This is a genomic window from Corynebacterium gottingense (assembly GCF_007559235.1).
Classification (GTDB): Bacteria; Actinomycetota; Actinomycetes; order Mycobacteriales; family Mycobacteriaceae; genus Corynebacterium; species Corynebacterium gottingense.
The window spans coordinates 1-52,795 of record NZ_VMHH01000012.1 but is presented as its reverse complement, the minus strand read 5'-3'; the positions used below and the strand labels follow the sequence as shown (position 1 = coordinate 52,795).

Sequence of the window (52,795 nt, the reverse complement as noted above, 5' to 3'; positions counted from 1 at the left end):
TTCCTTACACACCCCGCCACGCACCCCGCCCCGGAAACCCGTACCGACCCTCGCCCCGCCTTCCGCCTCGACAACCGAACCGAACCCCGCCTCGGAAACCCCGCCCCGAGGAAGTCTCCTTCCTTGGGCAACGACTACCGCGTTTTACAGACCCGTTCCGGCCCTCGTCCCGAAAGATCTGAACCGCCTCTCGCACCGCGCCCACAGCCTCGGAACCCCGAAGCGCACCCCGCAACGGAAACCTCGTATCGAGCCCCGCCGCGACTTCCGAACCGGACCCCTCAACGCGCCTCGCTACGGAACTCGTACCGAACCTCGCTACGGGAACCCCGAAGCGGACCTCGCACCGGAACCTCGGGGCGAGACCCGAACCGCTAACCGTCACGTTCTGCGTCACGCTTACCGCCTCGAAAACCCGCAGCGCCTACCGACTCCCGCCCCGAGGTGCGTCTCGGTGCCCCGCGGGTTTCGCTTCGGATCTCGTTGCGGTTTTCGACCCGAGTGTCGTTGCGGGTGCGTATGTCGCTTCGGGGGGCGACACGTTAGCCGGAGCGGTTGCCGACGCGGGGCGGAGTACGGGGCGGGGGACGTTGAACGCGCTGCGTGACCGTTGCTTGTGAGACCGGACCGCCGAAACCGCTTCGTACAATGACACCTATGTTCACCGCTTTGCACTCCGCCCTTGGAATAGCGCCCACCGACGAATTCACAAATGAGATGCTCGACCGACTGGTCGAGGAGCGTATTGCGGAGCGGCAAGACCTCGACTTCAAGGAGAAGATCGACAGCAAGCCGACTCGGCCTGAAAGCGACGTGAAGAAAGACCTGTGCGCTATGGCGAACAGCGGCGGCGGAGTCATTGTCTACGGCGTGGGCGAACGGCCCGACATGAAAGACCACGCCGGCGAGCGAGTCAAGGCCGGCGACTATTCCCCAGGCTTGGAGCAGGCCTACCGCTCTGTTGCCACTGCGTACATTTCACCGCCATTGCGGGGCGTGGAGTTCCACCGGGTCGAGCACCCCGAACACGAAGCATTCGTCGTCGTAGTGCCGGCGAGTCAGCAAGTGCCGCATATGTACTTCACCGAAAAGAAAAACGCCACGGTGCTCGCTGCGCCCACTCGTAACGGGAGCCACTCCGAGTGGTTGAGCGAGCCTGAAATTGCGAACCTGTACCGGCTGCGTTTTCAACGGGAGGAAGCCTCGTCTCGTGAGGTAGACGAGGTATATAGCAAGGTGGCCGCGAAGCGGTCTAGTGACGGCTTTTGGGGTGTCGGTGTCGCGGTGCCGACGTACCCGGCAAGAAACGGCGACGTTACTGAGCGTGACGCGACTATGGCAAGGTTTTCCGCTTATGAAGACCCGCTGCGCGAGGGGTACAAAGGGTCGGTGTCTCCGGCGACTGCCTCGAATTACCGCAAGGGTTTGAAGTGCTGGACGTTTTCGGGAAAGCAGTACGACACGCAAGAACTTTTGGCGTATGTCGAGCTGCACGAAAACGGGGTCGTCACCGTCCTGTCGCGGCTGGACAAGGTGACATACTCGACGGAAGACCAGCTAGTGTCGACGCATGCGTTTGCGTGCTTGGTGGGCGACCTCTTGGCGCTCATTCGCCACTACGGAGGTGTCACGGGCAACACCGACTACACCGTGCGCTGCAACGTTGAGTGGGACCAAGACAAACCGCTGGTGTTGTGGCAGCCGAAAGATCCGAGGTACTTCTCCGAAGACCCGCTGCCGCTAGAGTCCTTTAGCCCGGTCGAGGCGGAGGTAAGCGTTACCGCGAATGCCCCGCTCATTGACACCGCGAGGTCGCTGGTACGGGACTGCTTAAACCAGGCTGGCGTGGAGCAGCTTCCGGTGTGGAGAAAGTAGTAAGGCTTGAGCGCCGGCCGTGCCGTCCTACTAGAACTGCGGGTTCTTCTTCCTCTGGTAGGCGGCAGTGTCCACCGTTTCGAGCACCGAGCCGTCTGCCGTCACGACGCGCAATTCGGTAACCATTTCGCGCAGGTAGACGGACTGCTTATTCGTCCAGCCGAGCTCCGTGGCGTAGAAGTCGCCGAGCGAGTCGGAGTAGCCCTCGTTCAGTGAGTTCCAAGCGTTTAAGTCAACGAACTTCTCCGGCTCGATGGTCACCGTCAGCACCCCGTCGCTGTAGGCGACGTCGGTGACGACCTTGGCGCGGACAACGCCTGCTTCGGCACGCTCGTTCAGCCCCAATCCCCCCGGGTGTCTGTGGCGAAGGAACAGCGTTCGCGACAAGCGCCTGCAGTGATCAGAATTGCAGAGAAGAGTCTGATCCCGGCAGGATCCCGGATCGACTTTGATCCTTCGACCAGGGTGAACAAGGAAAGTGTGGCTACCGTGCAGGCGTGGTTAGATGAAGATCCGACCCGGCGGGAGTTCACGTGGGATCCGCATCTTCGGGAGCCTCTGCGTTGGGGTGTGGAGCCGGATAAGCGATGGGGGCCGACGGCTCTGCGAGACGAGCTTTTTGAGCGGGCGGGGGCACCGGAAGCGAACTTTGCGGCGACTGAGGCGTTCTTCTTTGAAGGGGAGCACCTGGCGGTCGTGGCAGGCCGGGAAGCATCTGACGGAAACGGATCAAGTGAAGTTGTGTGAGTCGTAGCATTGATCGGCGGGGCAGATTCTTTGGGTGAGTAGCGGATGTTTGAAGGCGCCTGCGAAAGAAGAAGTAAATGGGACTAACCCGGATTTTTCACGGGTCCTGTTGCTGAGTCCTCAGCACGGGGGTGACCGACTGCAGGGTCGGCGGAGTCCCGGCGGGTACTGGGCCGGGAAACCAGGGTCCGGTATGAGATCGTAGGGGAACTTCAGGACTGCAGTGACGAAAGCGTGCGGCTGGATGGGGCCAGGATCAGACGATCCGTCTGATCCTGGCCAGCCCATGCTCCAGTAACTCCCGGTGGGGCGCGGCGGCATCGAACCGCAGGATGACCCGCCTAGCGTGACGCACCACGATCGCGGCGATCGACAACATCCTCGCCCGCAGCGTCTTGGGTTCCCATACCCACCACCGCGATCGCCGTTGCTGTGCCGCGGTACTGCCGGCAGCGGTAACCAACCCCGCCCAGGTGACGAGGCTCATTGCCAGGACCGCCACATGACACCACGCCTGATTCATCCGGAAACCCTCGTGCGGGAGTTTCCCCAACCCGCAGTCTTTCAGGTCCCGGATCCGTTGCTCGCACCTGCCCCTGCCGCGGTGCAGGACGTCGAGCCGGTTGGCATGGCCGGGGCGGTTGGTGACAAGGGCCTGGACCCGGCGGCCATCGACATCGGTGATGCGCAGCTGCGCCCCGGACGCGGGGTGTTCCACCCGGATGATGATCCGCATATCGTCGGGGTAGTTGTCCAGGTCGGTGCCCAGGGGTTCCCCGGCCCAGGACCGCATCCGGGAGGTGATATCGGCAACGTAGCCGTCACCCGGGTCGGTGACGGTGCCGTCGGGGCGGATGATGCCCTGCTTGACGGGGTCCCCCAGGGTCGAGGCGATCTCCCCGATCTGCCAGGTCACCGGGAACCCGATGGAATAGGCCAGGCCCTGGTCGTTGAGGTGGTTGAGAAAGGATTGGGAACCACCGGCGGCATCGGTACGCACCAGCAGGCGTGTGTCCCACTCGTGTCCGTCGGCGTGCTCGGGCAGAGCACTCACCGCCTGGTCCGGCACGGTGATGTGGTCGGCGGCGGTGTTGGATCCGGCGTTGCCGGGGCGCAGGAGCACGGCTGCGGGTTCCCCGGTCAGCCCGTCGCCGTGGTCGATGATCGCTGCCAGGGGGTGGAATCCGAAGTGTTTCTTCCATGTCGGGGTGGCATGCTCTTTGTCGGAGTGGGAGAGGATTTCGGTGGCGTCCAGGTCGATGACCAGTGGATTGTCGGTGGTGGCCCGGGCTGCGGGGTTGCGGGTGCCGCAGGCAGCCCAGGCGGCTCGACGGGCCGATTTCATCCCCGCCAGGATCGCCGTGGTGCCGTCAGAACCCAGGCCGGCGAGTTCTGCGTGGCGGCGATGCACCGTGGAGTCTGAGGGCACCTGGTCGACCAGGCCGGTGGCCACCAACGGGCCCAGGAGATCAACATCGCCTGCGTCGTCCCCGCTGAGGGCCAGTGCCAGGGCCAGTGCGGTCATGGTGTGCAGCAGGTTCGGGTTCTGTCACTCGGCCAGTTCCACGTCGATGGCATCGGCGACTTTGACGGCGTCGGCGGTGGCGGCCAATAACATGAGTCCGGCGTTCGAGCACAGTTGAGCAGGAGCGGGGTACCGACATGGAAGCTGGTAGTCTTCACCCTGTAGGTGATCCCTTCGAGCAGGCAAATTGTGACATCAACAACTACTAATTTGCCTGGTCAATGGTCACTTTCCTTGGATCTTCACCACGTGTCAGTCGGCTTCCCGTGAAAACACCGGGTTACCTTCTCGAATATGTTGACCGACAGTGAACGACTCCTCATTTTTTAACGCAGAAGTTGACGTGACCACCCGAGGTATTGCGGACTTTTGTCCGGAACGTCCTCTTCCGCCCCCTGAATGGGGCTGACCCGCACTAATACTACTTTTGGGGGATCGACGTGAGCGTTGGCCCGGGTGATGGGGTCCGCTCAGCGCCACTCCGACATCGCGTCATCGCGCAGGAAACGGCCCGTGGCCGCCACCGCCGGTCCCGAGGACTCCGCCCCGGCGACGAAGGTGCAGAACGCCAGGTCACCCTTGATGCCGGCGAACCAGCCGTGGGCGGGCCGGTTGCCCCCGACCTCCGCGGTCCCGGTCTTGCCGCCGAGACCGTGGATGTCGCTCAGGCTGGCGGCGGTCCCGGAGTCCACCGTCTCCGCCATCATCGCGCGCAGGGCCCGCACTGTCGCCGGGTCGAGCGGCTCGGGGTCCTGATCGGCGGTGGTCTCCTCACCCTGGATCAGGGTCGGCAGCACCATCCGGCCGTTGTTGCCCAGGGAGGCCTCCATGACGGCCAGCCCGAAGGGGGAGGAGAGGACCTCGCCCTGGCCGATGGCGGCCTCCACCCGGGCCGCGCCGGGCTCGGTGACGGGGACGGAGCCGGTCACCGAGTTCATGCCGGGCGCGGTGAAGTCCACGCCCAGTCCGAGACGCGCCGCCGTGTTCCTCATGTCGTCCGGCTCCAGATCCTGGGAGATGAAACCCTGGGTGGTGTTGCAGGACTGGGCGAAGGCCTGCGTCATGGAGACGTCCCCGAGGGCGAAGTTGCCGTCGTTGGGGATGACGCGGCCATCGATCTCCGCGGTGGCGGGGCAGGCGACGGTGGAGTCGGGTACCACGGTGCCGCGTTCGAGGGCGGCGGCGGTGGTCACCGTCTTGAAGGTGGAGCCGGGCGGGTACAGCCCGCTCAGCGAGACGGGGCCGAGGGCGTCGGCGGCGTCGTTCTGCGCGACGGCGATAACCCCGCCGGTGGAGGCGCTGAGGGCGACGATCGTCGCGGGCTGCTCGATCGGCTCCAGGGCCCGCTTCGCGGCCGTCTGCACCCCGAGGTCCATCGTGGTGCGCACGGGTTCGCTCTCCGCCGGTTCCACCTGCCCCAGGATGGTCGTGCCGGTGGGGGAGGTGGCCTGGAGGGTCCAGCCGGCGTCGGCCGTGATCTTCTCCGACCAGTAGTCGCGCAGGCCGCCGTCCACCGGGGAGGCAGTGTCCCGGGTGGGGCCGAGCATGCGGCCCTCCTCCCGCAGGTCCAGTCCCTTGATCGCCCGCAGGGCGTCCCCTATCACGGCGAAGTCCCGCTCTCGGAGGGTGAACAGCCCCACCGGGGAGCCGTCCCCGGACTCGATCTGGGCGGTGACGGATTCGGCGGTGGAGGTCGGCACGACCGGGCGGACGGCGGCGGCGATCTCCCCGGCCCGCGGGATCAGCTCCGGGCCCGCGGAGACGACGGTGACAGGTGTCCAGGACAGGATGTCGGTGCCGTTGCGGTCGGTCACCGGCAGAGTGAAGGTCTTGTCGTCGGAGTAGAGGAAGCGGCTGTCCCCGTTCAGCTCCGTGGAGAAGATCCGCTTGTCCCAGGTGATGAGGTCGCTGTCCTGTTCGGAGAGGGTGATCGTCCCGGTGGTAGTGGACTCATCGCCATTCGGGACGGTCCAGGTGGCGGTGATCTCGGTGGCGCCGTCCTCCTCGCCGCCGGCGTCCAGTTCCACGCTGGTCCCGCCGATGCCCGCGCGCAGCTGCTCCAGGTCGGCTGCGGCCCGGGCGGGATCGTCGCTGAGTGTGGCGGCACCGGCGTCGTCACCGGCGTTGAAGGCGGCGACGAACTCGTCCACCGCGTCCCGGAACCAGGGCACGGTGCAGGAGGAGAGCGCGAGCGCCGTAGCGGCGAGCAGGGCGGAGACACGGACAGTGGTGCGGGTGGTCATGCCGGATGAGATTAGGCCCACGGGCTCACCGCTACCACGTTCCCGCACGACTTCCGGCCAGTCGGGAGACGAATATCGCCTGTTCGGCGGGGTGTTCTCCGGTGGGAAATCTCAGCGCGACATGCGCAGTTCATCGACGAGTAACCGGGCGATGCGGCCGATCGCGGCGTCCGCGGCCGCGAGGTTCGGGCCGCTGCGGGCTGAACGGGTGATCACGGCGACGACGATGGGTGCCTCCTCGTCGACGGCCACCACGGAAACCTCGCCGCGCACGGGGCCGATCGTCCCGGTCTTGCCGTGGAAGCGCACGCCCCCGGCGGGGAAGCCGGAGGGGATCCGGTGGCCCCACACCTGCTGCCCGAGCACGGTCCGGGCGAAGGCACGGGAGACCCCGGTGAGATCCGGGCCCGTCCAGATCCAGTCCAGCAGGCGGCACAGCTGGCGTGGGGTGCTCACCGAGCGGTAGGTGGCCGGATCCTGGTGGACCCGGGGGTAGGAGACCAGCAGCCGGATCGCCTCGCTGGCCGCGGAGCCGTCCTCTGGAAGGGCCGGGAGTTCGGACTCGGTGGTGCCCGGGGCGACGATCGTGGTGTCCTCGAGATTCGCCAGGGAGACGACCTCCCCGACCAGGCCCGGTGGGAGACGCCGCTGCAGCACCCGGGCGGCGATGCTGTCGGAGAGCACCACCATCTGACGCACCAGATCCCGCAGGCTCATCGTCACGGGATCGGCGAACAGCCCCACTCCCGGGGTCCCGACCGGGCCGTCATCCGTGCTGAGCGTCACCGCGTCGAGCGGATTCAGCAGCCCGCGGTCCACGGCTAGGCAGAAGGCGGCCAGGAGGTGGACCTTGTACATCGACGAGATGCTGGTCTGACTGTCGGCGCCGACCCCGACGCCGGCCGCCTCCTCGCCGACCGGGTGCGCCCAGCACCAACCGTCACAGCCCGCGGCGACCAATTCGGTGCCGATCCGGGCCCGCAGGCTCCTGGTCATCCGGTCTCCCCCAGACGCCCGAGGGAGCGCCGCAGGGCACGGTCCACGACGTCGCGCAGATCCCGCTTTCCGACGGCCCCGCCCCGTTGCGGCGGCACCACACACCGCAGCCGCAGGTGGAAGGCCGCCGGCATCGGGAACGCGGGCAGGCCCCCGAGTTGATCGGGGGTGAGCAGCACCATCGCGCCTCCGGCACCGAGCCGCGCGGCCAGGACCGTCCGGTCCGGCCACAGCTCGGTCTCCGGGTGCAAGCCGATGGTGAAGAAGGCGTCGGCCAGGCGTCCGGCGGCCGCCGGGCTGACGGCGGCGGTGTTGTCCAGCAGGGTGTGTCCCCGCAACGCCGCCCAGGTCGCGGGCTTTTCGGCGGGCCCGGCGAGCAGCCGGGGAACCTCGTGCAGCTGCCCGCGAGACAACTCACCCGTCGGCGCCGGGTCCTCGATGACGGCACAGTCCAGACGGCCCTCGCCCACCCGGGTGACCAGCTGCGACACCTCGGCCGTGTGCACACTGACCCGGCCGACGTCCCGCAACGCGGAGGTGAGGTCGAAGGCGATGCCCGGCGGTACCGAGGGGGCCAGCCCCACGCGGACCTCGGCCCCGGCGTCGGCGATGGCGTGGGCCATGCTCTGCAGTTCCGTGGCGTCCCGGACCAGAATCCGGGCCTGCGGGAGCAGGGACCGGCCCGCCTCGGTGAGGGTGGCACCGGTGGCGGAGCGGCGGATCAGGTCGAGGCCGAGATTCGACTCCAGACGTTTCAGCCCCTGGGACACGGGGGACTGGGTCAGCCCCAGCCGCTCCGCGGCACCGGTGACGCTGCCCTCCTCGGCCACGGCGACGAAGTACTCCCAGTGCCGGAGGGATTCCGGTCGAGTTGTCATGTGCCCCGAGCCTAGTGGCGGGGACCTGACCCCTTGATGGTGGACACGCTGAAACCAGCATTTCGCTGGGGAAGTGAGGTACCTTTCCACCATGCCACGCAAGACCTACACCGAGCAGTTCAAGCGTGACGCAGTGGCGTTGTACGAATCGACTCCCGGAGCCACGGTCAACGCGATCGCCTCCGATCTCGGAGTCAACCGCAACTCCCTGCGCACCTGGCTCGACTCCTTCGGCACCGGTACCAAAACCAACGCCAACGGCGAGAAAGTCGCCAGCCCCGTCGCCGCCGCCAACAGCGCACGCACCCCGGCTGAAGGACTCTCCGATACCGAGCGCATCCGCGTGTTGGAACGCGAAAACGCCAAACTCCGCGAGGAACGAGAAATCCTACGCAAGGCGGCTAAATATTTCGCGGAAGAGACGAATTGGTGAACCGCTTCCGATTTGTTGACGACCACCGAGACTTCTACGAGGTCAAGCGGTTATGTGAGGTTCTGAAGATCAACCGGTCCTCGTACTACGCCTGGAAATCGGCTGCCCCTGCCCGCCAGCAACGCCTCGTCGCCGACGCGGTGCTGGGAGCGCAGATCAAGACCACCTTCAACGCCGAGAACGGCTGCTACGGGGCGAAACGTGTGACTGCGAGCATCAACGCCAGCGACGGCAACTCCGCCGGCGGCGTTGCTGTGCAGCGGGTCAATCACAAGCGCACGGCCCGGCTGATGCGGCAGATGGGTCTGTTCGGTTACACGAAAAAACGCCGCGTGAAAACCACCGTGTCTGCGAAACGGGTTCCGACGTTCCCGGACCTGTTGAAACGTCGGTTCACCGCAGCCAAGCCGAACACGGTCTACGTCGGCGATATCACGTACCTGCCGATCGCGGACGGGTCGAATATGTACCTGGCCACCGTTATTGATTGCTATTCGCGGCAGTTGACCGGTTTCGCGATCGCCGACCACATGCGCACCGAACTGGTCGAAGAAGCCCTGACGATGGCCCGGAAGGTACGAGGAGACCTGAATGGGGCGATTTTCCACTCGGATCACGGCAGTGTTTATACCTCTGAGCAGTACCGGAGGTTGTGTGAGCAGTTCGGCGTCACCCAGTCGATGGGAGCGATCGGGACGAGTGCGGACAACTCGTTGGCGGAGTCGTTCAACGCCTCGTTGAAGCGGGAAGTCCTTCAGGATGAGTCTATTTTCGCTAGTCAGTTGGCCTGCCGCCGGGATGTGTTTCGGTGGTGCACCCGGTACAACACCAAACGATTGCATTCATGGTGCGGTTACCGCTCACCGAACGCCTTCGAAGCCGCCGGGTTAGCTACACTTACTATCGCATCGTGATTAAATCCCCGTGTCCACTTTCCGGGGTTCGGGCCCAGTCTCGAACAATGGTGTCGGGGGCGGGAAAAGACATTCTGTGCTCCTTGGTTCGGTTGTGTCGAAAGGGGTAACACCGAGGGTAGCGACGGGTCCGACATGGGTGCGGAAGTATCGACTACATGTTCTACTCGCTGGTCGGTCACCGACAGGGGTGGTTAGTAGAAAATTGCCACGGTGAACCTTTCGCCCACCGTGGCGGGTTTCTCTCTGCATTTCTACACGGGGTAGACCGTACGAATTGTCTTACTCAACTGCGCCAGCACACCCTCATCCCGGAATGACTGGGTAATGCGACGAGCCGAGCTCGAACTAAGCGTTCCGGTGGATGGAAAGACCGTCACCGTAGTCAGAGTCGCATAAGGACTTTCCGCACCTGCTGGATGAGCAGAAAGAGCGCTTGGCGGGGAGAAAACCGTTTCGGACGGGATGCGTGTACTGGGAAATCAAACTTGCTTACAGACCCTCCTACAAGATGACTAGCTGGGTTGAAGCTCACTTGCGCAGTGAGCCATTCAAGTGGGTCAACAGTGGATGGCGGGTTGTCGACGGCAAGTGGAACAAATGGTGGAATTGAGTTGAAGGAATCGGCAATTCCTTGAACTTCTTCTTCAGAAAGATCACGACCCAATCTTTGTTTTTCCTGAATGACGTGTTCCAAAAACCACTTGTCTCTGAATAACGGTGCTGCCCACATGAGCTGGCGTTTCGGCTCGTAGATTGGTGACCGCGTGCCACGAGAGATGCTCTCTTGTGACGCCGGGCGGTAGGGAGGGGCGTAGTATCCCACCAAGCACCCGATGAAACCGTCTTCGATTATCGTAAAGAATGCGCTGGGTTCATTGGTGTTTTCGAGTAACTCTCCACTTCCTTGGCTCGTCCTGCTGGCGAAAGGGTCGGAAAGAATGCCGTCACTTGTCACTTCGTCGGGTCCGTAGTCTCGGTATATGATGACACCGAGCGGAGATTCAGCGTCTAAATCATCGAGGAATGTAACTAACTGTTTTGGCACGTCTGCACCACTGTCAACGATTCGGCAGCACATGTTTTTGACGTAATAACGCGCAAGGTGTCGGTTGTCGTAGTTCGTCTCTGCGAAAACTTCAGACCAGTCTATGTGCGTGACAGTTCGAAGCCGTTCGCGGTTGGCCTTAGTCCAGCCCACAAAATGGTCGTAGGCTGCGTCGAACGGTTGCGACCTCGTTGAGTTGCAACGCTGGCACAGTGTCTTCCCGAACTTCACTGCCTGCGCATCTGTACTTCGGAGAGTAGTTGGTCGAAACCCTGCGGCGAAGTACGTCAAGGGCCCTCCGCTGGAAGTCTCCGCTTCCAAACGTGAACGTTTAATTCGGTGCTCGCGTGATGAAGCGGGGTTAATACCGCACCACCAACAAATCTTTACATCTAGCCCGCCCAATAGCTTCCCTTCCCTGGCCGCCACAAGAAGGCGCATCGCCACGCCTCTGCTTCATCGTTTACTAGAGTCTCGGCATCCGCTCCGTCACCGAACCGGCAACCAAGTCGGCCCACGAGTCGGAAGAGGCAATGTCATCCTCGTAAGCAATGAGGTAGCCCCAGGTCTGGTCCTCGTACTCCGGCATGCCCACGAGCTGACGCACTACGCGCTCGGCGGCTGCTCGCTTGGCCTGGACGCGCTCGTCGTCACGGCCGCGGTTCTCCTTGGCCTCGACAATCCAGTGAGTGCCATCTTTGTCGTAGACCACGAAGTCCGGTACGTAGGAGTTGTGCGGAGTGTACGCCACCCGTGCGCCCTCGTGGGAGTAGATCCGCTTCCACCACACCACGTTCGGGTCCAGGTCGAGTAGCGCCGCCAGGCGGTACTCGCCAGTAAATGAGTCGAAGCGTGCCGCTTCGAACAGCCCCTTCTTCCAGGTGCCGTAGTATTCCGCGCTGCTAAAACCTGCCTTGCCTGCGCTCTTTTCCTGCCGGTCGAGCAGGTCGAGGATCTTCTTGTCGAGCGCCAAGGCAAACGAGTCGTCAACCGGGAGGGCAACCGGGCGGATCGATACCGTGGTCCCAGTCTGGGCGTTCGCCTTCCTGGACTCTTCAATAACGAGCTCGCGCAAGTGCCGGGCTGCGGACTCCTTGGCCTTCTCCGTCCACTGCTCGATCTTCGTCGCCTCCATGAATGCCGGCACAATGCGGCGCTTCAGTTGGCTCGTGTTCTCTGTCGTTGCGGCAACCGTACCGGAACCCATGACGCGGCGGATGAGTTCCGCGGCGACCTGGGAAGGAGTCTGTTTGAAACTCGGCACCGCGGAGCGGTCGTCGTTGTCGAGTTCGATTTTGTTGCCCTCGTCTGCCACACCGATCTTCGTGCGCGCCAAGTACTCGTCGGTGTTGGTGACCTTGTCAGCCCGCTCAACAATGATGGAGTTCGGAATATCAACCAGCTCGAACTGTTTCTTTGTCTTTGTCATAGCCGAAGACGGGAAGGCGAAGGTGGTGCCAGCGAACTTCTCGTTGAAGTGGACAACGACTGGCGTGAACACCTCAACGCTTTTCGCAACGTCGTCTTCGTCGGTGAGTGCTCGTGTGCCGACGGTGCGGTCAACTGGGGTGTCAGGTACGTCTACGAGGGTGTCTGAGCCCTCGCCAGGCTGCACCGTGGCGACAGTCTCGGCGGTGTCGGTAGAGGGGGCGCCCGCAGCGCCGGAGCCGCCTCCAGGCCCGGCGCCAACCTGCGGCGGATTAGTCGTGCCAGGCGGGGTAATGATCTTCTTGTTGTCGCCTTCTCGCACCGCGTTCTCGATACCGAACTGCTTGAGCACGTTCTCACTTTCCAGCAGTTTGACGAAGGACTCGTGCGACAAAATGTCCAGCTCGTCAATGGCCGGCACTTTAGTCAGCGCCCCGAACGGCAGGCGAAGGCCTCGCCCCATGACCTGCTGGGTGAGCACCTCAGAGCCCATTGTGCGAAGCGTACACATCACCGCAATGCGCTTCGTGTCCCAGCCTTCACGCAGCTTGTTGACCGAGACGATCACCCGAACCGGGGAATTGTTCGTGTCGAGGTCGCGCAAATAGGACTGGGTGGCGTTGTTGTTGTGCTCGTTGTCCACCTGGAGCACCGCAAGCGGGTCCCCAACGAAGCCTGGTCCGCGCAGACGTTCGGCGATCTTGGTGGCATGCGACACGTCAGAGCAGACCACGAACAGTAGCGGTTTGGTCTGCTTGCCGCCTCTGTGTGCGGCCCTATAGTTCGCGTACGCCTCCTCCTTGATAGCCAGCAGTGACAATGCGTCTTGGAGCTGGCGGTCTTCCGAGGCGTAGCCCGACTCGCGGTAGACCAACACCGGTTGTTTGACGTAGCCGTCCTGAATAGCCCGCCACAGCGGGTAGTGGTAGACAATGTCGTCGCCCTTGTCCGGCGAGGCGGTCAGCCCCACAGTCACGGCGGGTTTCAGCGAAGTCAGCGACTTGCGGAACGTTTTCGCGGTGGAGCCGAACAGGTGGGACTCGTCGGCAATGATGACCAAGTCTTCCGTGTCGATCAACCGTTGCGCCAGCGCGCCGGAGTCCTCCTGGAATTTCCACGTTTTGCGGCGTGCCGCTTCGTCTCCCGTTGCGACGTTTCTGCCGCCGTCCTTCGGCGGGAAAAGTTGCTGAACATTGAAAACGTACAGCGTAGAGGCACCTTCGCCCACAAACAGGTCGGACGAGACGTTATCGACTCGAAGGTTCGACACGTCACCCGGTGTGACAAGCCGAGGCGGAACGTCGAAGCCGCCAATGTAGCGGTGCGAGCCTTCGGTGAAGTCGAGAACGGTCTTGTCCTGCACGACCTTCGTCGGCGTGACCACCATGACGTTGGGGTGGCCCTGGCGGCGCAGGTACTCGATAAACGCGGCCATGACGTAGGTCTTGCCAGCACCCGTTGCGAGGTTGAGTACCAGCGGCTCTAAAGCGGCGTAGTCACCTTTTTCGATTCGTTTCACCAACTCGGCAAGCGCTTCGGCGTTCGGTGCGCGGAGGTCGAACTTGTTCGAGAGTTCTGCAACCAGGTTTTCGTCGTAGGAGAGGTTCAATTTCTGTGCCATGGTTACTTCTCCTCTTCGGCAGCGTCGGAATACGGGAAGACCTCAAGCGGGACGTGAACGACTCGCGAGCCGTTCTTGAACGAGCGGACATGTTCTCGGGCGAAGTCGTCGACCACGGTCGCGGCAAATAGGACGGAGTGTCCTTCGGGGAGGTGCGCCATGGTTTCGTCAATCTTCTCCTCGTCCAAAACACCTTCGACGACGACCAAGTGCTCGCGGCCGCGCTTGCCGTCGAAGTGCAGGTCGTTAGGCGTGAGCGCAAAGCGGAGTTGTGCGGCCACGGAGCGCACGAGCAGGTCGCCGGTGGCGTGCTCGGTCAGGGTAGTCAGAGCCACCTCGGGGTCGTAGTCGAAACAGGCCGGCTCAAGGTGGGCTACCTGGAAGCCTCCACCGCCTCGCCAGTTAACCACGCCCTTAACCGGCTTGGTCTTGGTCATTGCCTTGAGTTGTTTCACCGCGGGGTTCTTCTTGAGCTCGTCGGAGTTCTTGATGGTCTTGTTCAGCAATGAGGTGAACTTTTGCGCCTCCTCCGGGGTAAGACCCTCGGGCAGACCGTCCTCGGTAGCGTCGGCGCGCTCTTCTTTCTGGAGCGTGATACCGCCCTGGTCCTCGTTGTTGACAACCTTCTCTAGGCGCGGCCGAGTGAAGCGGTTGAACGTGTCCTCCACGAGTTCGCAGGTCACCCAACGGCGTCCCATCTTCTGGGCGACGGCAGCGGTGGTTCCCGAACCGGCGAACACGTCGAGGACAACGTCACCGGGGTTCGTGGCGATGTGGATGATGCGCTCAAGGAGGCGTTCGGGTTTCGGGGTGGAGAAGGAATTTTGGCCTGGGAATAGCGCCTGAACTTCCTTTTTTGCACTATCAGTGTGACCTACTTCCCGGTGGGGAAGCAGGTTAACCGGAGTCCTACCAGGCATGTCAGCAAGGTACATCTTGGAACCGAACTTAGAACCTGGTTTCAGTGAGATTGTGTAGTTGGGCCAAGGGCCTGTCTCGTACACCCTTCGTGCGCGGTCCGCGTCCTCCTCGCTCCAGTTAGGGATAACGAGCGGGGGAACCTTCTGATACTTTTTTGCGATTTCGCCACCGAAGACACGCTCCCGTTCCTTGATCTCCTGGGGGGTAACTTCTCCTAACTCGTACCGCCCCCATCCGCGCATAATCTCCAGCATGGTCCCTTGATTGAACCGCCACGTACGACCGAAAGCCGGGTACACCATCTCCCCTGTGAGCGGGTGCTGTATGCCATACAAGAAGATTTGCTGGTTTACCTGCGCCCCCGGAGCATTTGCGTCACCTTTCTTCCAAGCCCCGCGCGGGTCGCCGTCCGGGTTGGAGTATCGAGCGTCCATCTCCGCGGTTCTTGCTAAGCGGTGGGGGGAGAACAACTCCGTCTTTCGGTATCCCAGTATCACGTCGGTGACTGCGGGAACCGTCGTTGAGTCGTTACGCGGGGAATACGTCTTCTCCCAGACCATCTCTGCGACGAAATTCTCTGCCCCGAACACCTCATCGAGCAGCACCCTCATCCTGTGGTTCTCCACATCATCCAGGTGGACCCAGATCGACCCATCCTCACTCAACAGGTCGCGCAGGTGCAGCAGCCGGTCACGCATCATCGTCAGCCAAACCGAGTGCTCCAGGTTGTCCTCGTAGTTGGTGAAGGTCTGCGATGTGTTGAACGGCGGGTCAATGTAGATGCACTTGACCTTGCCGACGTACTTCTCGGACCACTCTGGCATCCGCGTGAGCGCTTCAAGCACGTCGCCCGACTCACCCAGAATAAGCAGGTTATCCGACTGCGGCTCCAGGTCTGCGCGTTCGGAGTAGGTCGTGCCCTCCTCCTTTTCAGACCTCGTTCCGGCCACCGTCTCGTCAACCGTCAATACCCTCGTCTCGCAATACCGCGGGTCGCGTGGGTCAACCCAGGTGTAGCCGTAACGGCCTTGTTCTGTGGGAATGAGTGCCTTGTCCTTGTTCGTCCAGGTCAGCTCAAGGCGTTGTTGTCTGCCCAACTATGTCTCCTTCGCGCTAGTCGGGTGTGTTTTCGTCGCTTCTCAGAGTAGCCGGGAGCGCGACGCTGGCCCGACAAAACGGCCTATACGGCGAACCTGTTTCTACATCAAAAAGTTCGTGCCGTCGTCACATGAGCGAAACCGCATAGCACCCCCGGAATGGGTCAATCAAATACCCGCGGACGGGGTAATCCGCGCGTGCAAACATGCACACACTTGCACCGTTGCCGTCGACGTCGTTCCGGCCTCCCGCGTCGACACATCGAATCGGAGCGACTTGCGCCTGCCAGGGGGTGTACTGTGCCCCAGAGTGCCCCAGAGAGTGCCCCAGAGAGGAATCGAACCTCCGACACCGGCTTTAGGAGAGCCGTGCTCTATCCACTGAGCTACTAGGGCAATAGTGCGAGCGTACCGCACCCGCGCGCGGCACAGAAAATCAGCTACGCGCCGGCCAGCTCGGCCTGCTTCTCGCGCACGGCGGATGCGGGCGGGTTCGTCGCGTGGGTGCCGTCGGAGTAGAGCACGGTCGGCACTACGCGGTTGCCGTCGTTGACGGACTCCACCCATGCGGCCGCGTCCTCGTTGCCGGCGGCCTCGACGTCTACCACGTCGTAGGGCGTCTCGGTGCGGTCCAGGTTCTCGCGCAGTTTGCGGCAGAACGGGCACCAGCTGGTGGCGAAGACGGTCACGTGAGCGTTGGTTTCGGGGGTCGCAGTCATGCTACGAGTCGGTCCTTTCAAATCGTTGGTGCTTAAAGCGGGTGCCGGTTCGGGAGATATTCCACTCGCCGTCGCGTACCAGAGCAAATTCGGCGCCGAGGCGGGGTGCATAGACCGGGTGGGGGAGGGAATCGGCCACGCGGACGTCGATAAGCGTGAGCTCAACAACGTCGACCTCGTCGAGCGTGGCTTCGTAGATCTGGCCGCCGCCGATGATCCACGCGTCCGTCTTCAGGTCGGGAAGGTCGGGAGACACGAACGCCCCGTCCGACCACGCGCCCGGTTCGCGCGAGCTGAGCACATGGTTCGGGCGGCCCGGCAGCGGTTTCTTCGGCAACGACTCCCACGTCTTGCGCCCCATGATGACCGGGTGGCCCATGGTGACCTCTTTGAAGAACTTGAGATCCTCCGGCACACCCCACGGCATATCGGTGCCGGTGCCAATGACCCCATCGAGAGACTGCGCCCAGATCGCGCCCAGCACTACACCGACACCTGCGCTTTGATCGTGGGGTGCGGGTCGTAGCCGACGACCTCGATGTCCTCGAAGGTGTAGTCGAAGATGCTCTCTGCCTTGCGCAGTTTCAGCTGCGGGTACGGGCGCGCATCGCGGGAGAGCTGCTCGCGGACCTGCTCGACGTGGTCGTTATAGATGTGGCAGTCGCCGCCCGTCCAAATCAGCTCGCCGACCTTGAGGCCCGCCTGCTGCGCAAACATGTGCGTGAGCAGGGCGTAGGAGGCAATGTTGAAGGGCACGCCGAGGAACATGTCTGCCGATCGCTGGTAGACCTGCATGCTCAGGGTGCCGTCCACCACATAGAGCTGGAAGAGCAGGTGGCAGGGTAGAAGCGCCATCTTGTCCAGCTCGGAGACGTTCCAGGCAGAGACGATGTTGCGGCGTGAATTCGGGTTCTCTTTCAGCGTGCGTAGCGCTTCCGCGATCTGGTCCACGTGCTGGCCGTCCGGCGTGGGCCAAGAGCGCCACTGCACGCCGTAGACGGGGCCGAGCTCGCCGTTGTCGTCGGCCCACTCGTTCCAAATGCGAATGCCGTTGTCCTTGAGCCAGGCGATGTTGGACTCGCCACGCAAAAACCAGAGCAGCTCGCCGACGACACCTTTGAAAAAGACCTTCTTGGTGGTCAGTAGCGGAAAGGACTCAGCCAGGTTGTAGCGAAGCTGGCGCCCAAACAGGCTTACCGTGCCCGTTCCAGTGCGATCGCCCTTGGCTTTGCCGTGCTCCGAGATCTCGCGGAGGAGATCCTCGTAGGGGGTCGGAGGGGTAGCCGTCACTTAGAGGCAACCCCCTCGAAGCTGCCGTGCTCCTCGTAGTACTTCGCACACGCAGCGAGGACGTCGTCGGCGATCTCCGGGCGGCAGATCACCATGTCGGGCACGTAGGTGTCCTCGTTGTTGAAGCGCATCGGGGAGCCGTCGAGGCGTGAGCAGTGCAGGCCCGCGGCCAGCGAGACGCCGACCGGGGCTGCCTGGTCCCACTCGTACTGGCCGCCGGCATGCACGTAGGCGTCATAATCGCCGAGCAGCACGTGCATGGCCTTCGCGCCGGCGGAGCCAACCTTTGCCGTTTCAAAGCCCAACGCGTCGGCGACGGCCTCAGCCACAGCCGGCGGACGGTTGCGCGAAATCGCAACTTTGCCAGCGAAGGGGCCGGTGACATGGCGCACGTCGGACGACTTAAACACCACGCCGAGGTCCGGCAGACCGACGGCTGCGTGGGTGGGCACACCATCTTCTACCAGCGCGATGTGCACGGCCCAGTCCTGCCGACCGGTGGCAAATTCCTTGGTGCCGTCGAGCGGATCGACGATCCAGACGCGCTTGTTGTCCAACCGCGAATGGTCGTCCGCCGCCTCCTCGGAGAGGAATCCATCGCCCGGGCGGTGCTGCTCCAGCACGCGCGCGATCCAGTTCTGGGCGAGGTCATCGCCTGCCTCGCCAAGCTCGCGTCCTCGCAGCAGGCCGACACCGCGGATCCCTTTGAGGATCTCGCCGGTGCCTTGGGCGATGAGGTTGGTCAACCGGGAGTCAGAATACTGCGCACTCATAGTTCAAACACTACCGCAGGACCCCGGGCGCGGTGTGCTGTGTTTTCCGCCCGTGTGCGCGGTGGCTATCCTTGCTGCCATGAGCACGGCGATCCTCGAGCGTTTCCACCCCCAGGTCTCCACCTGGTTTAGCGAGGTCTTCGCCGAGCCCACCCCGGTCCAGGCGGGCGCCTGGGAAGCGATTGCAAACGGTGAAAACGCGCTCGTGGTCGCCCCCACCGGCTCGGGTAAAACGCTCGCGGCCTTCCTCTGGTCGCTCAATTCGCTCGTGGAGCGCGCCGGGCAGCAGGCAATGCCTATCGACGGCGCGCAGTCCTCAACCCACGGTGGCGTCCGCGTCCTCTACATCTCCCCCTTGAAAGCGCTGGGCGTGGACGTGGAAAACAACCTGCGCGCGCCGCTCGGCGGCATCGCGCGCGTCGCGCAGCGGATGGGGCGCGATATGCCGGACATCTCCGTTGGCGTGCGCTCGGGCGATACGCCGCAGGCGGAGCGCAACCGCCAGCTGCGAAAACCGCCGGACATTCTTATCACCACCCCGGAGTCGCTCTACCTCATGCTCACCGCCAAGGCGGCGGGCATCCTCAGGACCGTGGACACGGTGATTGTCGACGAGATCCATGCGCTCGCGGGCACCAAGCGCGGCGTGCACCTTGCGCTGTCTCTCGAGCGCCTTCGCCGCCTGGCCGGGAACTTCCAGCGCATCGGACTTTCCGCGACAGTGCGCCCGCTGGAATCGGTGGCGAACTTCCTGGGTGAGAAAACCACGATAACTAATCCGCCCGCGCAGAAACGCTGGCAGCTCGATGTACACGTGCCGGTCGAAGACATGTCGGATCTCCCGGTGCCTGAGGATGCCTCGACGATTGGCGAGGCGGTGATTGAGGGCGACGTCGATACGCTTGTGCTTGACGACGCCACCGAGCCCGCGCCGCCGGGCGCATCGAAATCGATTTGGCCGCACATCGAGCGAGCAGTCTACGACGAAGTGATGGCGCACCGCTCGACCATCGTCTTTGTCAACTCCCGACGCACCGCGGAGCGACTGACCAGCCAGCTCAACGAGCTCTGGGCGAAGGAGCACGACCCGGATGCGCTGTCACCGGAGACTCGCCGCCCGCCGGCGCAGTTGATGAAGTCGGTGGACACGGCGGGCCACGCCACCCAGGTCATTGCGCGTGCCCACCACGGCAGCGTGTCCAAAGACGAGCGCTTGCAGACCGAGACCATGCTGAAGGAGGGCTCGCTACGCGCGGTGATCGCCACCTCGTCTTTGGAGCTTGGCATTGACATGGGTGCGGTGGATCTGGTCATCCAGGTGGAATCGGCACCGTCGGTGGCCTCAGGCCTGCAGCGCGTCGGACGCGCCGGGCACACAGTCGGGGCGATTTCGCAGGGCAGTTTCTACCCCAAGCACCGCTCCGACCTGGTGCAAACCGCGGTGACGGTGCCGCGGATGCGAGATGGCGCGATCGAGGAGTTGCACACCCCGCGCAGCCCCCTGGACGTGCTCGCGCAGCAGACCGTTGCGGCGGTCGCGTTCGAGGACCTGGACGTGGACGAGTGGTTCGACACCGTGCGCCGCGCCTGGCCCTACCGGGACCTGGCGCGCGAGGTGTTCGATTCCGTGATCGACCTGGTCACCGGGGTCTACCCGTCGACTGACTTCGCGGAGCTGCGCCCGCGCGCCATCTTGGAAGGTACGACGCTGAAGGCTCGGCCGGGCGCGCAGCGCGTGGCGGTGACGAACGCGGGCACGATCCCCGACCGCGGCATGTTCGGCGTGTTCTTGCTCGGCGCGGACGACAAAGCTCCCCGCCGCGTCGGCGAGCTTGACGAGGAGATGGTCTACGAGTCTCGCGTGGGCGATGTGTTCACGTTGGGTGCGACGAGCTGGCGCATCGAGAACATCACCCGCGACCAGGTGCAGGTCACGCCCGCGCCTGGGCACACGGGCCGCCTCCCGTTCTGGAATGGCGACGGCTTGGGCCGCCCCTACGAGCTGGGCAAGGCGCTCGGCGGGTTCCGTCGGAAAGCGCGCTCGGGCGAGGGCATCGACCCGGCGCTCGACGAGTTCGCCCGCACCAACCTCGTCGCCTACCTGCAGGAACAGGAGGAGGCCACGGGCGTGCTGCCGGACGAGCAGACGCTGGTGCTCGAGCGCTTCACCGACGAGCTGGGCGATTGGCGAGTGGTCCTGCACACCCCCTTTGGCAAGGGCGTGAACGCCGCCTGGGCGCTGGCCACCGGCTGGCGCGTGGCGCAGGAGACCGGCATGGACGCCCAAGCCGTCGCGGGCGACGACGGCATCGTCCTACGCCTGCCGCAGGGGGAGAAGGAGCCGGACGGGGCGCTCTTCCAGTTCGACGCCGACGAGATCGCCGACATCGTCACCGAGCAGGTGGGCAACTCCGCCCTGTTCGCGGCCCGCTTCCGCGAGTGCGCCGCCCGCGCCCTGCTCCTGCCGCGCCGCAACCCGGGCAAGCGCGCGCCACTGTGGCAGCAGCGCCAGCGCGCGGAGCAGCTGCTCGACGTCGCGCGCAACTACCCGTCGTTCCCCATCATCTTGGAGACGGTCCGCGAGTGCCTCCAGGACGTCTACGACCTGCCCGCGCTCCAGGAGGTCGTGCGCGAGCTGTCCACGCGCCGCATCCGCATCGCGGAGGTGACCACGGACCAGCCGAGCCCGTTCGCCTCCTCGCTGCTGTTCAACTACACCGGCGCCTTCATGTACGAGGGCGACACCCCGCTCGCCGAAAAGCGCGCCGCCGCCCTCTCGCTCGACCCGTCGCTGCTGGCCAAGCTCTTGGGCACCGTGGAGCTGCGCGAGCTTCTCGACGCCGACGTGATCGCCGAAACCGACGCGAAACTCCGCCGCCTGGGCCGCGCGACAACCAGCGAGCAGTTCGCCGACACACTGCGGATGGTGGGGCCAGTCGCCGTGGACGCGCTCTCGGACTACACCGACGTTCCCCTGGCCACACTGGAGGAGAGCCTGCACGGCCGGGTGATGCGGGTGCGCATCGGCGGGCGCGAACACATCGCGCAAACGCTCGACGCCCCGCTGCTTCGCGACGGCCTGGGCATCCCCGTCCCGCCCGGAGTCCCCGCACAGGTGGACACCATCCCGGACGCGCTGCAGCAGCTGGTCGGGCGCTGGGTGCGCACGCGCGGCCCGTTCACCCTGCGCGACCTGGCCGACGCGTTTGGCCTCGCGGTTGGCGCGGCGCACGAGCCGCTGACCCGACTGGTGGACCAGGACAAGGTGATCCCGGGGCGCTACCGGCAGGGCGTGGACGAGGAAGAATACGTCGCCGCCGAAGTCTTGCGCATCATCCGCTCGCGCTCGCTGGCAGTCGCCCGCGCGCAGACCCAGCCGGTGACGCAGTCCGCCTACGGGCGTTTCTTGCCGGCCTGGCACAGCATCGCCCCGGCGGGCGTGCGCCCAGCGTTGCGCGGCGCGGACGGCGTGTACACCGTGCTCGAGCAGCTTGCCGGGGTGCGCCTGCCCGCCAGCGCGTGGGAGTCGCACATCCTGCCCGCGCGCGTGGGCGACTACTCGCCGGTGATGCTCGACGAGCTCACCGCTGGCGGCGAGATCCTCATCGTCGGCGCGGGCAAGGCCGGCGCGCGCGACCCGTGGATCATGCTGCTGCCCGCCGACTACGCCGAACAGTTCACGCCTCAGGTAGAAGAACCGCAGCTTAGCCTCACGCAGACGCAGGTGATGGAGCGCATCCGCAGTGGCGGCGGCTACCTGTTCGCGGACCTGCTCGGCCCCGTCACCGAGCGCACCACGACCACCGAGGAGCTGCGCGAAGCCATGTGGGACCTGGTCGAAGCCGGCTGCGTTTCACCCGACTCCTTCGCGCCCATCCGCGCCCGCCTCGCCGGCGGCAAAGGCAAGTCGGCGCACCGCACGCGGCGCCGCCCGCAACGCAGCCGCATCCGCTCCGGGCGAACCACCTTCGCCAACACCACGCCGCCGGACATGGTGGGGCGCTGGGCCGCGACACCCCGCGCGGACACCGACGCCACACGCCGCTCCGTCGCGCTGGGGGAGAGCCTGCTCGACCGCTACGGCGTGGTCACCCGCGGCTCCGTTGTTGCCGAGGACATCCTCGGCGGCTTCGCGCTGGCCTACAAGACGTTGTCCGGCTTCGAATCCTCCGGCAAGGCGTTGCGCGGCTACCTCATCGAGGGCCTCGGCGCGGCGCAGTTTTCCACCCCGGCCACCATCGACCGGCTGCGCGGGCACGCGGACTCCGACGACATCATCGGTTGGCCATCCGGAACCCGCGAGCCGCATGTCCACGTGCTCGCCGCCACCGACCCCGCCAACCCCTACGGAGCCGCACTCCCGTGGCCCGTGCAGGGCCCGACCAGGGCCGCAGGGGCCATCGTCGTGCTTATCGACGGCCTCCTCGCCGCCCACGTCACCCGCGGCGGCAAAACCATGACCACGTTCTTCGATGGCTTCCCGGATGGGCTCGACGATCCGCTTTCGCTGGTCATCGAGGCGTTGGATGAGGCGGTGCGCGCCGGGCGGATGCAACCACTGGGCGTCGAAAAGCTCAATGGAGGCCCCGCGTTTGGCCTGCGCGATTACGGGGCGCGGGTGACGCACAAGGGCGTCAAGATCGGCGCGAAAGCGGTCGCCCCTCCGAAGCGGCGCGGCCGGAGCGTGGCCGAGGCGATCGGCGAGATGGAAGCGGCGCGCGGGCCCGCCGAGGGGCTCAGCTTCGACGATTAGCTCTCCGAAAACTGCAAAATATCAAGTACGATGTCTGCAAAACATAAAGTATAAAACCTGCAATATGTAAAATAGGGGGAGTTTTGGACACACAACAGTTGGCTGGCCGTCGATACCGTCCGCGAATCGTCGATAAGCGGCTTGAGTTTCTGCTCGAGGCGAGCGGTGCAGTGATTATTGAAGGGCCTCGCGGGTGCGGGAAGACGATGACAGGGCTCCACCACTGTGCGTCGTATGCGCTCATCGATGACCCTGCGACAAACCAAGTTGCGAAACTCGCGCCGGCCGCTGTGATAGACGGTCCTCGACCGCGGCTTCTCGATGAGTGGCAAACTGCCCCCGATCTGTTCAATCTCGCCCGACGAGAAGTGGACCTAGCAGCAGAACCTGGACAATTTATTTTAGCCGGATCAGCGGTTCCTGCGGATAGCATTACTAGACATACCGGTGCGGCTCGATTTCTTCGGCTTCGGCAACGCACACTCACGCTGTGTGAGAAGGCAGATTACGCCCCCGTCGTATCGCTGGCTGGACTCCTACAAGGGGAGCCGTTCACCCCCGACGCTGGTCAGATTTCCTACACCCAAGTCATCCAAAATCTGCTCACTCCGGGGTTTCCGGGATTCCAAACCGGAAATGAGCAGATCGTGTTGGCCCAGTTACGCGGATACCTGTCGGAGGCAGCGCGTTCGGACATGCACCGCGTGGCGGACTTGCGCGTGACTCCACTTGCTACAGAGCGGCTGATTGCGGCAATCGCAAGGTCCGTTTCTGGGGAAGTTTCCGTCTCCACACTGCGAAAGGATTTGGATACGGTAAGTCCAGGAATCTCGCTACCGACGGTGACGAAACTCCTCGACAGTCTGCAGCGGATCTTTGTCGTGGAGGCCGTCTCCGCATGGGCCCCGCGGCTTCGCTCGAAAGCAAGGTTGCGTGTCTCGCCCAAGTATCACCTGGCCGATCCCGGGTTAGCCATTGCGGCACTCGGAGCAACATCCGCCTCATTGACCGCGGATCCTGAGACAGTGGGGCTTCTCTTCGAATCGGCCGTGATCCACGACCTCGCAGTCATGATCGAAGCAATGGGAGGTTCCATCTACCACTACCGGGACTCAAACGGCAACGAGATCGATGCGGTGCTCACACTGCCTGATGGGCGCTGGGGTGCTGTCGAAGTGAAAACTGGGTTCAGTGGGGTTGAGCGAGGCGTGGCCTCGCTGAAAAAGGCGATCGCCTCGATAGATCACGAATCCGGACCTCCAACGTTTAGCGCGGTGATCACGGGCACAGGCATCACAGCTCCGCTCGACGACGGGATTGTCACCTTCCCGCTGCACCAACTCCGTACCTAACCCGCGACTAGCGCCCCCGGGGCCTAGAATCGCACCATGCCTGAAGGGGATTCCGTCTACCAGCTGTCCAAGCGCCTGCAGTGGATGACCGGCCGGGAGGTCACGCGCACGAGCCTGCGCGTGCCCCGCTACGCCACGGTCGACTTCACCGGCATGACCTGCGAGCGCGTGTGGCCCTACGGCAAGCACCTGTTTATGCAGTTCGGCGCGCCCGGCCACACGGCGCAGATCCTGCACACACACCTGAAGATGGAGGGCACCTGGGCCTTCCACCGGGCGGGCCAGCGGTGGCGCAAGCCCGGCCACGCCGCCCGCGTCGTGCTCTCGTTTGCCGACGCCCCCGCCCCCGACATCGAGCTCGTCGGGTTTTGGATCGGACTTGTCCGGGTCTTCCCGGCCCGCGAGTACCCCCAGGAGATGGGGTATTTGGGCCCGGACCTGCTTGCCGATGACTTCGACGCCGCCGAGGCGATCCGCCGCATCGAGGCGGACCCGGACATGGAGATCGGGCGCGCGCTGTTGGATCAGCGCAACCTCGCCGGGATCGGCAACGAGTACCGCGCCGAGATCAACTTTCTGGCGGGGACCCACCCGGCGTTGAAGGTGGGGGACGTGGACGTCGCAAAGCATGTGGCCCTTGCGCGCCGGCTGATGTGGGCAAACAAAGACTCGCCCGTGCGCGTGACCACCGGGATCAAGCGTGCGGGCGAGACGAGCTACGTGTTTGGGCGGAACCGGAAACCGTGCAGGCGCTGCGGCACGCTCATTACCAAGGGGTTTCTCGGAGGCGAGGGTGACCTGGAGCGCGTGATCTGGTGGTGCCCGCGGTGCCAGCCCGCGCCGTGAGCCGCTACTGGGCGGGGGCGCCTTCCTTGCGCTCCTTCATGGCGCGGCGGATGAAGAAGGCGAGGAAGCCGACGATGATCAGGATGAGAATGACGTAGATGACCTTGGAATACGCATCGACGTACCCGGTGACCTCCTCCCACCGGTCGCCGAGCGCGTAGCCGAGGGAGACCAGGATGGTGTTCCAGATCGCGGAGCCGAGCGTGGTCCAGATACCAAACGTGAGCAGGCTCATGCGGTCCAGGCCGGCGGGGATGGAGATCAGGGAACGGATGCCCGGGATGAGGCGGCCGATGAACACGGAGGTCCTGCCGTACTTGTCAAAGAATTTCAGCGACGCATCCACGTCGGAGGCTTTGACCAGCCACATCCAGTCCGCGATCTTGCGCAGGCGGGCGGCACCCAGCCAGGCGCCGATGCCGTAGAGGAGGTACGCGCCGACGACGGAGCCGACGATGGACCAGATGAGCACGGAGGCGAAGGACAGGGAGCCCTGCGCCACGGTGAAGCCGCCGAGCGGGAGGACCACCTCAGATGGGATTGGCGGGAAGAGGTTTTCTAGCAGGATGGCGATGCCAACGCCCGGGCCGCCGAGGATCTCCATGAGGTGGATGATCCAGTCGATGATTCCTTGCACGGCTACTCCTTGTATTCCATTTGGGCCGAAGCTAAACGCTTATTGTGCCCTACGAGACCTCCAAGGACCAAGTGTGCACAGGCGCGCCGGACTGCTGGTTTGCTACGTATTGCCTGAGCACGCGGGCGAGCGCGTCGCCGCGCTCCTTGGTGGCCGGCCGCGACTGCGGGGCGATGGAGTTGAGCGCGTTGAGCTGCCACATCGCCCCGTTTTGGCGCGTGCGGGCTCGGCCCTCGATGATGCCGAGGTATTCGTCGGCGAGGTGGGGTGCGACGTCGAGAAGCTCCAAACCCTCGTGGGCGAGGGGCAGCAGGTGCTTTGCGACGAGCTTCGTGACGTCAATACTGCCCAGCGTCGGCCAGGTCATCTGCGCGGTGAGCCCGTGGCGCGCGCCCTCGTGGAAGTTGCGCTCGGCGTCCTCGAAGCTGAGGCGCGACCAGACGGGGCGGGTCTGCTCGCTGAGCGCCTTGACCATGCCGTAGTAGAAGGCGGCGTCCGCGATGATGTCCTTGACAGTGGGGCCTGCGGGCAGGAGGCGGTTTTCCACGCGGATGTGGGAGAGCTCCGTGTTCGGGTCGTAGATGGCGCGGTTCCAGCGCCAGATCGTGCCGTTGTGCAGGTTGAGGTAGTGCAGCCCGGGGCTGTCGCCCTTCATAAACGGGGCGCCGGCCTGCATGCGGCCCTCCGGGAGCAGCGGGGAGAAGTACCGGACGTTCTCCTCGAACAGATCGAAGACGCTGGTGATCCAGCGCTCGCCGAACCAGACGCGCGGGCGCACGCCCTGGTTGATCAGCTCCTGGGTGCGCGTATCGATGGACTGCTGGAACACGGGGATGCGCGATTCGTGCCAGACCCGGTGCCCCATAAAGAGCGGGGAGTTCGCGGACAGTGCGGCTTGCACGCCAGCGATCGCCTGGGACGCGTTCCAAGCGTTAGCGAAGCGCGCGGGGGAAACCTGCAGGTGGAGCTGGATGGACGTGCAGGTGGATTCGGTGGCGATGTCCTCGAAGTTGTGGCGGTAGCGCTCCTCGCGCCACAGGTTGAGGTGGACGAGCTCACCGCGGGTATCCATGATGGAGTTGTTCAGCCCCGCGTAGCGGTTCTCCGGCGTCATCCACGCCGGGTTTTTGAGGAACTTCGAGGTCATGGTGGGCAGGGTGCCGATCATCGCGACGGTGGAGCCGGCGGCCTCCGCGGCCTCGGACACCTCTTTGAGGCGCCGGCTGAGCCCCTCCTCGAGCTTGGTCAGGCCGTCGCCCGCAATGGACAGCGGCGGGTGGTTGAGCTCGACGTTGTAGGCGCCGATTTCAGACTGGAACTCGTCGCCGAGGCGCTCGAGCACGGCCTGGTTGTTGGCGTGCGGGCGCATCTCCGCGTCCACCAGGTTGAGCTCCAGCTCCAGCCCGATCGTGCCGTGGCTGACAAACTCCGCCTCCTGCAGGTGGCGGTCGAAGAGCTCGAGCTCGTCCTCCAGGCGCCTCCGGTACACTGAGCGCTGGCGCGGGGTGTAGGAATCCGCGGAGATTTGCTCGCCCATGGGTGCCTACTTCTTGCTGCGGTACCAGGAAATCAGTGCATCGGTAGAGGCATCGCCGGTGTTCGGTGCCTCCTTGCCCGCGACGGCGGCTGCGAGGTCGTTGGCCTGCTGCTTGCCCAGCTCAACGCCCCACTGGTCGAAGGAGTTGATGTCCCAGATGACGCCCTCGGTGAACACGATGTGCTCGTAGAGCGCGATGAGCGCGCCCAGGGTAAACGGGCTGAGTTCCTCGGCCAGGATCGTGGTGGTGGGGCGGTTGCCCGGCATGACCTTGTGCGGGGCCAGCTCGTTGCTCACGCCCTCCGCCTCGATGGTCTGCTGGTCCTTGCCAAACGCGAGCACCTTGGTTTGGGCGAAGAAGTTGCCCATCAGCAGGTCGTGCATGGAGCCGGTGCCGTCGGCGGTGGGGAAGTCCTCCTTCGGCGTGGCAAAACCGATGAAGTCAGCGGGCACCATCGTGGTGCCCTGGTGTAGGAGCTGGAAGAAAGCGTGCTGGCCGTTGGTGCCCGGCTCGCCCCAGAAGATCTCGCCGGTGTTGTAGGTGACCGGGGAGCCGTCGTGGCGGACCGACTTGCCGTTGGACTCCATGGTCAGCTGCTGCAGGTACGCCGGGAAGCGGGAGAGGTCCTCGGAGTAGGGGAGCACGGCGTGAGTCTGGACGTCGTAGAAGTTGCGGTACCAGACGTTGAGCAGGCCCATCAGCGCCGGGACGTTCTCGGACAGCTTGGTGGTGCGGAAGTGCTCGTCCATGGCGTGGAAGCCCTCGAGCAGGCGCATGAAGTCCATCGGGCCGATCACGGCCATGAGGCTCAGGCCGATTGCGGAGTCGACCGAGTAGCGGCCGCCAACCCAGTCCCAGAAGCCGAACATGTTGGTCGTGTCGATGCCAAACTCGGCGACCTTCTCCTTGTTCGTGGATACGGCGACGAAGTGCTTGGCAATCGCGGACTCGTCGCCGTCGAACTGCTCGAGCAGCCAGCGCTTCGCCGCGTGCGCGTTGGTCAGCGTCTCCTGCGTGGTGAACGTCTTGGAGGCGATGATGAACAGGGTCTCCTCCGCGTTGCAGCGGTCCAGCACCGCGGCCATGTCTGCCGGGTCGACGTTGGACACGAACTCCGCGGTGATACCTGCGGTGGCGTAGGCGCGCAGCGCCTTGGTCGCCATCGCGGGACCCAGGTCCGAGCCGCCGATGCCAATGTTCACGACCTTCTTGATGGTGTGGCCGGTGTGGCCGAGCCACTCGCCGGAGCGCAGGGCGGAGGCGAAGTCGCGCATGCGGCCGAGGACCTCATGGACGTCGGCGGCGACGTCCTGGCCGTCGACCTCCAGGTCCGCCTCGGCCGGCAGGCGCAGCGCGGTGTGGAGCACTGCGCGATCCTCGGTGTTGTTGATGTGGGCGCCGTCAAACATCTGGCCGATCTTGTCCTGCAGGCCCGCTTCCTCTGCGAGGGCGGTCAGGGCGTCGAGCATGGAGGCGTCGATAAGCTGCTTCGACATGTCCACGTGCAGGCCTGCCGCCTCGAAGGTGAGGTTTGTCGCGCGGTTGCTGTCCGCGGCGAAGAGGTCGCGCAGCGTGGTCTGCGACTTCTCGGCGTGCAGCTTTTCCAGGTTTTTCCAGGCAGACGTGGACGTGATGTCGGTCATTATTCCTCCCAAGGAAGTGCGAATCGTTCTCACCCCACGGTAGCCAAAAGTGCGGTGCGAGTGCCTAGCCCAGCTTCCCGCGGCCCAGGCGCAGCAGAATGTTGGCCAGGGTTGGGCCTTCCTCGCCCAGCTCGTCGCGGAACTGGTTGATGATTGCCACCTCGCGGGTGTGCACGAGCTTTGTGCCGCCGGATCCCATCCGCGTCTTGCCGATGGCGCGGGAGACCTCGGAGCGGCGCTTCACCGCGTCCAGGATCACCCGGTCCAGCCGGTCGATTTCCTTGCGGTACTGCTGAATCTCCGCGTCTGACAGCGGGTCATCGGTGCCAGAGGGCATGCGGATGTCAAATTCGCTCATGGCAGGACATTATGCCACGGCACCTGCGGAGATGGACCGTTTTATCCAGGGTGTTCGAACGGGCTCGGGGCGATGTTGGGGCGGTGGGTACTCTGAACCGCATGACTGATCTGACCCTGGGACTCAATCCGCAACAGCAGGCGGCTGTGCAGCACGAGGGCTCGCCGCTGCTCATCGTCGCCGGCGCAGGCTCCGGCAAGACCGCCGTGCTGACCCGCCGCATTGCTTACCTGTTGCAGGAGCGCGGGGTCGCGCCGTGGCAGGTGCTCGCCATCACCTTTACTAATAAGGCGGCCGCGGAAATGAAGGAGCGCGTCGCCCAGTTGGTCGGCCCGGAGTCGGAGCGCATGTGGGTGGCCACGTTCCACTCGGTCTGCGTGCGCATCCTGCGCCAGCAGGCGCAGCTCGTGCCGGGGCTGAACACCAACTTCACCATCTACGACTCGGACGATTCCCGCCGCTTGCTGTCCATGATTGCCAAGGACTTCAACCTGGACCTGAAGAAGTTCTCCGCGCGCACCCTGGCCAACGGCATCTCCAACCTCAAGAACGAGCTGGTGGACCCGGACACCGCGTTGGCGGACGCGGAGCGCACCCACAACCCGTTCGAGACCACCGTGGCCAAGGTCTTTGCGGAGTACCAGCGCCGCCTGCGCCAGTCCAACGCCCTGGACTTCGATGACCTGGTGGGGGAGGTCGTGCGCATTCTCAAGGAGCACCCGCAGGTCACGGAGTATTACCGCCGCCGCTTCCGCCATGTGCTGGTGGACGAGTACCAGGACACGAACCACGCGCAGTACGAGCTCATCCACACGCTCGTGGGCACGGGTGCGGACGCCCCGGAGCTAGCAGTGGTGGGCGACTCAGACCAGTCGATCTACGCGTTCCGCGGCGCCACGATCCGCAACATCGAGGAGTTCGAGCGCGACTACCCCAACGCGCGCACCATCCTGTTGGAGCAGAACTACCGCTCCACCCAGAACATTTTGAACGCGGCCAACTCGGTGATCGCGCAGAACGAGGGGCGCCGGCCGAAGAAGCTGTGGACCGACCACGGCGCGGGCGAGAAGATCGTCGGCTACGTCGCGGACAACGAGCACGACGAGGCCCGCTTTATCGCCTCGGAGATTGACCAGCTGTCAGACTCCGGCGTCCCGTACTCCGACATGGCGGTCATGTACCGCACCAACAACGCCTCCCGCGCGCTCGAGGACATCTTCATCCGCTCCGGCATCCCGTACAAGGTGGTCGGCGGCACGCGCTTCTACGAGCGCCGCGAGATCCGCGACATCGTCGCCTACATGAAGGTGCTGGACAACCCCGATGACACGGTGAGCCTGCGCCGCATCGTCAACGTGCCCAAGCGCGCGATCGGCGACAAGGCCCAGGCCATGGTGGCGCTCCACGCGGAGAACCAGGGGGTGAGCTTCGGGCAGGCGCTTATCGACGCCGCGTCGGGGAACGTCGACATGATCAAAGCTCGCGCCAAGAACGCGATCAGCGGGTTCGTGGAGCTCATGGACGGACTGCGCAAGGAGATGCCGGAGCTGCGCAACGAGGTCACGGGCATGCCGGACCTGGGCCAGCTTGTCTCCCGCATCCTGGACGCGACCGGGTACAAGGCGGAACTGGAGGCGTCGAACGACCCCCAGGACGCGACCCGCCTGGACAACCTCAACGAGCTCGTCTCCGTCGCGCGCGAATTCTCCTCCGAGGCGGCCAACCAGGTCGCCTACATGTCGGACGAGGAGCTCGACGCCGTGATGGTGGAGGGCGAGCCCGCGCCGGGATCGCTGCAGGCGTTCCTGGAAAAGGTTTCTCTTGTGGCGGACGCGGACCAGCTGCCGGACAATGAGCAGGGCGTGGTCACCATGATGACGCTGCACACCGCGAAGGGCCTGGAGTTTCCCACCGTCTTTGTCACCGGCTGGGAGGACGGGCAGTTCCCGCACCTGCGCGCGCTGGGGGACCCGGACGAACTGGCCGAGGAGCGCCGTCTGGCGTATGTGGGCATCACCCGCGCCAAGCAGCGGCTGTACCTCACGCGCGCGATGCTGCGCTCCTCGTGGGGGAACCCCGTGACCAATCCCGCCAGCCGCTTCCTCGCGGAAGTCCCGGAGGACCTCGTCGACTGGCGCAGGACGGAACCGAGCGGAACCGGCACGTCCGGCGCCTGGGGCTCGCCCGCGCCCCTCGGCGGCGGCCGGCGCTCGGGTTCTGGTCGGCGCTCGGGGCGCGGGGCCGGTTCCAGCGGGGTGAAGGTACAGAAGAACCTCAACCTGGCGCCGGGCGACCGGGTCAACCACGCCAAGTACGGGCTCGGCACCGTCCAGTCGGTGGACGGCGCGGGAGTCCGTGAGACCGTGACGGTGGACTTCGGCTCCTCCGGCACCGTCCGGCTCATGCTCATCGGCGGGCTGCCGATGGAGAAGATTTAGGAGATCCGGATGCCCTGCTGGGCGAACCAGGGGACGGGATCGACCTGGTTCACGCCGTCCGGCTTGATCTCAAAGTGGAGGTGGGGGCCGGTGGACTGGCCCTCAGAGCCGATCTGAGCGATCTGCTCGCCAGCCTTGACGCGCTGGCCGACGGACACGTTGTACTGCGACATGTGGCCGTACACGGATACCTCGCCGCCGTCGTGCTGGATGACGACCCAGTTGCCAAATCCCTGCGCCGGTCCAGCGTTGATCACGGTGCCGTCCATCACGGCGTAGATCGGGCTGCCCAGGCTGTTGGCGATGTCGATGCCGCGGTGCATGGTGCCCCAGCGCATGCCGAAGCCGGAGGTGAACGTACCGGTGGCCGGCGTGACCACGGTGCGGCCGTCGGCGGTGCGGCCGCGCTGCATGGTCACGCCGCCTGCGCCGTTGTCGGGGGTGAACTGGCTGCTGATCTCCTGGCCGAGCGCGCGTGGGTCGTAGACAATGCTGTAGTCGCCGACGGTGACGGTGGCGCCGGACTCCAAAATGGTGTCCGCGGCCTTGGCCAGGTGCTTGACCGCATCCTGTTGGTTTTCTACCGGGGCGCCGTTGATCTGGATGGCCGGGCCGGCAAATGCCGGGGCGGGCAGCAGGGTGAGCGAAAGCGCCGTGGCAGCGACTGCGGCAAGCAGGCGACGTTGCATGTGCGACAAACCTTTACATTGAGGGGAGCGTATACCGCGTTAAAACTTAGCGCGCCGGCACCCCGTGAGCAACGCTCTGACGTGCATTTTTGTCGAAAAGTTGTGTCATTTTCCGCCGTCCGCGCAGGTCAACGCGGGTGTTACTGGAGTGAAAATTGTTGCAAAAGTGACGCGAGTTTCGAGGGGGAGTGTGGGGATGAGGGCCGGTATGGGCAGAAGCAGCGCGGATGCTCTACGCCCGACCTGGCCAGGGGTGAAAAAGGCGCGCCCCAAACGGCCCGTCCTGCATGACGAAGACTGGATGACGAGGGTGCGACGAAAATTCCGCGCCTTCGTCATCGCGTTCTCGTCACACAGGCCAAACCGCACTCCATCGACATGCCGAGCCGGGCAGTACTGCCCCTTGATCCCTGCGAACGCCGCAGCAACGCAAAACGCCCCGGGAAAACCGGGGCGTCAAGAGGGGGAGGAAGGTCTTAGAGCGAGATGCCGCGCTCTGCCAGCCAAGCGGCCGGGTCGACGGGGGTGGTGCCGTCCGGGTGGATCTCAAAGTGCAGGTGCGAGCCGGTGGAGTTGCCCATGCTGCCCATGCCGGCGATGTTCTGGCCGGCGTGGACGCGCTCGCCGACTGCCACGTTGAGGGTCTGCATGTGGCCGTAGACGGAGACGGAGCCGTCGTCGTGGCGCAGGCGGATCCAGTTGCCGTAGCCCTGGGCCGGGCCGGAGTCGATCACGGTGCCGTCCATGACGGCGAGGATCGGGGTGCCCGGGGAGTTCGCGATGTCCACGCCGTAGTGGAAGGAGCCCCAACGCGGGCCGAACGGGGAGGTGAACGCGCCCTCTGCTGGCTTGACGGTCTGCGGTGCGCGGGCGGCCTCGTCGGCCTTTGCTACTTCGTCGGAGTGTGCAACGGCCTTGTCTAGCTGGTCGGTCAGGTTGGTGACCGGCTTGTACTCGGAGATGGCCAGCACCTGCGGGGAGGAGGCGAGGGCGTCGGCGGTGGCGACGGCGTCGTCAACAAGCTGGTTGGTATCCGCAGCCAGCTCGATGTCAACGTTGGAGGTCTGCGGGCCGTCTGCAGCCAGGGTTGCGGCGGCGGCGCCGGAGAGGCCGGCGGTGGAGACGGCGCCGGTGGTGACGGCGACCATGGCGACGCGACCCTTGTTTGGGGTCTGCTTACGGTGCTTGCCGCCCTGCTTCGATGCGTTGTACATGTGCCCTCTTTGAAGCGTTCCGTTGGTCTGTGCTCCGCAACCTTCCCGGTAGCGGATCGTAACCTTCCTGTTATCTACGAGAGGTCACTGTAACGAATCGGTCTCGGCATGGCAAGCTGGATTCTGAAATTTTCTTAATCGTTTTCAGGTTGTTGATTCGTTACATAAATGCGCTCGCACGCGAGCATGTTGTGCGTCATGCCCGGGCGGGCCCAGGACGTTGCATTTTGTTGGGAGCCGTCCGGGTATTTTACCGCCGTTGCGCGGGTACGCGGGGGAGTGTTGGACATCGGGCAGCGGCAATTCAGTGGCAAAGTTAACGACGATGAGCACCAATTCAAGCCCCCAAACAGGGCCCTCCTCGAGGCCGCAGCGGAGCCGCCCGCGCGTTACCTTGCGTGAACAGCGAGAATACAGTGAAGCAAGTGCGACGAGTGAGCCGAGTGAGCACAGTGATGCCGACGGGCGCGGGCAGGCTCGCCGGCCGCGTGGAGGCGTCGAGAAGCGTAAACGGCTGCGACAAGGCAACCGGACGCGTCGCGCGCAGCAGCTGCGCGGCCGCCCAGAAAAGGCGGATCCGGCCCCGCAGACGTGGAGCGAGCGCATCCGCCACTACCTTGGCTTCGTGCTGGTCCCCAACGCGGTACTCGGGCTCGGCGCGATCGCACTGTGCTTCGCGGTGCTGCTGATCGGTGGTTGGCCACTCTCGTACCTCCCGATGGCCATCGGCGAGACGTGGCTGGTCGGCCACGGCGTCCCGTTCGAGTTCGACGGCGTGACCCTCGGTGCGGTCCCGCTGCTGCCTGCGCTCGGCGCGATCGCCATCGTGGCTGCTCGCGTCCGCGCCGCGACCGCCCACCGGGTGAGCATCCTCGACCTGGGGGTGCTGCTCGCACTCACTCTCCTCATCCCGCTCACGCTGTCCGGCATCGCTCTGTTCATGGTGTCGGACGCCTCGGCGGTCTACCCGGTCAGCGCCCCGCCCGCCGCGTTGGCGCTGTTCCTGCCGCCAGCGCTGCACTTCATTGGCTTCTGTTTCGGCCTCCGGACCGTGCTGTGGCGTGCGCTGGCCAAGCGGGGCGGGGTGCCGGAAGTGCTTATCGACGCCGCGCTCACCGCCCTCAACGCCATCCGGAACCTCGCACTCGCCGGCGGCGTCGTTGCCTTGGTGATGTTGGCGCTGCACTACCAGCGGGTCGGCGACCTGGTCGCCGCCTACCCCAACCTCGGGGCCGCGGGTGGGCTGTGGCTGACGCTGCTGTGCCTGCTCTACCTGCCCAACGCTGCGGTGACGTCGATGGCGGTCCTGCTCGGCGGGTCCTTCGACTACGCCGGGGTGTCCACCTCGCTGTTCGCCTCCGGCAACGTCGCCCTGCCGCCGCTGCCGCTGCTGGCCGCGGTGCCGGAGAGCTTGCCTGCGTGGGCGCCGGTGTGCATGCTGATCCCGGCCGGCGTCATCCTGGCGTCGCTCTGGAAGGTCCAGCCGACGCTGGCGCAGGCGGGTGCGACAGGCGTGTGGGGCGGCGTGATCGGTCTGATCCTCGGCGTGCTCACCTCCGGCGAGGCCGGCGCCTACGGGACCGTCGGCCCCACCGCGTGGAAGCTGGGAGTTCTCCTGCTCGTGTGGCTCGCGGTGCTGAGTCTGCTGGTGTGGGCGGTTGCCGTATTCCGCAGTGCGAAGCAGGATGACTAAGCTATGGCCCGTGAGTAGCCAATCATTGTCCGTTGCTGTGCTGGTTTCCGGCACAGGCAGCCTGCTCAAGGCGATTTTGGACGACATCCAGAGCCCGTACCGCGTCGATCTCGTCGTCGCGGACCAAGTATGTCCCGGCATCGAGCGTGCGAAGAACGCCGGTGTGCGCACCGCGGTCGTGCCTGTTGGCGATGATCGCGCTGCCTGGGATAGAGAGCTCGCGGCGACCGTGGCCAAGGCACAGCCTGACGTGGTCGTTTCCGCGGGCTTTATGCGTATCTTGGGCAGCGCGTTCCTGGATGAGTTTGAAGGGCGCACAATTAACACTCACCCCTCCTTGCTGCCCGCGTTTCCGGGCGCGCACGCCGTCGAGGATGCGCTGGAGTACGGCGTGAAGGTGACCGGCTGCACCGTCCACTACGTGGATGCCGGGATGGATACCGGCGAGATCATCGCTCAGCGCGCGGTGCGCATCCAGGAGGGCGACACGAAGTCCACTCTGCACGAACGAATCAAGCAGGCGGAGCGCGAGCAGATTGTGGGTCTGCTGCGCGGCGCCACCATCTTCGACGGGAAGGTACTGTTCAATGGGAATTCAGATTAAGCGCGCGCTGATCAGCGTGTACGACAAGACTGGCGTGGAGGATCTCGCCCGCGCGCTCGGCGAGGCCGGCGTGGAGATCGTCTCCACCGGCTCGACTGCCAAGCGCATTGCCGACGCCGGCGTCAACGTCACCGAGGTCGCCGAGCTCACCGGGTTCCCCGAGGTGCTCGAGGGGCGCGTCAAGACCCTGCACCCGCGCGTGCACTCCGGCATCCTGGCGGACCTGCGCAAGGATGCCCACGCCGAGCAGCTGAAGGAGCTGGGCATCGAGCCGTTCCAGCTTGTCGTGGTGAACCTCTACCCGTTTGAGGAGACCGTCGCCTCCGGGGCGGATTTTGACGCCTGCGTGGAGCAGATCGACATCGGCGGTCCCTCGATGGTGCGCGCCGCCGCGAAGAACCACCCGTCCGTCGCCGTCGTGACCAACCCGTCCCGCTACGCGGACGTCATTGATGCCGTGAAGGGCGACGGCTTCGAGTTGGAGGACCGCAAGCGCCTCGCGCTCGAGGCGTTCACGCACACCGCGCAGTACGACGCCGCCGTCTCCTCCTGGTTCGCCGAACAGCTCGGCGCCGAGGGGGCTGCCGAGGGCGACGCACTGCGCTACGGCGAGAACCCTCACCAGGCAGCCCGCCTGGTCAACGAGGGCTGGGGCATTGCCAACGCCACCCAGTTCGGTGGCAAGGAGATGAGCTACAACAACTACCAGGACGCCGACGCCGCGTGGCGCGCGGCTTGGGACCACGAGCGCCCCTGCGTGGCCATCATTAAGCACGCGAACCCGTGCGGTGTCGCGGTGTCGGACGATTCTATTGCCGACGCGCACGCGAAGGCGCACGCCTGCGACCCGGTCTCCGCGTACGGCGGCGTTGTCGCCGCGAACCGTGAGGTCACCGTCGAGATGGCGGAGCAGGTCAAGCCGATCTTCACCGAGGTCATCTTGGCTCCGTCCTACGAGGAGGGTGCGATCGAGGTGCTCAAGGAAAAGAAGAACCTGCGCATCCTGCAGGTAGAGCCGAAGCAGGCTGGCGAGGAGCGGAAGCAGATCTCCGGCGGCTGGCTGGTGCAGGACCGCGACGCCTACCAGGCTGAAGGGGACGCCACCTCGAACTGGAAGCTGGTCGCCGGCGAGGCCGCCGACGAGCAGACCCTGGCCGACCTGGAGTTTGCCTGGCGCAGTGTGCGTTGCGTGAAGTCCAATGCGATTTTGATTGCGGCCCAGGGGGCGTCGGTAGGCATTGGCATGGGCCAGGTCAACCGCGTCGACTCGGCGAAGCTCGCCGTCGATCGTGCGAACACCCTGGACGAGGGTAAGAACCGCACCAACGGGGCCGTGGCAGCCTCCGACGCGTTCTTCCCCTTCGCCGACGGTTTCCAGCTGCTCGCCGACTCGGGCGTGAAGGCCGTGGTGCAGCCGGGTGGCTCCATCCGCGATGAGGAAGTCATCGCCGCCGCCAAGGAGGCCGGTGTGACGATGTACCTGACGGGGACTCGCCACTTCGCTCACTAGACGGCGGGGCACAGAATGGTATCTTACGTATACTTTTAAGGTCAGCCGTAAATAAACGGCAGCAACGTGACGTAGGGAGCGCAGATTCGTGTCCTCGCAACTATCTTCGCAGCCGTGGGCGAAGCAAATTACCGCGGCGCTGATGGCCATGGGGATCTCCCTGCCGGTGATGCCGGCGGTGGAGGATCTCCCTGTCATCGGCGATGCGTACGTGCAGGCCTACAACGGCCTGCCCGACAACATCAAGCAACAGGTCCCGCCGCAGCTGCGGCCGAAGCAGCCCGGCCAGGAGGGGCAGCCGTCCCACGCGCCGGGCACCGCCGCGCAGCCCGCCGTCGACCACCAGGCGGCCCTGGATGGGTTGGTACGCGCGGTGGAGGGGCACCACAACGGCCGCGTCGCCGTCTCGGTCGCGGGCAATGGCGCGCAGATCACCGCCGGAGACAACGCCGCGTACCCGGCGTTTTCCACCATGAAGGTGCCGCTGGCCATCGCCGCCCTGCGCCAGAGCCCGGGTTTTGCCAACGATGCCCGCCTTGCCATTACCGTTTCCGACAACGACGCCGCCTACCGCATGTACAACCAGGTCCCTGGCGCCGAGTCCGTCAAGGTGATCCAGCAGGCGGGTTCCGCCACGACGACCTCCGCCGCGTACGGGATGGATACCCTTTGGAGCACCTCCGGCCAGGCGCAGTTTGCCTCCGGGCTGCGCTGCGTCGCGGGCCACGAGCCGGTGCTGGACCTCATGGGGCAGATCACCCCGGATCAGCGCTGGGGCCTTGGCCAGATCGGCGGGGCCCGCTTCAAGGGCGGCTGGAACACGCACGAGGACGGCTACGTGGCCCGGCAATTCGGCCTGGTCCCGGGCCCGAACGGCGATGTCGCCGTGGCGATCACCGCGTTCAGCCACGGCGGCTACGCGGAGAGCACCCAAATGCTCAGCGAACTCGCACGCGGCCTTGACGGGATGCGCGGGACCCTGCCCACCGCGCGCTGCTAACCTCTTGTGAAACCTGCACACTCTGCAGGCCGAAATAAGAAAGGCGGTAGTGCGTGGTCGACCGACAACGCGAGTACGAGCGTGACCAGGAGGTTGACCCGCCTACCCAGGTCCTTCCCGCGCAGCAGGTCGATGAATATCAGGACGAGACTCAGGACGACGACCGCCGCGGGGCGGTTGGTACCTGGCTCGTCGGCGGTCTGGTCGGGGCGGCCGCGCTCATCATGGGGGCGCTCTTTTACACCTCGGTGAGTGGCCTCGCGCAGGGCGCGAAGCAACCCGAGAGTGTTACCAGCACCATGGTCGTGACGTCAACGCAGGTCACGGAGGTGACGACGACGAGGGTGGCGCCGGCTCCCGCGCCGACGAGCACGGCGGCGCCAAAGACGTCGAAGACACCGAAAGCCTCAAAGACGTCGAAGAAGTCCTCGGCTGTGGCGTCGTCGAAGGCGGGCACGGGGGCGTCGACAAGCACTGCAACGGCGAGCAAGACGAAGAAGCCACAAGCCTCGAAGACGACCAAGACCAGCCCGACGACGAGCCGGTAGCGCACCCAGCTGGCGGTGAGGGAAATGCACGGTGAATTTCAACATTTTGGCAGATGTTGATTTATCATTTCCCAGAACCCCCAATTTGCATACATGACCCTCGGCGCGCCCCCGCGCCTCGGGAAAGGCGCGACAATGAGCAGTAAGTACGGCCAAGGCGACGTGAACCCCAGCACGGAGCAGTGGGCCGCCGCGGACACCGAGACGGTACAGTTCTCGGGCCAGTACCCGCAGCAGCCCCAGCAGCAATACGCACCGCAGCAATATCCACCACAGCAATACGGTCCGGCGTACGGCCAGGGGCAGTACCCGTACCACGAGGAGAATCGCCGAAACTGGACCCCGTGGCTCATCGCCATCATTGGGGTCCTGCTCGCCGCGATAGTGGGCGTGCTTGCGTACCTGTTTGGTTCCGGGGCGTTCAGCGGCTCGAGCGAGCCGGTGACCATTACGGATGTGGAGACCCAGACGCTCCAGCAGGAGGCGCCCGCCCAGCAGCAGGCCGAGGAGCCCGCCCCGGCAGCACCGGCGCCCTCGCGTCACACGTACTCGCATTACGCGGCCGATACCGGGGTGACCACCGGGCCGTTTGCCGCGAACGTGTACAGCGAGTTCGTCGACGCGTACAACAGTTCGGGCAGCACGAACGTCACGATCTCTGCGTACAGCCCGCGGACGGGATACACCTACACCATGTCGTGCAGCGGCGGCAGCACCGTGTACTGCTCCGGCGGCAATAACGCCAGGGTCCGGATTTGGTAGTCCCTCGCGGCCGTGCGAGAGCCTCCGCGGCGTTTGCTGTGTTCGCCTGCGCCTTGTCGTCCTGTACCGTGCCGACTGGGACGCAGCAGGAACCATCGACAGTCGTGGTGAAGTCCACCGAGTTTGTCACGCCTCCGCTCGCACCCGCACCTGCCCCGTCCACGACTGAGCACAGCGCAGCGACCCCTGACGCGCAGTCGCTTCTCGACGCCACCGTGCAGGCCGCCTCCGCCTGGGGCACCGCCGGCGCCGCCGTCGCCGGGCCGAACGGAGTAGTGGCCTCAGGGGAGCAGGGGGCGACCGCGGCGTGGTCGACGATTAAGGTGCCCATCGCGATCGCCGCGCTCCGCGCCGATCCCGCTGCCTCCGGCGACGTCGCCGCCGCCATCACCGCCTCGGACAACGCCGCTGCGGAACGGCTCTACGCCACCGCAGGTGCCGACGCGGTGGATGCGGTGCTCAGCGAGTCCGGCCTTACCGTGCCTGTAAATACGGCGAAGACCCGTCCGGAGTTCTCCACGTTCGGCCAGACCGCCCTCTCGGTCAGCGATGAAGCACAGCTCGCCGACTCGCTCGCGTGCATTGCTGGCGCCGGGCAGGTACTCCAGCTCATGGGGCAGGTCGACCCGGGCCAGTCCTACGGGCTGGGGACGCTTGGGGCCCTGTTCAAGGGCGGGTGGGGCCCGGACACAGCAGGCATGTATCAGGTGCGACAGTTCGGCCTCGTGCCGCGCGCGGACGGGAGCTACGTGCCCGTGGCACTCACCGCGCTCCCCGCGGACGGCGCGTACGAGACAGGGCAGCAGATGCTCAACGCGATGGCGCAGCGGTTGGGGGAGGGAACCGAGTTACTGCCGGTGGCGCGCTGCCAGCCGTGAGCCCCGCTGCTACTCCGGGTTCCCCGACACCTTCGCCACCAGTTCCAGGGTGCGCTCGCCACGGCAAGAGGGAAGCTCGGCGTGGAGCACGTCGAGCACCGCATCGGCGATCGTGACGGAGGGGGCGGGCAGAGCATCGTCGACAAGCGGGTAGGGCGCCACACCGGTGTTGTCGCGCATCTCAATCGCGGCGAGCGTCATGTGGAACGGAAGCTCGATGCGTGGGTCGTCATCGCCGACGATTTGCGCCGCGAGGTCGCGATAGATGCCCTCGAGCTTTGCGCGCGCCTCGTGGTACTCCTCGAACTCCTCCGATTCCAGCGTCGGCAGCTGGTAGAGGCGACCGATGTTCCAATTGGAAGACAGCAGGATGCGCGTCTCGGCGGCGCACAGCGCCCACAGCTTCAGCGCGGGCGACGCGTCCGACTCCGCCAGGTCCGAGGCGAGGTCCAACGCCGGTTGGATCGTGCCCTTGAGCAGGGTAAGGAAGATGTCGTTCTTGGAGGGGAAGTGGTAGTACAGCGACGCCTGGCGGATGCCCACGGCCTCCGCGATCTGGTGCGTGGACGTGGTGGAGAAGCCGCGGCGGGTGAACAATTCCGAGGATGCGTCGAGGATTTCGTCGCGGGCTGTCTTGCCGCGACGACGGGGGCTGTTCTTGCGGGGGCGACCCACGTTTCCGCTCATCCACTACTCCTCTCAAGGCGGCGCCGGTCTGCGGGGACGGCAGCGACGCGTGTGCGTTCCTAGTCTACTGCACGCCGCGGCCTTTCAATCGTTAGAAAGGTAGCGGCAGCGCATGAAAAAGCCTGCCCCGCACCGGAATCGTGTCCGGGCGGGGCAGGCTTTGGGTCGAAAACTCTACGCTGTTGACGTCAACCGCTGGTTAGCGGGTGGTGAACGGCAGAAGAGCCATCTCGCGCGCGTTCTTGACGGCGGTAGCAACCTGACGCTGCTGCTGCGGGGTCAAACCGGTGACGCGGCGGGAACGGATCTTGTGACGGTCAGAGATAAACAGACGCAGGGTCTCAATATCCTTGTAGTCGACCTTCTCAATGCCCTTGGCCTTGAGCGGGTTCTTCTTCGGGCGGCGGGACTGCTCCATGCGCGCCTTGCGTTGGTTATTGCGCTTCATTGGTCAATTCCTCCTTACCACGAAGACTTACGGACGCCAGGCAGCTCACCGCGGTGAGCCATCTCGCGCATACGGACACGGGACACACCGAACTTACGCAGGTAGCCGCGGGGGCGGCCATCGCGAGAGTCACGGTTGCGTACGCGCGACGGGGAAGCGTCGCGGGGCTGGCGGTTCAGCTCAAACTGCGCGTCCAGGCGGTCCTCGTCCGAGGTCTCCGGGTTGCGGATGATTGCCTTGAGCTCGTTGCGTCGCTCTGCGTAACGAGCAACGATCTCCTTGCGCTTCTCGTTCTTGGCGATCTTCGACTTCTTAGCCATTGATTATCGCTCCTCGCGGAATTCGACGTGCTTGCGCACAACCGGGTCGTACTTCTTCAGCGTGATGCGATCCGGGTTGTTGCGCTTGTTCTTGCGGGTGACGTAGGTAAAACCAGTGCCCGCGGTGCTCTTCAGCTTGATGATCGGGCGAATATCGTTACGTGCCATTAGATCTTCTCACCTCGTGCGCGGATCTTTGCCACGACGGACTCGATGCCGTCACGGTCGATGATCTTCAGACCCTTGGTAGAAACGTTCAGAGTAATGGTACGGCCCTCGGAGGGCAGGTAGAACCGGCGCTTCTGCACGTTGGGGTTCCAACGGCGCGAGTGGCGGCGGTGCGAGTGCGAGACGGTCTTGCCAAACTTTGGCTCGCGTCCCGTGACCTGGCAATGTGCCGACATGGGTTGACTTCTTTCTCTTCTGCCGCCCACGCACTGATCACAAGTGAGGATGACGCCACTGCAAAGCGGAGTGAGGGTCCGCGAGAGCGTCTGGTGCAATCGGTTGACGTAGGCGTATACGTGTACTTCGACAACAGCGAGAGTCAACGATACATGTTTAGCGCCAAATTTCCTAATCTCAGGCGATTTCGCTTCCCGGCCACACAGGGGGCGGAGCCTAGAGCCCTAATGCTTTGGCTAAACGCAAGGCGAGCACCGTTCGGTCGCGTGCTTTGAGTTTTCGGAGTAGAGCGGACACGTGGTTTTTCACGGTGCCTTCAGCCAGGAAAAGCGCACCGGCAATTTCCTGGTTGCTCATTCCACGTGCGACTTTTTCGGCGACGGAGCGTTCTGTGGGGGTTAGGATTGCCAGCTGCGGGTTTCCCGCTGCGTAGCGGGCGATCCGCGGGTCGAGAACGAGTCCACCTTGGGCGGTCGCGACGATAGCGTTTGCCAATTCTTCCGGGGAAACGTCTTTCAGGATGTATCCGGAGGCGCCGGCGTCGAGCAAGCTCTTGACCAGGTTTGCGTCATCAAACGTGGTGAGCACGAGGGTAGGGACGTGTGGGTTGCAGGCGCGAACGACCTCGAGCCCGTCGGTGCCCGGCATTGCAGCATCGGTGACCACCACGTCGACATCAAAGCGGCGGGCAAGGTCCAGCGCTTGTTTTCCGTCGGTAGTTGTCGCGGCGACCTCGACCCGGCCGTCGGTATCCAGAATGAGCTGGAGGCCGCGCAGAAGCATCTGGTGGTCGTCGATGAGCAGCGCGCGCGTGGTCATGCCTTCTCCTTCAGGTGCAACTCGATCCGGAACCCGCCGTCAATGCCGCCGTGGGCGAGCGTCACGATGTCGCCCTTGAGGCCGGCAGCGCGGTCGCGAAGAGACGTGATGCCGAACGCCTCCGGCCCGGCCATGCCGGTCCCGTTGTCAACCACGGCAAGTGAGCCATGATCAAGCAGGATCTGTGCTTTCGTTGCGTGCGAATGCCGCAACACATTTGTCAATGCTTCCTGGCAAAAATGCAGCATGAGCATACGCTCCTCGGTGGAGTGCTTTGCGCCCGTTGTGTGCGGGGCGTGGGTGAATTGCACCTCCAGCGAAGTTGAGGCGAATGACTCCGCTAAATGGGAAAGTGCGGACTCGATGTCTTCGTCCGGATGTGCGGCAGGCTTCATCGCCCGCACAGTTGCCCGCATCTCGTGCAAAGCTTCCGAGACACTAGCGCGTGCCCTCGCGATCTCACTATCGCGCTTTTCCGCGTCGGGGATGCGGAGTGCGTAGTCGAGGCTAAGCCCGATAGTGGTGAGGCGGTGCCCGAGGGCGTCGTGAAGCGTTGCGGCGATTCTCTCGCGCTCTTTCGCCATCGCCATGTCCTGCTGGCGCGCCTCGTGCCAGCGCTGCCGAGCGACCGTCGAAGCCAGGTTGAGTCCCGCTGCGGCTGCGGCAGCGCCGGAGAGTGTCTCGATCGCGACCTTGCTCACCGGGGCCTGGACCTTCAGCTGTGCGAGAAAAGAAGCCACGACGATCGCACCAGCGTAGAGGTACGCTGCACGTTTGCCCAGGCTCATATGTAACGCAACGACGGCGCACCACAGGACGAGGATGCTGATCGGGTTATTCGCCGTAGCGAAGACAGCGAACGCGCACAGGGAGAAGACCACTGCGGCAGCCTTATGCTCCGTCTTGCGCCACGCCACCCACGCCGCGACGGTGAGCAGGGCGACCGCAAAAAGTACTTCCTCTCGCGCGAGCGCGGCTGACGCGAAGTTGAGGTACAGCATGGTGGCGAACACCAGAATGCTGTCCAAAAGGTGGAGGTGGACACGGTTCATGGTGTCCAAACGTACCGGCTGACACCCATGACTCGGGTCATGGATTTTGGTGACCGCATCCACTATTTAAGCCAGTGTGTGCTCAATAAAGTCGTGCACCATGAACCCAAGAATTCCTGTTAACGCACTCGGTCTCGTGCTCCGCGCCATCATTGCTACGGGTGTGCTCATGGGCGCAAACTTCGCTCGGGTCCCGCTCGTCCCATACGTAGATGAAACGCTCCTGTTCTGCCTTACACCCGTCCTGGTGGTCGCGTTCGTCGTTGTGTGGGCGCGCTTCGTTGAGCGCTCCGGCATCAACTGGCGCGGGGCCTGGGGCCTTGTCGGCGGCACGCTCGTGGTGTCCGTGCCGATGCTCGTGGGGTGGGCGGTGCTCGCGGCGATCCTCGGGCCCGGGCCGGCGGTGCCAGAGGCAGTCGACGCTGGCGACTATCCGCTGGGCGCAGTATTGGCGTGGATCCTGGTGCGCGCATACCTGCTGCAAGGGATCCCCGAAGAGCTGCTTTACCGCGGCTGGCTGTTCGATCTCACGCGGCACCGAGAAACTCTCACCATCGTGTGGACAACGGTCGCCTTCACGTTGATTCACCTGACTTCTGCCGGTGGGCAACAAAGTGCGCTGGACCACCTCGTCTACCTGGTGATGCCCTTCGGGATGTCCATTTTGGGTGCGGCGCTGGTCTACCGCTTTGGTAGCTTCTGGTGGGCCGCAGGCTCGCACGGCGGCATGCACCTCATGCTTGCGGTATTGAGCTTGGCTTATCCGGTTGAGCTGGGCAACGTTGCATGGCTCGTGCTCGGCCTGGCGCAAGCGTTGGCTGGGGCGCTGGTGCTGTGGCGTCGAAAAGCAAACATGCGCGATTAGGGAAATGCACCCTGAAGCAGTATAATTCTGCAGGTTGTTCAGCAATCGCTGTGCACTTGACCATTTTCGCACCCAACTCAGGCACGATCCTCGCGGAGGAGACGACCTGAAGTTCAATCCTGAGGGAGACGAAGTATATGAAGAAGGATATTCATCCGGATTACCACCCGGTGATTTTCCAGGACGCGAACACGGGCCACAAGTTCCTGACTCGCTCCACCAAGACCTCCGACCGTACCGACCAGTGGGAGGACGGCAACGAGTACCCGCTCATCGTTGTCGACGTGACCGCTGAGTCCCACCCGTTCTGGACCGGCGCACAGCGCCTCATGGACACCGCTGGCCGCGTTGAGAAGTTCAACCAGCGCTTCGGTGGCATGGCTCGCCGTAAGAAGAAGTCCGCTAAGTAGGCGTAAAGGAGGAATTGAGAAATGGCTACCCCGAAGTTTAAGAAGTCCCGCGCAAACACCCGCATGCGTCGCTCGCAGTGGAAGGCTGACAACGCTGCACTGCAGACCGTCAAGATCGACGGCCAGGAAGTTCGCATCCCGCGTCGCCTGGTCAAGGCCGCGCAGGCTGGCCTGATTGACGTGGAGCAGTTCTAGGCTCAGCTCCACCGGAAGCCGGTTCCCTGACCTGGGGAATCGGCTTTTTTGCGGTCTTATGCGCCAAAAATCATCGAGTAAGCCATAATAGAAACATGAAAATTCTTGTGGCCGATGATGAGCAGGCCGTGCGTGAATCCTTACGGCGCTCTCTTCGCTTCAACGGGTACGAGGTGTGCCTGGCGGAAGACGGCGAAGAGGCGCTGGATCTGATCCGCGCGGAAGAGCCGGACCTGACCATCCTTGACGTGATGATGCCTAAGCTTGACGGGCTTGGCGTGTGCCGTACGCTGCGTTCGTCCGGCTACGATCGGCCCGTGCTGATGCTTACGGCGCGTGACGGCGTGTCTGACAGGGTGGCGGGGCTGGATGCCGGTGCCGACGACTACCTTCCCAAGCCGTTCGCGCTCGAAGAGCTCCTTGCCCGCGTTCGCTCCCTGCTGCGCCGTGCCCGCGCGGATTCCATCGAGGGCGGCGACCACGAGTCCTCCGCGCTGAAGTTCGAGGACCTCACGCTCAACCCGGAGACCCGTGACGTCACGCGCGGCTCCCGTACCATCTCGCTGACGCGCACCGAGTTCGCGCTGCTGCACCTGCTGATGCAGAACCCGCGTCGCGTGCTCACCCGCCAGACCATCCTGGAAGAGGTGTGGGGCTACGACTTCCCAACCTCCGGCAACGCGCTCGAGGTGTACATCGGCTACCTCCGGCGCAAGACGGAGGCAGCGGGCGAGCCGCGCCTGATCCACACCGTCCGCGGCGTTGGTTACGTGCTGCGGGAGACTGCACCGTGATCCTTCGGCAATCAGCCGAGACTTACCAGCGCGATAAGGACGCGTGGATCGACGAGCAGGGGGGCGCGAAGGCGTCAGGTTTCCGCGGCTCCCGGTTCCTTGGGCTCGGACTTTCTCTGCGCCAGCAGCTCGTGGTGCTGACTGGCGTGATGGTCGCCTTCACCATCTTGGTCACCGCCCTGGTCAGCTTCTGGGCTGCCGCCACGACGATCACGAATTCAATGGATAGCGACCTCCGGGTGAAGGCGGATGCGCTGATGGACGAGGTGGAAAGGCACCCCGTCGATGAGCTTGAGGGGAAGATAGCGGCGTTTAAGTACTTCAACCCGCAGATCCACGCAGCGGTGTCGCCGCCGCAGTCCAATCGCTATTACGGCGATGCGATCGCGATCGGTGGGGCGTTCCACAGGGAAGCGGACGGCGAAGAAATCTCGGTCCGTACTGCGGGCGGGGAGCGCATCCTGGTCCTCCGCAAGGACGACGGCTCTGCGGTGGCGCTCGCCCAGCAGGTGGATCCCTCGCGCCGGCTGCAGGGCAGCTCCGGTGCGGCGCTGCTGGTCATCCTGTGCCTCGGCATTGCGATGGCATGGGCCGTCGCGTCCGTTGTCGCCGCGACCGGTTTGTATCCACTGCGCAGGCTGCAAAAAGCGGTGGACGAGGTGACCCGGACCGAGGAGCTCAAGCCGCTCCCGGTTGAGGGCGACGACGAGCTAGCCAACATCAGCCGCTCGTTCAACCGGATGATCCAGACGCTCCAGGACTCGCGTACCCGACAGACGCAGCTCGTCGCAGACGCGGGCCATGAGCTGAAGACGCCGCTGACGTCCATGCGCACCAACATTGAGCTGTTCATGATGATGTACAAGTCCGGCCACCAGGACATGATCTCGCCCGAGGAGCGCGAGAACCTGGAGCGGGACGTGCTGGCGCAGATGGAGGAGATGTCCACGCTGATTGGAGACCTCGTCGACCTTGCGCGCGAGGACTCTCCGAACACGGAGTTCACTGAGCTCCGTCTCGACATGATCCTGGAGGAGGCGCTGGACCGCGTGCGTCGCCGCCGCCCGGACGTCACGTTCCAGTTCCACGCCGACCCGTGGGTCATCATGGGCGACCACTTCGCCATGGGGCGCGCGCCGATTAACTTGATCGACAACGCCGCCAAGTGGTCCCCGGACGGCGGCACCGTCCGCATCTCGCTCAAGGCGGCCACGACGAAGGCGGTGCTGATTGTCGACGATTCCGGCCCCGGCATTGCCCCGAAGGAGCGCGCCCGCGTCTTCGAACGGTTCTACCGCGCCCCGGAGTCGCGCGCGATGCCGGGCTCGGGCCTGGGCCTGGCGATTGTGAAACAGGTGCTCGACCGCCACAACGCCCAGATCTTCGTCGAGGAATCCGACGACGGGGGCACCCGCATGCGTGTCGTGTTCCCGGGGTGGCGCCCGCCTGCGGAGGACTAGCAAGCGCGTATGTGTACGGTCGCGTTGCCCCGCTTGGTGGGAGGGATCTCACCGGGCGGGGTTTCGTCGATAAGCGGCATTGCGCCAGCGCACGGCACACAGGTAACGTTCAGATAACTTTAGGTGGAGTCTGTTCAGGCATCAAGACTGGCTCCAGCAGAAAGGTTGATAATTACCCTCATGACTTTTCCAGAGGATCCACGCAACCCCCGTCGCGCAGCGAGCGGCGGCTCGGATCGTGTTACTAGCAACACAGATACATCCCCCGCACTGACGGAGACGCGCCAGGACGGGCCGACCGTGTACTACGCCGACCAGGCGCCAAGCGCGCCGGAGGGGGCTCGCGAGAAGCGTCGATTCGGTGCGGGGACCGTCATCGCCACCGCACTCGTCGCAGCGCTTGTCGGGGGCGCTAGTTCCGGGTACGTGGTGAGCAAAGTCAACGACGGTGAGGGGAGCTCGTACAGCGCCCTGGAAGCGCCGGCAGCCCCGGCTCCGCAGAACGACCAGCAGAACGGCCAGGGGGAGGCACAGGCGGCGCCGAAGGGCTCGGTCGAAGACGTGGCGTCGCAGGTCCTGCCCGCCGTGGTCTCGATCGTGGTGCAGACGCCGCGTGCGTCGGCGGAAGGCTCAGGCTCCATCATCTCCTCGGACGGCTACGTGCTGACGAACCACCACGTGATCGCCGATGCGGCGAGCTCGCAGTCCCGGATCCAGGTCACGCTGAATGACGGCTCGCGCCACGACGCCACCTTCGTGGCCAGCGACGTGAACACCGACGTCGGTGTGATCAAGATTGAGGGCGTGAAGGACCTGCCGACGATGCAGTTCGGCGACTCCGACCAGCTCGCCGTCGGCCAGGAGGTGGTGGCCGTCGGCTCGCCGCTGGGCCTGTCTGCGACGGTGACCAGCGGTATCGTCTCGGCGCTGAACCGACCGGTGCGGGCGTCGCAAGGCGGTGGCGAGAGCTCGCTGATGGACGGCATCCAGACGGACGCCGCGATTAACCCCGGTAACTCGGGCGGACCGCTGGTGGACATGCACGGCAACCTCATCGGCATGAACTCCGTGATCGCGTCGCTGTCCGCGGGCGGCTACGGGCAGGAATCGCAGGGCGGCTCCATCGGCCTGGGCTTTGCAATCCCGTCCAACTTTGCCAAGCGCGTGGCGCAGCAGCTGATTGACAAGGGCAGCGCCTCTCAGCCGATGCTGGGAGTGCGGGTGAGCGCCATGGATATGGGCGACGACGGCGCCGTCGTGGCCGGCGTGGAGCCGAATAGCCCCGCGGAGCAGGCTGGCGTGCGCAAGGGCGACGTGATTACGCAGGTGGGCGACCGGTTGATCGATTCCGCCGACGCGCTCATCGCAGCGACGCGTTCCCACGACTTCGGCGAGACGGTCACCCTGCAGATCCGGCGGGAGGGGGAGGAGGCTCCCGTTTCCGTAGATGTGACGCTGAGTTCCGAGTAAGTTAAAGGACACTCCTCCGGTCGCGGGGCCGGAACAACGTCGAAGCGAGAGAGGGAAAGAAGGCACATGTCCACAACACTTGATGCGCTGGAAAACGCGGAGCCGGACGACGCGTTTTTGCGGGCCACCGAGCTCGCGGAGGAGACTCCCGCCCCGTCCCGGGCCATCATCGTGCTCATCGGTGATCACCGCTATGAGGCCCCCGGCGACAACACGCACGAGATGGTTGCGGAGTTGCTGGGCGAGTACGGCTACCACGTCGATGGCGTGGTGCGCACCAAGTCGAAGAAGTCCGAAATCCGCAAGGTGATTGAGACCGGCGTGGTCGGCGGCGTCGACCTCGTGCTCACCGTCGGCGCTACCGGGGTCGGCCCGCGCGACAAGGCGCCGGAGGCGACGCGCGCGGTGATTGACAAGCTGGTGCCGGGCGTCTCGCAGGCGGTTCGCTCCTCCGGACAGGCCTGCGGCGCGGTCGACGCGTGCACCTCCCGCGGCATCTGCGGCGTGTCCGGCTCCACCGTGGTGGTCAACCTGGCCCCGAGCCGGCAGGCGATTCGTGACGGCGTGGCCACCATCGCGCCGCTGGTGGACCACCTGATCTCGGAGCTCAACAGCTACACCGTGCAGAAATGACGCGGCAGCGGCGAAGGGCGCGGCGCGTCGCGGACGTGGACTACGACCGCACGGCGGACGCGGCGGTCACGGGGGCCGGGGGCGATGGCGAACGCGCGGTGCGCTTTGAGGAAGACGGGGACCCGGCCGCGGAGCTGACGGGGCGGGAGTTCTACGATTACGAGCGCCCGCCCCACCACGGCGGGGACTAGTCGCTGGTCGCGGGCGGGGTGGTGCTGCCTGCCTGCTCCGGGGACTGGCCGGCGAGCAGGTCGCGGATCTCGGTGAGCAGCTCCGTTTCGGTCGGGGCAGCGACGTCTTCGGGGATGCCCCGCTTGCGCTTCTGCATCTCATTGAGCTTGTTCATCGGCGCGACGATGAGGAAGTAGACCACCGCGGCGATGAGCAGGAAGTTGATCGCCGCGGAGACCAGCATGCCCAGGTCGAGGGCGGTCTCGGGGCGGCCCGGGATAACCGGGATCTTCCAGCCTTCGCCCACCTCTGCGTCGCCGAAGATGTTCAGCAGCGGGTTGATGATGGCGTCAGAGAACGCCTTGACCAGCCCGGTGAAGGCTGCGCCGATGACAACGCCGACGGCCAGATCGATGACGTTGCCGCGCAGAATAAAATCGCGGAAACCTTTCAGCATGAAACATGCACTCCTTTGCAAGAGCATTGCGTAGTGGGGGGAAGAAACGGCACCGCCATGCGCGCGCATGGCAGGTGTCAAGGATACGCAGTTTATGCCGGCGTGCCAGCAGAGGCCAAAACGACGGCGAGGGGCATGCTTAACGACGCCGCCGCCACCGCCGACGCCTGCGACCGCCTCATCAGCACGAGCACCGTGCCTTCCTCGCCAACGGTGACAATGCGCCCGCCGGAGGCGACAGTCGTCGGCCCCTCCGCGATCACGTCCACGACGGCGCCGTGGTGCAGCATGGGCAGGATGTCTGGCTCCGCGAGCGCTACCGGCACCATGGTGAACGGCTCTCCTTCCGGCTGGCCCGCAACGAGCTCGCTCACCAGGTCGGGGCCGACGAGCCGGGTGGAGGTGACCACCTCCCCGGGCGCGGCACCCGCGGCAAGGATGTGCCCGCTGGCCAGGGATTGCTCCCGCAGCGCACCCTCCGGGACGACGCGTTCGGGCACCCGCTGCAGCTGCAGGTCCTCATCGGTGACGCGGGCGCCCGCGGCGACGGGGCGGGCGAAGGTGACGACCAGGGGGTCGGCGCGGGATGCGTTGAGCAGCGCGCTGAGGCCTGCGGCGCAGACGAGTGCGGCGGCGAGCGCGCGTCGGAGGAGCACGGAGCGTCGATAGCCCGGGGTGCGCAGGCGGTGGGCGAGTCCAGTGAGTCGTTGCGAGAGGTCCATGCATATTAGACGCAGCCGGACGCGCGGCGGTTCCCTCTACACCGAAATTTCCCGCCACCCGCGCGGCGTGATGATCGCGCGCACGGGGACGTCGTGCGCGTCGTGGGGGACCGCGTCGACGACTTCCTCGTCGTAGAGCACCGCCGCCGTGGGCACGTCCAGCCCAGCGAGCGCCCGGTCGTAATAGCCGGCGCCCTTGCCCAGCCGCATCCCCCGGGCATCGACGGCCAGCGCGGGAACCAGGAGCAGCGCGCAGGAGGAGAGGACGCGGGAGGTGAACCGGGCACCGGTCGGTTCCGCGACACCGAGCGCGCCGGGCTGCGTCGCCCCGTCCGCCAGCGACCACGCCAGCACACAGTCCGGCAGCGAGATTGGGACGAAGACGCTCCGCGCATGGCGGCGCAGCTGCGCAGCGAAGTCTGCCGGGCCTGGCTCGGTGGGGAGCGGATTGTAGGCGGAGATGTTGGCGCCACGTGCGCCGAACGCGTCGATGCAGGCGACCGCGTTGGTCAGGATTGCCGCGTCGAGCGCTGCCTTGCGAGCGGCGTCGCGGCGGAGCCGGCGTCGGAATTCGGTGTGGCGGGCGCGCAGGGTTCGCTTGTCCTCGGTTGGCGTTGGCATGGTGGCCCCCTTCGGGTTGGGCGGAGAACGTGGGTCGGAGCAAAATAGCAGCAACTGGCCATGTAGGCTCGATATTTATGCGGAATTCTAACGAAGTATCATCCGTGCCTTCCCATGGTGCGGTGAAGACGGTTGTCGTGCCGGCGGCGGGTATGGGTACTCGTTTTCTGCCGGCGACGAAGACGGTGCCGAAGGAGCTTTTGCCGGTGGTGGATACTCCCGGTATTGAGCTGATCGCGGAGGAAGCGGCCCAGCTGGGGGCGCAGCGCTTGGCGGTGGTGGTGGCTCCTCAGAA

Annotated in this window: 48 protein-coding genes, 1 tRNA gene and 1 pseudogene; 21 read left to right on the top strand and 29 right to left on the bottom strand. The window is 64.9% G+C overall.

Annotation, left to right across the window (positions count from 1 at the left end):
- The first annotated feature begins 657 nt into the window (after window positions 1–657).
- Entirely contained in the window at window positions 658–1,875 is a 1,218-nt protein-coding gene (locus tag FPH17_RS10850) for an AlbA family DNA-binding domain-containing protein (RefSeq protein WP_167496823.1), read from the top strand.
- A 30-nt stretch (window positions 1,876–1,905) separates the two neighbouring features.
- Here FPH17_RS10850 and FPH17_RS10845 read toward each other — a convergent pair whose 3' ends face one another.
- The 5 genes from FPH17_RS10845 to FPH17_RS10825 form a co-directional block, all read right to left on the bottom strand.
- The gene (locus FPH17_RS10845; RefSeq protein ID WP_238397062.1) at window positions 1,906–2,220 is read right to left on the bottom strand and encodes a proline racemase; all 315 of its coding nucleotides are present in this window, start codon (window positions 2,218–2,220) and stop codon (window positions 1,906–1,908) included.
- Window positions 2,221–2,878: 658 nt separating this feature from the next.
- Complete coding sequence (locus tag FPH17_RS10840; RefSeq protein WP_154880515.1) at window positions 2,879–4,147, bottom strand: IS1380 family transposase; 1,269 nt, start codon at window positions 4,145–4,147, stop codon at window positions 2,879–2,881.
- 470 nt (window positions 4,148–4,617) lie between these two features.
- Window positions 4,618–6,390, bottom strand: a complete 1,773-nt coding sequence (locus tag FPH17_RS10835) for a penicillin-binding transpeptidase domain-containing protein (protein ID WP_154880513.1) — start codon at window positions 6,388–6,390, stop codon at window positions 4,618–4,620.
- Between the two features lie 111 nt (window positions 6,391–6,501).
- Window positions 6,502–7,386 (bottom strand): serine hydrolase, encoded by an 885-nt coding sequence (locus FPH17_RS10830; RefSeq protein WP_070421284.1) that lies wholly within the window; start codon window positions 7,384–7,386, stop codon window positions 6,502–6,504.
- Complete coding sequence (locus tag FPH17_RS10825; protein WP_167496822.1) at window positions 7,383–8,264, bottom strand: LysR family transcriptional regulator; 882 nt, start codon at window positions 8,262–8,264, stop codon at window positions 7,383–7,385. The genes FPH17_RS10830 and FPH17_RS10825 overlap by 4 nt, the downstream gene beginning before the upstream one ends.
- Window positions 8,265–8,355: 91 nt before the next feature.
- Here FPH17_RS10825 and FPH17_RS10820 point away from each other — a divergent pair.
- A protein-coding gene (locus tag FPH17_RS10820; RefSeq protein WP_154880509.1) for an IS3 family transposase occupies window positions 8,356–9,611 on the top strand; the annotation gives its coding sequence in 2 pieces (ribosomal slippage) (window positions 8,356–8,683 and window positions 8,683–9,611; 1,257 coding nt in all).
- A gap of 385 nt (window positions 9,612–9,996) precedes the next feature.
- Here FPH17_RS10820 and FPH17_RS10815 read toward each other — a convergent pair.
- The 8 genes from FPH17_RS10815 to FPH17_RS10780 all read right to left on the bottom strand — a co-directional run bounded on the left by FPH17_RS10815 (window position 9,997) and on the right by FPH17_RS10780 (window position 18,508).
- On the bottom strand, window positions 9,997–10,812 hold the full coding sequence (locus FPH17_RS10815; RefSeq protein ID WP_154880507.1) for a hypothetical protein: 816 nt from the start codon (window positions 10,810–10,812) through the stop codon (window positions 9,997–9,999).
- 313 nt (window positions 10,813–11,125) lie between these two features.
- Window positions 11,126–13,708, bottom strand: coding sequence for a DEAD/DEAH box helicase (locus tag FPH17_RS10810; protein WP_154880505.1), 2,583 nt, complete (start codon window positions 13,706–13,708; stop codon window positions 11,126–11,128).
- A 2-nt stretch (window positions 13,709–13,710) separates the two neighbouring features.
- Complete coding sequence (locus FPH17_RS10805) at window positions 13,711–15,726, bottom strand: site-specific DNA-methyltransferase (protein WP_154880503.1); 2,016 nt, start codon at window positions 15,724–15,726, stop codon at window positions 13,711–13,713.
- 323 nt (window positions 15,727–16,049) lie between these two features.
- A tRNA-Arg gene (locus FPH17_RS10800) sits at window positions 16,050–16,122 on the bottom strand.
- A 44-nt stretch (window positions 16,123–16,166) separates the two neighbouring features.
- Window positions 16,167–16,445 carry a mycoredoxin gene (locus tag FPH17_RS10795; protein ID WP_154880501.1) on the bottom strand — a complete coding sequence of 93 codons (279 nt, stop codon included), beginning with the start codon at window positions 16,443–16,445 and terminating at the stop codon, window positions 16,167–16,169.
- Window position 16,446: 1 nt separating this feature from the next.
- Complete coding sequence (locus tag FPH17_RS10790; RefSeq protein WP_154880499.1) at window positions 16,447–16,929, bottom strand: dihydrofolate reductase; 483 nt, start codon at window positions 16,927–16,929, stop codon at window positions 16,447–16,449.
- Window positions 16,929–17,735, bottom strand: coding sequence for a thymidylate synthase (locus tag FPH17_RS10785; protein ID WP_154880497.1), 807 nt, complete (start codon window positions 17,733–17,735; stop codon window positions 16,929–16,931). The genes FPH17_RS10790 and FPH17_RS10785 overlap by 1 nt, the downstream gene beginning before the upstream one ends.
- Window positions 17,732–18,508, bottom strand: coding sequence for a 3'(2'),5'-bisphosphate nucleotidase CysQ (locus FPH17_RS10780; RefSeq protein ID WP_154880495.1), 777 nt, complete (start codon window positions 18,506–18,508; stop codon window positions 17,732–17,734). Before FPH17_RS10780 ends, FPH17_RS10785 begins: the two co-directional genes overlap by 4 nt.
- 79 nt (window positions 18,509–18,587) lie before the next feature.
- On the opposite strand from FPH17_RS10780, the gene FPH17_RS10775 reads away from it, so the two are divergent.
- The 3 genes from FPH17_RS10775 to FPH17_RS10765 all read left to right on the top strand — a co-directional run bounded on the left by FPH17_RS10775 (window position 18,588) and on the right by FPH17_RS10765 (window position 25,459).
- Window positions 18,588–23,261, top strand: a complete 4,674-nt coding sequence (locus FPH17_RS10775) for an ATP-dependent helicase (RefSeq protein WP_154880493.1) — start codon at window positions 18,588–18,590, stop codon at window positions 23,259–23,261.
- 83 nt (window positions 23,262–23,344) lie between these two features.
- Window positions 23,345–24,613: an ATP-binding protein gene (locus FPH17_RS10770; RefSeq protein WP_238397063.1), complete on the top strand. Its 1,269-nt coding sequence runs from the start codon at window positions 23,345–23,347 to the stop codon at window positions 24,611–24,613.
- A gap of 36 nt (window positions 24,614–24,649) precedes the next feature.
- Window positions 24,650–25,459, top strand: coding sequence for a DNA-formamidopyrimidine glycosylase family protein (locus tag FPH17_RS10765; RefSeq protein ID WP_154880491.1), 810 nt, complete (start codon window positions 24,650–24,652; stop codon window positions 25,457–25,459).
- A 4-nt stretch (window positions 25,460–25,463) separates the two neighbouring features.
- Here the strand turns inward: FPH17_RS10765 and FPH17_RS10760 are convergent, their stop codons facing one another.
- The 4 genes from FPH17_RS10760 to FPH17_RS10745 form a co-directional block, all read right to left on the bottom strand.
- Complete coding sequence (locus tag FPH17_RS10760; protein ID WP_095277091.1) at window positions 25,464–26,096, bottom strand: DedA family protein; 633 nt, start codon at window positions 26,094–26,096, stop codon at window positions 25,464–25,466.
- 49 nt (window positions 26,097–26,145) lie between these two features.
- On the bottom strand, window positions 26,146–27,633 hold the full coding sequence (locus tag FPH17_RS10755) for a glutamate-cysteine ligase family protein (protein ID WP_154880489.1): 1,488 nt from the start codon (window positions 27,631–27,633) through the stop codon (window positions 26,146–26,148).
- 6 nt (window positions 27,634–27,639) lie between these two features.
- The gene (gene pgi, locus FPH17_RS10750; RefSeq protein ID WP_154880487.1) at window positions 27,640–29,277 is read right to left on the bottom strand and encodes a glucose-6-phosphate isomerase; all 1,638 of its coding nucleotides are present in this window, start codon (window positions 29,275–29,277) and stop codon (window positions 27,640–27,642) included.
- 64 nt (window positions 29,278–29,341) lie between these two features.
- Complete coding sequence (locus FPH17_RS10745; RefSeq protein WP_154880485.1) at window positions 29,342–29,635, bottom strand: chorismate mutase; 294 nt, start codon at window positions 29,633–29,635, stop codon at window positions 29,342–29,344.
- Window positions 29,636–29,736: 101 nt separating this feature from the next.
- Here FPH17_RS10745 and pcrA point away from each other — a divergent pair, with 101 nt between their 5' ends.
- Window positions 29,737–32,073, top strand: a complete 2,337-nt coding sequence (pcrA, locus tag FPH17_RS10740; protein WP_154880483.1) for a DNA helicase PcrA — start codon at window positions 29,737–29,739, stop codon at window positions 32,071–32,073.
- On the opposite strand, the gene FPH17_RS10735 is transcribed toward pcrA, so the two are convergent.
- Window positions 32,070–32,762, bottom strand: a complete 693-nt coding sequence (locus tag FPH17_RS10735; protein ID WP_154880481.1) for a M23 family metallopeptidase — start codon at window positions 32,760–32,762, stop codon at window positions 32,070–32,072. The two genes, pcrA and FPH17_RS10735, sit on opposite strands and share 4 nt — an antisense overlap.
- A gap of 476 nt (window positions 32,763–33,238) precedes the next feature.
- Window positions 33,239–33,976, bottom strand: a complete 738-nt coding sequence (locus FPH17_RS10730) for a M23 family metallopeptidase (RefSeq protein ID WP_154880480.1) — start codon at window positions 33,974–33,976, stop codon at window positions 33,239–33,241.
- A gap of 394 nt (window positions 33,977–34,370) precedes the next feature.
- Here FPH17_RS10730 and FPH17_RS10725 point away from each other — a divergent pair, with 394 nt between their 5' ends.
- The 7 genes from FPH17_RS10725 to FPH17_RS10695 all read left to right on the top strand — a co-directional run bounded on the left by FPH17_RS10725 (window position 34,371) and on the right by FPH17_RS10695 (window position 40,971).
- Complete coding sequence (locus FPH17_RS10725) at window positions 34,371–35,669, top strand: cell division protein PerM (protein WP_154880478.1); 1,299 nt, start codon at window positions 34,371–34,373, stop codon at window positions 35,667–35,669.
- Complete coding sequence (gene purN / locus FPH17_RS10720; RefSeq protein ID WP_154880476.1) at window positions 35,662–36,273, top strand: phosphoribosylglycinamide formyltransferase; 612 nt, start codon at window positions 35,662–35,664, stop codon at window positions 36,271–36,273. The genes FPH17_RS10725 and purN overlap by 8 nt, the downstream gene beginning before the upstream one ends.
- Complete coding sequence (gene purH / locus FPH17_RS10715) at window positions 36,257–37,783, top strand: bifunctional phosphoribosylaminoimidazolecarboxamide formyltransferase/IMP cyclohydrolase (protein ID WP_154880474.1); 1,527 nt, start codon at window positions 36,257–36,259, stop codon at window positions 37,781–37,783. Before purN ends, purH begins: the two co-directional genes overlap by 17 nt.
- 88 nt (window positions 37,784–37,871) lie before the next feature.
- Window positions 37,872–38,783, top strand: coding sequence for a serine hydrolase (locus FPH17_RS10710; protein WP_154880472.1), 912 nt, complete (start codon window positions 37,872–37,874; stop codon window positions 38,781–38,783).
- 53 nt (window positions 38,784–38,836) lie between these two features.
- Window positions 38,837–39,331, top strand: coding sequence for a hypothetical protein (locus FPH17_RS10705; protein WP_133064848.1), 495 nt, complete (start codon window positions 38,837–38,839; stop codon window positions 39,329–39,331).
- 135 nt (window positions 39,332–39,466) lie between these two features.
- Complete coding sequence (locus FPH17_RS10700) at window positions 39,467–40,093, top strand: hypothetical protein (protein ID WP_095537736.1); 627 nt, start codon at window positions 39,467–39,469, stop codon at window positions 40,091–40,093.
- Window positions 40,094–40,161: 68 nt separating this feature from the next.
- Window positions 40,162–40,971, top strand: coding sequence for a hypothetical protein (locus FPH17_RS10695; protein WP_238397064.1), 810 nt, complete (start codon window positions 40,162–40,164; stop codon window positions 40,969–40,971).
- A gap of 9 nt (window positions 40,972–40,980) precedes the next feature.
- On the opposite strand, the gene FPH17_RS10690 is transcribed toward FPH17_RS10695, so the two are convergent.
- From FPH17_RS10690 to FPH17_RS10660, 7 genes are all read right to left on the bottom strand, one after another.
- Window positions 40,981–41,658 carry a TetR/AcrR family transcriptional regulator gene (locus FPH17_RS10690; RefSeq protein ID WP_154880470.1) on the bottom strand — a complete coding sequence of 226 codons (678 nt, stop codon included), beginning with the start codon at window positions 41,656–41,658 and terminating at the stop codon, window positions 40,981–40,983.
- A 199-nt stretch (window positions 41,659–41,857) separates the two neighbouring features.
- A complete protein-coding gene (gene rpsR / locus FPH17_RS10685; RefSeq protein WP_095277051.1) occupies window positions 41,858–42,106 on the bottom strand; it encodes a 30S ribosomal protein S18 in 249 nt (82 codons plus the stop codon).
- A 14-nt stretch (window positions 42,107–42,120) separates the two neighbouring features.
- Window positions 42,121–42,426 carry a 30S ribosomal protein S14 gene (gene rpsN, locus FPH17_RS10680; protein WP_095277048.1) on the bottom strand — a complete coding sequence of 102 codons (306 nt, stop codon included), beginning with the start codon at window positions 42,424–42,426 and terminating at the stop codon, window positions 42,121–42,123.
- A gap of 3 nt (window positions 42,427–42,429) precedes the next feature.
- On the bottom strand, window positions 42,430–42,594 hold the full coding sequence (gene rpmG, locus FPH17_RS10675) for a 50S ribosomal protein L33 (protein ID WP_006841072.1): 165 nt from the start codon (window positions 42,592–42,594) through the stop codon (window positions 42,430–42,432).
- Window positions 42,594–42,830 carry a 50S ribosomal protein L28 gene (rpmB, locus tag FPH17_RS10670; RefSeq protein WP_095277046.1) on the bottom strand — a complete coding sequence of 79 codons (237 nt, stop codon included), beginning with the start codon at window positions 42,828–42,830 and terminating at the stop codon, window positions 42,594–42,596. The genes rpmG and rpmB overlap by 1 nt, the downstream gene beginning before the upstream one ends.
- Before the next feature lie 217 nt (window positions 42,831–43,047).
- Window positions 43,048–43,650, bottom strand: a complete 603-nt coding sequence (locus FPH17_RS10665) for a response regulator (RefSeq protein ID WP_095535751.1) — start codon at window positions 43,648–43,650, stop codon at window positions 43,048–43,050.
- Window positions 43,647–44,702 carry a sensor histidine kinase gene (locus tag FPH17_RS10660; RefSeq protein WP_154880468.1) on the bottom strand — a complete coding sequence of 352 codons (1,056 nt, stop codon included), beginning with the start codon at window positions 44,700–44,702 and terminating at the stop codon, window positions 43,647–43,649. The genes FPH17_RS10665 and FPH17_RS10660 overlap by 4 nt, the downstream gene beginning before the upstream one ends.
- Window positions 44,703–44,802: 100 nt before the next feature.
- On the opposite strand from FPH17_RS10660, the gene FPH17_RS10655 reads away from it, so the two are divergent.
- The 7 genes from FPH17_RS10655 to FPH17_RS10625 all read left to right on the top strand — a co-directional run bounded on the left by FPH17_RS10655 (window position 44,803) and on the right by FPH17_RS10625 (window position 50,529).
- Window positions 44,803–45,567: a CPBP family intramembrane glutamic endopeptidase gene (locus FPH17_RS10655; RefSeq protein ID WP_154880466.1), complete on the top strand. Its 765-nt coding sequence runs from the start codon at window positions 44,803–44,805 to the stop codon at window positions 45,565–45,567.
- Between the two features lie 137 nt (window positions 45,568–45,704).
- A complete protein-coding gene (locus FPH17_RS10650; protein WP_154880464.1) occupies window positions 45,705–45,977 on the top strand; it encodes a type B 50S ribosomal protein L31 in 273 nt (90 codons plus the stop codon).
- 21 nt (window positions 45,978–45,998) lie between these two features.
- Entirely contained in the window at window positions 45,999–46,172 is a 174-nt protein-coding gene (gene rpmF, locus FPH17_RS10645; protein ID WP_095277040.1) for a 50S ribosomal protein L32, read from the top strand.
- Window positions 46,173–46,267: 95 nt separating this feature from the next.
- The gene (locus FPH17_RS10640; protein WP_095535748.1) at window positions 46,268–46,966 is read left to right on the top strand and encodes a response regulator transcription factor; all 699 of its coding nucleotides are present in this window, start codon (window positions 46,268–46,270) and stop codon (window positions 46,964–46,966) included.
- Window positions 46,963–48,426 carry a sensor histidine kinase gene (locus FPH17_RS10635; RefSeq protein ID WP_244288107.1) on the top strand — a complete coding sequence of 488 codons (1,464 nt, stop codon included), beginning with the start codon at window positions 46,963–46,965 and terminating at the stop codon, window positions 48,424–48,426. Before FPH17_RS10640 ends, FPH17_RS10635 begins: the two co-directional genes overlap by 4 nt.
- 180 nt (window positions 48,427–48,606) lie before the next feature.
- On the top strand, window positions 48,607–49,896 hold the full coding sequence (locus tag FPH17_RS10630; protein ID WP_154880462.1) for a trypsin-like peptidase domain-containing protein: 1,290 nt from the start codon (window positions 48,607–48,609) through the stop codon (window positions 49,894–49,896).
- Between the two features lie 66 nt (window positions 49,897–49,962).
- Complete coding sequence (locus FPH17_RS10625; RefSeq protein WP_154880460.1) at window positions 49,963–50,529, top strand: MogA/MoaB family molybdenum cofactor biosynthesis protein; 567 nt, start codon at window positions 49,963–49,965, stop codon at window positions 50,527–50,529.
- 187 nt (window positions 50,530–50,716) lie between these two features.
- Here FPH17_RS10625 and mscL read toward each other — a convergent pair whose 3' ends face one another.
- From mscL to FPH17_RS10610, 3 genes are all read right to left on the bottom strand, one after another.
- Window positions 50,717–51,157, bottom strand: a complete 441-nt coding sequence (mscL, locus tag FPH17_RS10620) for a large-conductance mechanosensitive channel protein MscL (RefSeq protein ID WP_154880458.1) — start codon at window positions 51,155–51,157, stop codon at window positions 50,717–50,719.
- 92 nt (window positions 51,158–51,249) lie between these two features.
- On the bottom strand, window positions 51,250–51,879 hold the full coding sequence (locus tag FPH17_RS10615) for an SAF domain-containing protein (protein ID WP_095535744.1): 630 nt from the start codon (window positions 51,877–51,879) through the stop codon (window positions 51,250–51,252).
- 36 nt (window positions 51,880–51,915) lie between these two features.
- Window positions 51,916–52,500, bottom strand: coding sequence for a 5-formyltetrahydrofolate cyclo-ligase (locus tag FPH17_RS10610; RefSeq protein WP_154880456.1), 585 nt, complete (start codon window positions 52,498–52,500; stop codon window positions 51,916–51,918).
- Between the two features lie 152 nt (window positions 52,501–52,652).
- Here FPH17_RS10610 and FPH17_RS10605 point away from each other — a divergent pair.
- Window positions 52,653–52,795: pseudogene (locus FPH17_RS10605) on the top strand (UTP--glucose-1-phosphate uridylyltransferase); the annotation flags it as partial.

Bases quoted from the DNA above. Each gene is read 5' to 3' on its own strand.
- FPH17_RS10650 (WP_154880464.1), top strand. From the start codon at position 45,705: ATGAAGAAGGATATTCATCCGGATTACCACCCGGTGATTTTCCAGGAC.
- FPH17_RS10655 (WP_154880466.1), top strand. From the start codon at position 44,803: ATGAACCCAAGAATTCCTGTTAACGCACTCGGTCTCGTGCTCCGCGCC.
- FPH17_RS10795 (WP_154880501.1), bottom strand. From the start codon at position 16,445: ATGACTGCGACCCCCGAAACCAACGCTCACGTGACCGTCTTCGCCACC.
- FPH17_RS10765 (WP_154880491.1), top strand. From the start codon at position 24,650: ATGCCTGAAGGGGATTCCGTCTACCAGCTGTCCAAGCGCCTGCAGTGG.
- rpmF (WP_095277040.1), top strand. From the start codon at position 45,999: ATGGCTACCCCGAAGTTTAAGAAGTCCCGCGCAAACACCCGCATGCGT.
- rpsN (WP_095277048.1), bottom strand. From the start codon at position 42,426: ATGGCTAAGAAGTCGAAGATCGCCAAGAACGAGAAGCGCAAGGAGATC.
- FPH17_RS10735 (WP_154880481.1), bottom strand. From the start codon at position 32,762: ATGCAACGTCGCCTGCTTGCCGCAGTCGCTGCCACGGCGCTTTCGCTC.
- mscL (WP_154880458.1), bottom strand. From the start codon at position 51,157: ATGCTGAAAGGTTTCCGCGATTTTATTCTGCGCGGCAACGTCATCGAT.
- FPH17_RS10700 (WP_095537736.1), top strand. From the start codon at position 39,467: ATGAGCAGTAAGTACGGCCAAGGCGACGTGAACCCCAGCACGGAGCAG.
- FPH17_RS10830 (WP_070421284.1), bottom strand. From the start codon at position 7,386: ATGACCAGGAGCCTGCGGGCCCGGATCGGCACCGAATTGGTCGCCGCG.
- FPH17_RS10810 (WP_154880505.1), bottom strand. From the start codon at position 13,708: ATGGCACAGAAATTGAACCTCTCCTACGACGAAAACCTGGTTGCAGAA.
- FPH17_RS10690 (WP_154880470.1), bottom strand. From the start codon at position 41,658: ATGAGCGGAAACGTGGGTCGCCCCCGCAAGAACAGCCCCCGTCGTCGC.
- FPH17_RS10630 (WP_154880462.1), top strand. From the start codon at position 48,607: ATGACTTTTCCAGAGGATCCACGCAACCCCCGTCGCGCAGCGAGCGGC.
- FPH17_RS10615 (WP_095535744.1), bottom strand. From the start codon at position 51,879: ATGGACCTCTCGCAACGACTCACTGGACTCGCCCACCGCCTGCGCACC.
- FPH17_RS10730 (WP_154880480.1), bottom strand. From the start codon at position 33,976: ATGTACAACGCATCGAAGCAGGGCGGCAAGCACCGTAAGCAGACCCCA.
- FPH17_RS10835 (WP_154880513.1), bottom strand. From the start codon at position 6,390: ATGACCACCCGCACCACTGTCCGTGTCTCCGCCCTGCTCGCCGCTACG.
- FPH17_RS10660 (WP_154880468.1), bottom strand. From the start codon at position 44,702: ATGAACCGTGTCCACCTCCACCTTTTGGACAGCATTCTGGTGTTCGCC.
- purN (WP_154880476.1), top strand. From the start codon at position 35,662: ATGACTAAGCTATGGCCCGTGAGTAGCCAATCATTGTCCGTTGCTGTG.
- FPH17_RS10755 (WP_154880489.1), bottom strand. From the start codon at position 27,633: ATGGGCGAGCAAATCTCCGCGGATTCCTACACCCCGCGCCAGCGCTCA.
- FPH17_RS10840 (WP_154880515.1), bottom strand. From the start codon at position 4,147: ATGACCGCACTGGCCCTGGCACTGGCCCTCAGCGGGGACGACGCAGGC.
- FPH17_RS10745 (WP_154880485.1), bottom strand. From the start codon at position 29,635: ATGAGCGAATTTGACATCCGCATGCCCTCTGGCACCGATGACCCGCTG.
- FPH17_RS10610 (WP_154880456.1), bottom strand. From the start codon at position 52,500: ATGCCAACGCCAACCGAGGACAAGCGAACCCTGCGCGCCCGCCACACC.
- rpsR (WP_095277051.1), bottom strand. From the start codon at position 42,106: ATGAAGCGCAATAACCAACGCAAGGCGCGCATGGAGCAGTCCCGCCGC.
- FPH17_RS10640 (WP_095535748.1), top strand. From the start codon at position 46,268: ATGAAAATTCTTGTGGCCGATGATGAGCAGGCCGTGCGTGAATCCTTA.
- FPH17_RS10850 (WP_167496823.1), top strand. From the start codon at position 658: ATGTTCACCGCTTTGCACTCCGCCCTTGGAATAGCGCCCACCGACGAA.
- purH (WP_154880474.1), top strand. From the start codon at position 36,257: ATGGGAATTCAGATTAAGCGCGCGCTGATCAGCGTGTACGACAAGACT.
- rpmB (WP_095277046.1), bottom strand. From the start codon at position 42,830: ATGTCGGCACATTGCCAGGTCACGGGACGCGAGCCAAAGTTTGGCAAG.
- FPH17_RS10775 (WP_154880493.1), top strand. From the start codon at position 18,588: ATGAGCACGGCGATCCTCGAGCGTTTCCACCCCCAGGTCTCCACCTGG.
- FPH17_RS10665 (WP_095535751.1), bottom strand. From the start codon at position 43,650: ATGACCACGCGCGCGCTGCTCATCGACGACCACCAGATGCTTCTGCGC.
- FPH17_RS10825 (WP_167496822.1), bottom strand. From the start codon at position 8,264: ATGACAACTCGACCGGAATCCCTCCGGCACTGGGAGTACTTCGTCGCC.
- pcrA (WP_154880483.1), top strand. From the start codon at position 29,737: ATGACTGATCTGACCCTGGGACTCAATCCGCAACAGCAGGCGGCTGTG.
- FPH17_RS10625 (WP_154880460.1), top strand. From the start codon at position 49,963: ATGTCCACAACACTTGATGCGCTGGAAAACGCGGAGCCGGACGACGCG.
- rpmG (WP_006841072.1), bottom strand. From the start codon at position 42,594: ATGGCACGTAACGATATTCGCCCGATCATCAAGCTGAAGAGCACCGCG.
- pgi (WP_154880487.1), bottom strand. From the start codon at position 29,277: ATGACCGACATCACGTCCACGTCTGCCTGGAAAAACCTGGAAAAGCTG.
- FPH17_RS10780 (WP_154880495.1), bottom strand. From the start codon at position 18,508: ATGAGTGCGCAGTATTCTGACTCCCGGTTGACCAACCTCATCGCCCAA.